The following is a 57,671-nucleotide window of genomic DNA, read 5'->3' as shown; positions in this document are numbered from 1 at the left end:
CCGGTTGTGGTGTCGCTGGCACTTGCCGCGCTCCTGTGGTTCGCGCCGGACCTCGCCCTGCGCGACCAGGCCAAACGGGCCCGCCAGGAGTTCGCCCACGCCATCGCCGCCTATCTGGAACTGGTGGCGCTGGAGCGGGCCGGTGACGCCGGTCCCGCCGAAGCGCTGGAGAAGGCCGCCGCGGTCGCCGAGAGCTGGGCCTTCGTCCGCCTGCAACAGGCATTCGCCCGGGCCCGGGTCGACAAGATCGCCCCCTGGGAGAGCCTGCGCCAGCTCGCTGCCGATCTCGACCTGCCGGTCCTCGCCGACGTCGCCGACATCATGCGCCTGTCCGCGAACGACGGCGCCGCCGTCTACACCACGCTCCGCAGCCGGGCGAAGAGCTTGCGCACGGAGCTGATGGCGGGCCAGACCGAGGAGGCGAACGCGGCCTCCGAGGCAATGACCGCACCGGGCGCCGTTATGGCCGTTCTGGTCATGGCACTCATCGCGTTCCCGTCCATCATCCGCATCATGAACGGCTGACCCGTCATGGGACGAGCAGCACACATCAACGGGAGGAAACCCATGAACAAGTTCGGCATCAAGGTGCGCGAGGCAGTAGCCGCAGACCCCGAGAACCTGCCGCTGCTGGCAGTGATCGACGTCCTGTCCACCCGGATCAAGGCGCTGCGTGAGGACAACGCCGAGCGCGGTGACATCAGCATCACCACGGTCATCGTTTGGGTGGCCGTCATCGCCTGTGCCATCGGGATCGCTGGCGTGATCGGGATCCTTGCCTCCAAGTACAAGGACCAGCTGACGAACTCCGACAAGAAGTGACCGAGCATCAAGGCGTCTGCACGTCAGAGGAACCGGGCCGTCGCCATTGGCGGCGGCCCTTCCTCGCCGACGACCGCGGTGACGTGTCCATCGAGATGGCCATCGTCTTCCCGCTGGTCATCGTCCTCACCATGATGGTTGTCCAGGTTGGCCTGTGGTACTACGCCCGGGAGATCGCCCTGTCCGCGGCCCGTTCGGGCGTAACGGCTGGACGCGGTCACCAGGACTCGCCGGACAAGGGCGTCACGCGGGCGAGGGAGGTCCTTGACCGGACCGCGGGCAGCTCGCTGCTACAGGCGGGCGCGAGCGTCTCCTCGACCGCGGACCGGATCACCGTCCGGGTGACCGGGCGCGCGCCGAGCCTGCTGCCGTTCCTGTCGGGTCCGTCCATTGACCAGAGCGCATCCGCGCCCCGAGAGCACTGGACTGGCCATTGACGCTCCGTAAGCTCACTCGTCGCCGGGACGAGGGCAGCGCCTCCATCGAGGCGGCCATCCTCGTCCCGGTCCTCATGCTGTTCATCGCCATGGCGTTCATGGCCGGACGGATCGCCCTCGCGGGCCAGGGCATCGACTCGGCCGCCGAGGACGCCGCGCGTGATGCCTCCATCGCCCGCAACCCGGACGCGGCCGCCGCCGCCGCCGCGTCGGCGGCCCGGAACACCCTGGCCCAGCAAGGCCTGCACTGCCAGGGCACCCCGAGCGTCAGCGTTGCCGTGAACATGGGCCCCACGGGAACGGGCGGCACCGTCACCGCCACCGTGGTCTGCAATGTCGCGCTGAGCGACCTCGCTTTCCCCGGCGCGCCCGGCAGCCACACCCTTCGCAGCACATTCACCTCTGCCATCGACCGGTTCGTGGAGCGCTGATGACCGACCGCACGACGCGGACCGCCCGCAGGCGCGTCACCGAACGATTCGGGGACCGCCGCGACACCGGGAGCATCGCCCTGTGGTGCGCGATCCTGGTGCCCGCGCTCCTGCTGATCATCGGGCTGACCATCGACGGCGGCGGCAAGATCCGCGCCACCGAGCGCGCCAACCGCATCGCCCAGGAAGCCGCCCGTACGGGCGGCCAGCAGCTCGATGCCGGCCAGGCCATCCCGGGCAAGGCAATCGTCGTCGACCCCGGCAAGGCCGTGGCGGCCGCGACGGCCTACCTCGCCGCGAACGGGGCCACCGGCACCGCCTCCGTCGAGGACGGCGGCCGGAAGCTCTACGTCAAAGTCGACGGTCCCGCTTACCGCACCAAGTTCTTCTCGCTGATGGGTATCGGCGAACTCGACGTCCACGGCGAGGCGACCGCAACCCTCGTCTACGGAGTGAACGGACCGGAGGCCCCCTGATGTCCCGACGTCCCGCCGTCCGGCGCCGCAGCGTACTCGCCGACCTCCTGCGCATGCTGGTCTCGCTGATCGCGCTGCTGGCTCTGCTGGTCGCCCTGCCGATCGGCCTCTACGTGGCGACCCGGGCCCTGCTGCCGCTGGGCCTGGACAGTCTCGGCTCGCCGGGCGACCTGCTCACCAAGCAGGACACCGGCGGGCTGGCCCTGCTGGTCCTCGCCGCCGTCGGATGGATCGGCTGGGTGCAGTTCGCTCTGTCCGTCCTGCTGGAGATCCCGGCGCAGTTGCGCGGGCGCAAGGCGCCGAAGATCCGCGGCTTCGCACTCAGCCAGCGGGCCGCGGCCGGCCTGGTCGGCGGGATCCTGATCCTGCTGCCCACGGCGGGAGGCGCGTTCGCCGCCACCGCCGCGCCCACGATGCCGGTTCCGCAGGCCCGGGTGGCGGCAAGCGCGTCCGCCGTCGCCGGACAGCAGGGCCAGATCCAGGTCCAGAGCACGGCGGTCCAGGCCTCGTCGGACCACCGGGTCTACACCGTCAAGGACACCAGCCCGGCCGACAGCCTGTGGAGCATCGCGGAGCACCAGCTCGGCGACGGTGCGCGCTGGCACGAGATCGCCGCCCTCAACGAGGGCCGGACAATGCCCGGCGGGGCAGTGTTCCACGCTTCGGGCGACATCCAGCCCGGCTGGCAGCTCTACCTGCCCGGGGACGCGACGGGTGCGCCGGCCGGGACTTCGGACACACGTCCCGCGGATGCACCGGCCACCGTGACCGTCCATGCCGGAGACACTCTGTCGTCCATCGCCGAGAGGGAACTGGGCGATGGCGACCGCTACCCCGAACTCGCCGAGGCCAACGTCGGGCACACCATGGCGGACGGGCGGCAGATGACCAACCCCGACGAGATCTTCCCGGGGTGGACCATCACCATCCCGCAGCCGTCCAAGGCGGCTCCCCCCGCCGCGGCGACACCTTCCACCCCGGCCCCCGCCACGCAGCCGCCTGCCGCGCAGCCGCCCCAGAGCCCGGCACCCGAGACCCCGGCGCCAGCGGAGCAAACGCCGGCCGCACAGCAACCGGCTCCGTCCGTGCCGTCGACCGTGCCGACCCCGGCGCCAAGCACCGCACCGGCGGCTACACCGAGTACCGTGCCGACCACGGCGCCCTCGGCCGCACCAAGCACCGCACCGTCAACCAACCCGGTCGCCTCGCCGGCGCAGACGCCCACCAGTACACCGGCCCCGGCGCAGAGCCCCGCGCAGCCGTCGGCATCCGCGACAGCTCCCACGCAGGCAGCCTCCCCGTCCGCGACCACCTCGGCCGCGCCCTCCGCCAGCGCCATCGCTGAGGCCCCTCAGCCGGCCGGGCCAGCCACCGAGTCGCAGAAGGCGGACGCCCCCGAGGCAAGCTCGGCAGAGCTGGTGCAGAGCAGCTCCTCCGTCGACATCGCCGCCATCGCCACCTGGGGCGGCCTGGCCGCAGCAGGCATCGTGTCCGCGCTGGGTCTGAAGCGCATGCTCCAGCAGCGCGGCCGCCGCCGGGGCGAGCAGATCCGCATGCCGCAAGCGGCCCCGGCTGCCCCCATGCAGCCCGCGCAGGTCGACCCGGTCGCGGCGGCCTCCCACCGGCTCGCGGATCTGGAACGGCGCCTGCGGGCCACTGAGGACCCCGTCGGAGCGGATCTCGTCGACCGGGCGCTGCGCACGCTGGCAGCCAGGCTCGCCGAGCAGGGCCGCCCGCTGCCCAAGGTGGCCGCGGTGCTGCTCAGCCCGACCTCGCTCGACCTGGTGCTACTGGAAGGAGCCGAGCAGCCTGTCGCGCCGTTCGCCCCGACTGCGGACCCGACACGCTGGAGGTGCCCCGCCGTGGGTGCGGACCTGCTCGACGCGGAGAGCGCCCGATACATCGTCGCCCCCTATCCGGCGCTGGCGACGCTCGGACGTGACGGCAATGACCTCGTCCTGGTGGACCTGGAGACGCTCGGGGTCCTCCTGCTCGACGTGAACGACGCGCGGCCGATCGTCCGCGCGCTCGCCGTCGAACTCGCCTCGGCGCCCTGGCGGGACGACCTCGGCGTCCTGCTGGCCGGTCTCGACGATGGCCTCGCCCAGCTCGACAGCGGCTACGGCCGCCTACAGCCGGTGGGCACCCTGACCGAGGCGCTCACGGATCTGACGTCCTGGAACCAGGTCATCCGCCAGGCCCTCACTGACGCCGGCATCCCGAGCGTCCGGCACGCCCGGACCACCTCGGCCACCCCGGATTCGTGGACCCCGCGCATCGCTGTCAGCGCAGTGCCGCTCACGACCGGCGACGTTGCCGACGCCGGCCAGCTGTACTCCAACCCCGTGTGCGGCGCCTTGATCGCCCCGGCCAGCCGCGACGTGCTGCCGCAGGTGGTGCGACTGCCCGGACTTGGCGGTGGCCCGCTTACCATCGGCGGTTTCACCCTCGGGCACATGGTGCCCCAGCGCATCACGGACGAGGACTTCGACGCGCTGATGGAACTCTTCGGCCTCACGAGTGAGCCGAGCGAGGCGCCGGCAGCGGACGAGACCGCGGTGGTGCCGCCCGCCACGGTGCTGGACCTGGGACCGGTGCTGCCGACCACCGTCGTGAACCTTGGACCGGTGCCGCCTGCGACGGTGCTGGACCTTGGACCGGTGCCGCCTGCGACGGTGCTGGACCTTGGACCGGTGCCGCCTGCCACCGTGGACGAGGTGGTGAGCGAGACGGCTGACGAAGCGGTCCACGAGGCCGAAGAGTCCGTCGGCCTCCCCGACCCGACCGGACCTGTGGTCAACGTCCTCGGCCCGGTTCACCTGACGGGCGTCGATACCAGCTCCATTCAGCCGGCCGCCAGCATGCGCCTGACCGAGGTCGCCGCGTGGATCGCGCTGCACCCCGGCCAAGCGATGCAGCAGCTCACCGTCGACCTCAACCCCTCCGACCCGAACTCCGTCTCGTCGGCCGGGCTCGTTTCCGCGCTGCGGCGCTGGCTCGGCAGCGCCGACGACGACACCCCGCACCTGCCCCAGGACACTGGCGCGGGCCTGCGGTTTGGCCCACACGTCGCTTCCGACTGGGACCGGTTCCTCCAGCTCACCAGCCAAGGCACCCACCGTGCCCGGCAGCAAGCGCTCGCCCTCGTCGCCGGCCGGCCTTTCGCCGATGTTCCCCTGCGTCGTTACATCTGGGCGGAGGGCTACCGGCAGCAGATCATTGCCGCCGTCGTCGATACGGCCGCTCAGGTGGCCGAGCACTGCCTGGAGGTACGTGACCACCGCGGAGCCCTCGAGGCGGCCGACACCGGGATCCGGGTCGAGGCCGCAGCCGAGTCGCTGTACCGCCTGGCCATGCGAGCCGCCCACCTCGCGGGCGACCGCGAGAGCGTCGAGCGGTACGCGGACCGGCTCGAAGCCGTCCTCGAGCAGCTCGGCGCCCAGATGGAACCCGCCACCTCCGAGCTGCTGCACAGCCTGCTGACCGCGGACCCGCGCCTGGCCGGGTGGCCTTCATGACCGCACCCGCTGACGCCCCTGCCGATGCCCCGGCCCCGACCAGGGGCGTCGGCAGACGGCTCGACAGCGACAGCATGGCGGTCCTGCGTAGGCACGCCGCCGCGGTCGGCGCCGCGGCGGTGGCCGCAGGGGCGGCACTCGCCTGGCGCTTCGGCGCCTCGCCGCTCCTGCCGGCCTACCTGGTGTTCGTCGCTCTCGGCTGCGCCCTGAGCGCGGTCGACCTCGCGCTGCACCGGCTGCCGGACGCTCTCACCCTGCCCGCTTATCCGCTATTCGCACTGCTGCTGGCTTATCCGTCAGTGCAGGAGCCCGGTGCGGCGCTACGAGCGCTCCTCGCCGCCGTGGCAGCGCTCGTCTTCTACTTCGCCGCCGCATTACTGCCGGACGGCCCGGGTCTGGGCGATGTGAAAGCCGCCGGCCCTATTGGCGCACTGCTCGGCTGGACCGGCTGGTACGCGGTCATTGCCGGCACGTTCCTCGCGTTCGTCCTCACTGCACTTGCCGGTAGCGTCCAGATCCTCGCCCGCCGGGCGCGCGGCCGCAGCCGGCTCCCCTTCGGCCCGTCCCTGTACGGCGGGGCTGTCCTGGCGCTGCTGCTGTTCGGCCGCTAGGAGTAAACGCCCGAGCTGAATCCGGCGGAGATCACACGCCGAACACGTACAAAGCGCGTCCAATCGGTTCTGGCGAAGCGCAGAGAGTCGGCTGGCTGGTGCGCCGCCCGTCTCGGCTACCGGCTGCCAGGCACCCGGCGAAGTACGTCACGCAGCAGGTGGACCGTGCCCTCGGTGAGGACGGTGCGGTGTTCCTCCGCCAGGGTGAGCAGTTCGGCGGCCTGTGCGGGGTCGGCGCCGAGGGCCGGAACCGGGCGGGTGATCCAGGGGTGCGGGGTGAGTTCGCGGATCCGTGTGGTGGCGTCGGTCCGGCCCCGGGCGGCGAGCCTGGGGTGGGTGTCGCCGCTCGCGAGGACGGCGGCGCGCAGTGCGGTGAAGCGGTCGCGCCGACTCAGCAGCCGGTAGCCAGCGCGCCGGACAGCCGGCCGCTGAGGGTCGGTGAGCATGTCCCAGAGCAGGTCGGCGGGCAGGTGGGTGGCACTGGGGAGGAGGGCCGCAGCGGCCTCCTTGACCACCGCGGCGGAGTCGTCCCGCAGCAGCGCCGTGACCCGGGGCACGGGCACCACGTCGAGGCTCCGCAGGGCCCGCAGGACGTGGGCGCGGACCTGGGGGGCCGGGTTGTCCAGGAGCGCGGTGAGCAGGGGGACATAGGCCCGGCCACCGGTCTCGGCGAGCCCTCCGATCGCCCCGACCTGCGGCTCGGCAGCCTGCACGGCCGCGCGGTAGTGCGCCAGCGGGTCCGTGCCGGTGCGGCGTGCCGCCTCCCGCGCCAGGGCCCGGATCAGCGCGGACGGGTCATCGAGGTACGGCACCACGGTCTGCGGTGAGCCGGTGCGCATCAGCCCGGTGAGGGCGGTGATGCGCACCTCGGCGTGACGGCTGCGGGCCAGCCGGCGCAGCAACTCGGCCTGGTCGGTCCACACCGCCTGCCGGGCTGCGGCCTCGGCGGCCCGGGCCCTGACCTGGCGGTCGGGGTCGCGCTCGGCGAGGGCCGCGAGGTCGCGGAGCCCGAGGCGGTGGGCGACGGCGTCCAGGGCGAAGCGGCGCACCGGCGCCTCGGGGGCCGTGAGGAGCGTTCCAGCCAGGGCCGTGGTCGACCTGGTCAGCAACGGCACGAGCAGCTGGGCGTGGGCGAAGGCGCCGCGCCGGCGCCGGTTGATCAGCAAGGCCGTGCGCACGGTCGCCGGAGTGGCCAGCAGGGGGTTGGCGTGGAGCAGCACGGCCAGGCCCGCGCACGCCGTGTCCCGTACCTGCCGGACCCAGTCGCTGGTGCGCAGCACGAGGAACGGCATAGTCCCGGGGTGCGGCTGGTCCAGCATCCGCCGCACCGCCCGCTCACGGATACGACCGTCGGCATGCGAGGCCGCGACGGCGAGCACGACCGGGTCTGCTTCGGCGAGCCCGGGGGTGGGGCGCGTCGGATGCCACCACTCCCGTCGTATGAAGGCATCCAGGTGCAGCAGCAGCGCCGGGCGCTCCGTCAGCGCGCGCAGCGCCTCGAACGAGTCTCCGGGACTCCCGGTCCGACCGACCTCCAGCAGCGCGGCGATCAGCTCCTCGAGCGCACCTCCGTCCCGAACCCGCGCCCCCGCAACCGCCAGCCGGACACGCTCCAGAACATCCAAACCGGCAGACGACGGCAAGGGCGGAACAGGCTGCTGACGACGGACGAAGAAGTTCACCGCGCCATCCTGCCGGAGCCGACCGACTGGCCGCTTCCCATATACGACGCCACGAGCTTCCCGGGCCTGACGGTGCTCACCGGTGCCCGGATACTCGCCGATAGGCGACGACCGCACCCGGTTCGACACTGCCCGCGATCTGAAGGCCTACGCCGGAAGCGCCCCCGTGACGCGAGAGTCCGGCAGGAGCCGACGCGCCAGCCATCGACGGATCAAGAGCCAGTGGACACGCCCTACGCGCTGGTGGCAGACGTCAACAAGGGCATCCGTACGGGGACGCCCGAAAGTGGTCAGGTCGAGATCCCGTCTGTGAGCACCAACGGCCCGCCTACGACGGACATGGCTGCCAAACGATGGGGGACAGCACCGGCTGGCCGTCAGAGTGTCGCCTGTTTCGCCCTCGTGAACCCCATGTGTGTGCTTGAATCGCTGGCGGCAGGGAGCCACAAGGCAAACAAGGAGGCACGGCCGTCGGACGGGACGCGAAGCGGGCCAAGCAGGCCCGCCGGGACAAGCGCAGGCGGGCAACTGGCATGCCGCCATTTCCGGAAGCAGCGATGAGACGCATTCTGGCAGCGTGGGATCAGGCAGTCGCCGCGGGGCTTATGGACGACGGGGCGGAGACGAAGTACCACGTCGCCCCGGACGGACAGGTGCTCTCCGTCGCGGTGGGCACCAGCGGGCAGCTGTTGGCCAATGGCGAACCGCTGACGCCATCCGTGGCCGACCGACTCCGCCTGGAGATGCCCTGGCTGGCTGGGATCGTCACCTTCTACGAGAACAACCAGGCCGCCGGCCGAGGCCTGGAGGGCTCTCCGGAGGACGGCGTCAGCCTGTTGGAGCCGCCCGCGGGCGACTAGCACCAGATCGCTATGGTGTCGCGAGTTGCGTAAAGTGTGCGCTTTGTGTCAATCTGAATTGCATGACGCAAAAGACACCAGCTCAACTGAGGGCCGACGCGGAACAGACCCTCCGGGACCCGGGGCGGCGCCGGATGAAGCTCCTGGCCCAGCTGGAAGAGCTCGACGCTGAACTGCGCCCACTGATCCGGGCCGCCCGTGAGATGGAGCTCCCGATCCGGCGGATCACGGAGCTCACGGCCGTGGCCCCGAACACGATCCGAGCCTGGACGAAGGACGGTTAGGGGCGGACGCGACAGGCACCACCGGATTCGGTACCAGCACCCGGATGAGGGAGATCTCATGGTGAGGGTAGAAACGGACATGGCGCCGGAAGGCGGGCGGCTGTGGGGGGCGACAATCACCCCATACGGACATGCCCGCTCTGGCTCGTGGATTGTCCAGTGCTTCAGTGCGAGGTGTGCGCGGCTCGGCCCGTTTGCTGACCTCAGGCAGGCGCGTGCCGCGCTGCTGGCTCACCTCGGTGACCATCACCAGGCCGCTGGGGCCGTTCCCGAGCAGCTGCGCTGCCGGTGTCGTACTGAAGGCCACTCATGGCACCCCGGACCATCGCAGGCGCTCTGTGCCGGCAGCGGGGTGCGGGTTCTGTCCTCCGATCCAAGTGGGGTTGCTTGGCGGTTGAGCGAGGTCTGCCGGACCTGTGCGGAGCAGATTCCCCGGGCGAAGGTCGTCGGCGCGCAGGCGAGGCGGACTCTGAGTGGGCGAGCGGATCACATCGACGCGCCGAATCAAGCGACGCACAGGAATACCGCAGCCAGCTTCCTTCCTCCTCAGCCCCCGACCAGCCCGCAGGCGCCAAGCTGCGCGACCAACACCGAGCCGAACCCGCCCAAGGCCGCAGGCCAAAACCGCCTGCTGACGTTCCACCAAGGGCAGGCGGCACGCCAGCTTCTTGCCTATATCGCCACGTTGCCACTCACAAGTCTCGACGCCCGGCTGCTAGCGACCACTGTCGCGATTAGGGCGGCTCGTGAGGGCCGGGCCAACTTCATCGGGCAGGACCTGCGCGCCCTGCGCCTGGACGATCCGGCCCAGGCCCTCGCCGATCTCGGCACGCTCGGCTGGCTGCCCGACGGAGACCTGCTGAATGGCGATGCGTCGCAGGCCATCTCGATCACCGCCCCCGGCCTCGGACCCGAAGGCCCGTTGCAGTTCGGCAAGCAGACCCGTACTCGAGTGTCCGGCTGGACCTCACGTGTTGTGGCGGCTAAGCCCCTCAAAAAGGCCAGGTCTGACCTGCGCCTTGCAGCCCTCTACCTGGCTGCTCACGCCGACCCTGGCGGTCGCGGTACGGTCGCCGGCCTGCCCCAGGAATGCGAGGCGGCGGTGCCAGGACTCCACGATGCCGGCTACCTCGACGCGCTCGAGCACCCCGACTACGGGATCGCCGAGGGGCTTCTGCACCTCGTTCCCTCCCCCGATCTCACACCCGCGCCCCGCCTGGACCGCCCTGAACGGTTCCGCACGGCTGACGGGTACCCGAAGACTTCCGCCACCCGCATCGGCACTCCGCGTCGTTCCTCGCGAATGCTGGAAAGGGAGTAGCGGCATCGGAGGACGCCGATGAAAAACGGTGCCCATAGAGGACCTGATGGGCCATCGAGTCACCGCTTGACGAGCGCACCGGGGCAACCTTTCACAAACGGGATCACCCGGAACCAGACGACAGTGCTCAGCAAGGGACCCAGCGCTCTGCAGCGATCGACTGCCCGTGGTGCTGTGTGTGGGAATGGCGCCGAGTCGGTCCCCCGCCCGACGGAGGCTGACGGGGCGCCGAAGGCTGTGCGGCCGGCGACACCGGCATCACGTGGGATGACGGGGGCCCGGTCGCGACGGGGGCCTCCGCCTCGCGGCCCTCGACCTGGCCGATAACGCCGATCCCGGCGGTCGCAGGACGCTTTCCGGCCGGCGGAATGCGAAGCCGCGGCCCTCCGCCTCCACACCACCGGCCTCCTCCGCGAGTTCGACCGCCCCCGGTACCGGATCGCGCGAACACTGCTGCACCTCATCCCCTCACCCGACCTCACGGCCCCCGCCCCGCCGGGACCATCCCGGCCTAAGCCCCGCGCCCGGCGGGCAGCCGAGGCCCCCCGGGTCCTGCGGAACGGACGGCTTCGCGGCCCTTCGCGCATGCCGGGAAGGGGCTAGCGTCCTGGGAAACGGTCGACGAGAATTGCCGGGCCCACGAGTTACTTGATGGGCCATCGAGTCACCACATGACGAGCACACGGGGGCAAGGTTGCACGACCGGAACAACCGGGACCAGACAGCGGTGCTCCACCGCGGGCCCAGCGCTCTGCGACGCTGGCCCGCCGTGGTAGTGGGCACCGGCATGGTGCTGGCGATGAGTGCCTGCTCGAGCACCGCCGACAAGGCCGACAAGGCGGCCACCACTGCGCCGGTCCAGCCGTCCGCGAGTTCGGCCCCGGCCACGCCGGGCGCCGATCCCACGGCCAAGGCGACGGCGGATGTCCTCGCCATCTACCAGGCCTACACAGACGCCAAGATCGCTGCGATGACCACGGGCCAGGCAACCCCGGAAAAGCTGCTTCAGGTGGCGACGGGCGATGCCTACGACAGCCTGGCCCGCGACATCACCAGGGCTCAGCAGGCGAAGATCGTCTACAAGGGCACCGAGGTCACGCACCCCCAGGTCACGGCCATCGACACGACCGCCTCGCCGCAGAAAGCCACCCTGACCGACTGCATCGACGTCTCGAACTGGACGGCGGTCTTCTCCTCGACCGGCGCGAACGCCGCCGCCACCGGCGCGCCCGGCCGCCTGCTCGTCAACGTCGGGGCCGTTCAGGTCGCCGGCGGTGCGTGGCGGATCAGCGATTACACACCGGATCGGAGCCGGACATGCTGAGACGGAAAGCGTCACTGGCCGCCGCAGCCGGTGTGGCAGCGGCGGCAGCCGTGCTGCCGGCCTCCCCCGCCACAGCCGACGGCGGAACGTGCGTGTGGACGGCGGACGTCTGCATCACCGTCACCGATCCCGGCGGAGGCGGCTCGGGAGGAAACGGCTCCAGCGGCGGCGGTTCCGGAGGGGGCTCGGGAGGAAGCGGCGGCCCCCAGCAGTGCGTCTTCAGCGGAGTGACCGTCCCCTGCTCGGACGCCTGGGGCTGGTTCAACTCCGAAGATGGCTGCTACTACAAGGCGTTCGACCCGCAGCCGCCCGCCGGAGACCCGCTCTGGCAGGGCCACCAGCCCGGCGACGGCGCCGTGTACGCCCGGTCATGCCTGATCGCAGCCCCCGGCGGAGGACTCGCCCAGGGGCCCAAGGGCGGATTCCTCTGGCTGCAGACACCCCCGCCTGGCTACGGCGGCGGTGTCACACCGGCCGCCCTGGCCCAGACGATCGTCGCCATGATGAACTTCGACGTACCGAACATCGGCACCGCACCCGACAAGGGCGGCAAGGGCGTGGTCGGCATGCCTGTGTGGCTGTGGGCCACGCCGTCGAAGACGAGCTGGGGCCCCTGGCCGGAGACGAAGGCCGCCGGCGGGCTGTCGGTCACCGTCACGGCGAAGGTGACACAGATCGACTGGTCGATGGGCGACGGCGGCTCCCACACCTGCACCGTTCCCGGCACCCCGTACACACCGGACAAGGGAAACAGCGCCTCCCCCGACTGCGGCTACCGCTACACAACGACCAGCGCCGGCAAACCCGACGGAAAGTTCCAGGTCAGCGCCACCACGACCTGGGCCGTCCACTGGGAAGGCGGCGGCCAGCAAGGCGACCTCGCCCCCATCAAGAAGACCTCGAACACCGAACTCACCGTCGGTGAGGTCCAGGTCCTCAACTGACCTTCCTCGCAGCAACCGGCACAACCACGAGGTGCCGCCCGAACGGGCGGCACCTCGGCATGAGGGCCCACGCTCGACGGCTGCGCAGCCGTCCCCGCCCCGGACTACCTGCCCATGCCCGCGTCCCGGCCAGGCCCTGACCAGGCCGCCGCTGCTGCCCCTCCTGCTGCATCCCCTGCGGCCTGCGACCCGGCGCCGGAACCCGGATGCCCGTTCGTGACACACGCGGAGCAAGCAGCGACATATCGATTCCCTGCACGCTCACACCCCTGCGGGTCACCGCTTCTTCCGCCCGCTGACTGCTGCTCAGCCCAGCTCGCCGCTGCATCTCGGCGGTAATGGCAGTCACCTCATCCGCGCGGGACCGACGCGCTGCTGCGCCCCCTCGTACGCCTGCGGGACGGGCCGCCCCGCCACAATGGCCCGCTCATCGTCCGGAGTTGCTGGCGCGCGTGGTGGTTGCTGGGCCGATTTTCCGCGGAAAATGTGAGGGCCTGGCTCACTGCGGTGAGCCAGGCCCTTAGATGGGGGCGTATGTCTCAGGAGGACTACTGCCAGGCGACCAGGCGGAGTTCGGAATTCACACTGGGGCCGTGGGGCGCGATGGAGCTGATCTTTTTGGGGGTTGAGCCGGGGGAGAGGTCCAGGCGGTACAGCTCGGCGACGTCCTTGCCCTGCCGAGACAGGAAGACCACGGACTTCAGGTCGGGCGAGGGGGCGACGGAGCTGTTGTCGCGGTCGTTGTCCGGCAGGAGCTGCTCGACCTTTTGCACGGAGTCGAGGGCGTCCGAGAACACCACGCGTGAGAAGCCTTTGCCTGCGCAGAAGAGGCTGTGGTCGTCGATCCAGAACTTCGGGGTGCACTGGGGGACGTTATCGCCCCCCGGAAGTGCCTTGTTGGCCGAACCGAAGGGGGCCGGACCGAAGCGGAGCGGCTCGGCGTACTCGTCGCCGCTCCCGGGCACCGTGGAGTCCTTGAGCCAGATCGCGCTGTTGTAGTCGTCTGCTGCGGCGGCTGCGGCCGTACCGGACGGATTGACGGTGACGTCCTTGAACTTGTCGCCGAGGGGCATCCGGGACCAAGGCTGGTCACCGGCGAGCACGAAGCCCCAGTCGTGCGACATCCCGTGGTCGGTGGCGGCGGCGCCCGGCTGACCTAGGTCACGGCTCATCACATGCCGGTCATGCGTCTCGTACCACAGCGTCGACGTGCCACTCTGGAAGGCCGGCGTGCGGTCCTTGGCGCCGATCGTGAAGGGATCGGCCGACGGGGCCCCGACCGGCGTGCTCTGGGGCTTGAGCGTGAAGGCGACGGCGGGACCGTCCTGGCTGCTTGCCCCGGACCGCACAGGCGGCATCACACCGGCGACCAGCGTGAAGTCCTTGTTGAAGGCCTGTCGGACGGCGCTCGGGACGCTGGTGTGGCCAGTGGGAGTGGAATCGCAGAGGATCCCGGTGTCCGCGCCCTGTGGGAGCAAGGACACCGTGCGGGCAACCTCCTGCCCGTCGGTCATGGAGTACGAGGCGAGCGTCAGCTGCTGAGCGGTCGGGGCGCCGCTGTTGCCGCCCTTCAGGTCGCACCACGACACAGTGACGGTCCCAGGTGCGCCGATGGGCTTGGCCTGGGCGCTCGCGGAACTCGAGGGAGTGCCGGAGGAGCCGCCGTTGTCCTGGGAGCCCTTGGCGCCATCCGTACTGCTACAACCGGTGACCGCCAGGGCGATCACGGCCGCGACTGCAGCCCCGCCGTGGTTCCGTGTACGCCAACGCATATGTCTCCCACCCCTCGAAGCGACAACGAGCCGGACGGTACCAGACGACGCCCGGTAGTGATCAGGAACGCAGTGCATAACCTCTGTTCGTCCCGCTGGCCGGAGGTGCGGGGCCACTCGGTCGCTTGCCGCACCGGCTGATGGCCGCTCGGATTTGCCGCGGAAATTTCTGCACACGTGAGCCGGCGCCCGTGTGGCGGCTGATCCCTGCCTGTCGGACCGTCCAGGTCCCACGGCAGGCGGACAGACGGTGTGCGGGCTCGGGGCAGACGAGGTGGCCGCCCGACCTTCCGTGGAAAAGCGGCAGTACGCTCGCCATCGCACCCCTGGAAACAACGGGCTAACCTTCGGAATCCTGTGGCACGATCTCAAGATCAACGGACGTCATGGGGGATGGCGCAATGGCGCAAACGCTGAAGGCCAAGAACGCGCCGTACCCTGCCAGCGACCAGGATCCCGACAGCGCATCTACGGGAGAGACCACCGATGCCGCAACTGAACCGACATGGCAGGCTGGCCAAGGAGTACTGGAGCACATACCGGCCCCAGGCGCTGGCGCAGCTCGGAAGTCCGCAGCAGCAGGAGGAATACTTCTACGGCCTGGGGCTGCGGGTGATGGAGCAGATCGGGGAGCTGACGGACGATCTGCTGCTGAAGCTGCCGCTGGAACAGCGCGCCCTGGCCCGGGCGTCGTTGCGGGCGCAGGCTCAGGAGCTGGTGTACGGGCAGGAAATCTGGCTTCCCAAGGAGCCGGGAACGGAACATCGGGAGATGTAGCCGCCCCACGCTTCCGCGCCGCAGGTCAGAACGACCTCGCCCCGCGCAGTGAGGCGGAGCGCGCGGCGGCCAACCTTGCGGTGCTGGAGAAACTGCGGGTCTTAGACGAGGAGGGCAGGCCCGCCACCGAGGACGAGCAGAGCGTGCTCGCGCGGTGGTCGGGCTGGGGCGCCCTGCCGCGCATCTTCGAACCCCGACCCCAGCGCCCCGCTTTCCAGGACGCCGCCTCCTACGATCGGGCGGCCGCGCGCTGGGATGCCCTCGACGGCCTGCGTTTCAAGATCAGGGCGCACCTCAGCGATACCGAGTGGAACGCTGCCCGTCACAACACCCTCAATGCGCACTACACCGATGCTGCCCTGGTCGACACGATCTGGGGTGCCATGCGGACGATGGGCTTCGATGGCGGCTCCGTCCTGGAACCCGGCTCCGGCTCCGGCAACTTCATCAGTGCGGCTCCGCAGGACACTAGCCACCAGATCCGGATGACCGGTGTTGAACTTGATCCGGTCACCGCCGCGATCTCCCGCCACCTGTACCCGGACGCCCAGATCATCACGGCTGGCCTCGAAGACGTCCGGCTGCCCGAGGCGAGCTTCGACGCCGTCGTCGGCAACGTCCCCTTCGGTCGCTACCAGCCCTACGACCCCGTCCATAACAAGGACCGCGCCCTCTCCATCCACGACCTGTTCGTCCTCAAGTCGCTCGCCGCCACGCGGCCCGGCGGCGTAGTCGCCTTGATCACCTCGCGCTATACCCTTGACGCCAAGGACTCCGCAGCGCGCGAGCGGATGTACGACCTTGGCGACCTCATCGGTGCGGTCCGCCTGCCCGCAGGTGCCCACCAGGCAGCCGCCGGCACCGATGTCGTCACGGACGTCCTCTTCCTGCGCCGCCGTGAGCATGGGGAGCGCCGCGGCAGCGACCGGTGGCTTCACGCGGAGGAACAGGTTCTCCCTGGCCATGCGGAGCCCGTGCGCTGCAATTCCTACTTCGAGGACAACCCTGGCCATGTTCTCGGTGAACTCCGCTCCCGGCTCGGTCAGTTCGGCCCAGAGCTGACGGTCGACGCTTCTGGCCTCGATGCCTCCAAGCGTCTTACCGAAGTTGCCCAGGACATCGCTCGCGAAGCCTTCGAGAACGGCCGTGGTGCCACCGCCACGGCAGGTGAGCAGAGCCGCGCTCTGGCCATCGCCCCGGCGGGAGCGGCGGAGGGCTCGCTCGGCCTGGACGAAGCCGGCTGCCCGACGATCGTTGAGGCCGGGCGCATGGTGCCCCTGGTTGTCCACCCCGACCAGTACGACCGCCTCGTCCAGCTGATCGTGCTCAAGCAGCAGGTCCTCGAGTTGTACGCGGCCGAGGCCGCCACCGACGCTGCTGGTGAGACTCCGGAGCTCGCCGCCAGGCGCACCCAGCTGCGCGAGGCCTACGGGGCGTACCGGAAGAGTAACCCTTCTCTGGCCAAGCCCCGTCAGACCCGTACGTTCACCCCGAAGGAGGCTCGGGAACGTGCCGAGGCCGAGGGGCTAACCACCGTCCCGGACGCTTGGAAGTGGCCGACCGCCTACGCGCTGATCGCCGACGACCCGGACGCCAGCCTGCTATTCGGACTGGAGGTGTGGGACGACGACACCAAGACCGCCAACGAGCAGAAGGTCCTCACCCAACGCGTCCTGGAACCTCGGGTCCTGCCCACGCAGGCCCAGGACCCGGAGGACGCCCTCGCACTGGCCCTGGAACACGACGGCGGCGTCCTGCACCTGAGCCGGGTAGCCCAGCTGCTCGGCGTCGACGAAGCCGAGGCCGAACGCCAGCTCGGCCCGCTGGCCTTCCGCGACCCGGCCCAGGACGGAGCGTGGGAACCACGCACGCGCTACCTGTCCGGCAACGTCCGCACCAAGCTCCAGCAGGCCCAGGAGGCCGCCGCCAGCGACCCGTCGTACGAGGTCAACGTCGTTGCGCTTCAGCAGATACAGCCGGACGACCTCAGTCCCGCCGAAATCAAGGCCAAGGTCGGTGCCCCGTGGATCCCGGTCGATGTCTACACCCAGTTCCTGCGCGACCTGGGCATGCCCGACGCCGAGGTCCTCTACGTCGGCGGCACCATCTGGGAGGTCAAGGGCGCTCAGCACGGCGACGCCGCGACTTCGCAGTGGGGTACCGAGAAGCGCTCAGCCGGATCCCTGTTCGAGGCGATGCTCCGGCAGACCGACTCGGCCATCAAAGTCACCTGGCGCGACCGCGACGGCAACGTCCACGTCGACGAGGACGCGACTGCCGAAGCCGCCGAGAAGGTCACTCATCTGCGCGACGCCTTCGACGACTGGATATGGAACGACGAGCAGCGCAGTGCCCGGCTCACGCGGATCTACAACGACCAGTTCAATAATCTGGTGCTGCCCGAGCACAGTGCTGAGCCGCTCACCTTGCCGGGGGCCGTCAGCGACTGGGTGATGAGGCCGCACCAAAATCAGGCGATTCGTCAAATTTTGTCCCAGCCGACCAACTTGCTCGCCCATGTGGTCGGCGCCGGTAAGACCGCGACCATGGCCGCCGGTGCGATGGAGCTGCGCCGAACCGGACTGGCGACCAAGCCGTGCATCGTGGTCCCCAACCACATGCTCAAGCAGTGGACGGGCGAGTTCCGCCAGCTCTACCCGAACGCTAAGCTACTGGCGATCAGCGCCAGTGACCTCGGTGCCAGCAAGCGTGCCAAGTTCATGGCCAGGATCGCCGGCGGTGACTGGGACGCGGTGATCCTCACCCATGAGGCGTTCACGCGGGTGCCGCTGCGGTCCGAGACGATCCAGGGCTACATGGACCGGGAGATTGGCAATCTCCGAGGCCAGCTGGACGCCGCCGTCGGGGCTGGGCTGAGCGACCGCACCGTCAAGCAGATCGAAAACTCCATCGCCAACGCGGAGGCTAGGCTCAAAGCCGAGATCGACAAGACCCAGGGCACGGGCGTGTTCCTGGAGGACACCGGCATCGACTACGTCTTTCTGGACGAGGCTCACGAGTTCAAGAACCTCAGGACGGTTTCCGCGATCCCCGGCGCCGCGATCGAGGGGGCGGCCAAGGCCACCAAGCTGCACATGGTGCTCGACATGCTCCGGGAGAAGAGCACCGCCGGGCGGGTCGCCACCCTGGCCACCGGCACGCCCGTGGCCAACAGCGTCACCGAGGCGTACGTCCTGATGCGCTACCTCGCCCCTGAGCTTCTCGAATCGATGGGTTTGGAGGCCTTCGACAACTGGGCGGCGACATTCGGAGAAGTCGTCTCGGCACTCGAACCCGACCCCAAGGGCGGAGGATACCGCTTCAAGGCCCGCTTCTCCCGGTTCTTCAACGTCCCGGAGATGATGCGGGTCTACCACACGTTCGCGGATGTCCAGATGGCGGAAGACCTTAATCTGCCCGTCCCGGCGATCCGTTCCGGCAAGGATAACCAGCGCGGCGAGAGCATCGTCGTCGACACCACCCGTGCGCAGCGGGAGTTCCTCACCTCCCTCAAGAACCAGCCGTGGATCAGCGAGCCCGGGGGAGTCCTGAAGGCCCTCGGGCTCGGCCTGCGCGCGTCCCTCGATATGCGGTTGGTCGGTGGTGAGGAGGAACAAGGCAGCAAACTGCAGGACGTCGCCGAGCAGGTCCACCAGGTCTGGTTGGAGAACAAGGACAATGTCTACCCGGTCTCCAATAACGACCCGACAGCTCAGCCGCTTCCCGGAGCCCTCCAGTTGGTCTTCCTCGACGAGGGCACCCCGGGCAGCAGCGCCGAGCACGCCGTCGACCTGTACGCGGACCTGCGAGACAAACTCGCCGCCGCCGGAATGCCCCGGGAGAGCATCCGGTTCATTCACGAGGCCAATACGGACGCCAAGAAGGAACGGCTCTTCGCGGACTGCCGTTCCGGCAAGGTCGCTGTACTGATCGGCAGCACCCAGAAGATGGGCACAGGCACCAACGTCCAGAGCCGCGTCATCGCCCTGCACCACGTCTCCTACCCGTGGCGGCCGGCCGACATGGCCCAGCGCGACGGACGGCTGGAACGGCAGGGCAACCTGCACATGCCCGAGATTTCGGGCACACCCGATGACGTCCGGCTCTTCTACTACCTCACCGCTGGCACCTTCGACGAGTTCCGCCTGAACGCGCTCGCCCGCAAAGCGCGGTTCATCGCCCAGGTCCAGCGCCGCAGCTTCAACATCCGCGAGATCGAGGACATCGGGGACGAGGCCATGAACCTCGGCTTGCTTAACGCACTAGCCTCCGGCGACCCGACGATCCTCCAGCACGTCGAGGCGACGGCCGAACGCGCCCGGATGCAGAGCCTCTCCCGCTCCTGGGACCGCGCGCACGACCGGCAGGTCCGTGAGATCCAGGACCTCACCAACTTCGTCGATGAGGCCGATATCGCCCTAGCCGCGATGCGTTCTGCCCTGCCCACGGCCACTCTCACCGCTGGCGATGCTTTCGCCATGACCCTCGGCGACCAGCTGCATCGCGAGCGGGGCAACGCCGCGCAAGCGCTCGGCGCCCGTCTGGAGGCCATCGCCAGGGACACCACTCTCCCCCGGGGCCAGCAGATCCCGCTGGGCACCATGGGTGGCCACGCCTTTCACGCCGAGATCGCCTACGACCGCAACGCCAACCGCCTGCTCAAGCTCCGCTTCCCCTGGGGCCACGTCGTGCCGCTCGGCCACCGCGAAGACCGCGGTGTCTGGCACGCCCAGAAAGTCACCACCGCGACTGGGCGAGGGGCCGTCCGGTCCTTGGAAGCCTTCGTCGCCAGACTCGGCGACGACACGGAGAAGCTTGCCGCCGACGTGGAGCTGCGCCGGGCACGGCGCGATGAACTCGTGGGCAAGCTCCAGGACAAGGCCCATAACCCCTACCGGGAGCACGCCCGCTCCCTGGAACGTGAAGAACGGCTGCTGGGGCGGCTGGTCATCCTCAACGAGAAGATCGCCGAGCGATCCGAGCAACTCCAGCACGCGGGAGGGCACGCGTCCCAGGAATCCGAGGCGGAACTCGTTGCCCTGCAAGCCGAAGCGGCTGATCTGAAGCGCCAGATCGACGATGAGCACGCGGTACAGCGGACCGCCGCCGAGGAAGCCGAGTCCGCGAAGCCCACGACTACCGGCGCCGCAGCAGAAGTCGAGTCCACCGACACGGCACCCGCCCCCGAATCGCAGACGGCGGGGCGTACTGAGCCGCCCGATCACGTTGTCCAAGGCAGCAGCGACGCTGCAGACGTGCCATCAGGCACCACTACCAACGACGAGATCCCAGCACCAGCGCCGCAGGAAGCGGCACCGCTCAGGGAGGGAACCACCATGGCAATCGAGACGAGTACAGCGGGACCTATCGCTCCCGGGACCGGATGGGAGGAACCCGCCCTCTTCGATGACGGACTCTCTGACGATGAGCCATCGCCTGTATCCGCTGACACAGCGGCCCAGCCAGAAGGAGCCGATGTGGCCGCCGCGACGACTGAACCGCCCAGAGAGCAAGCCATAGAAGAGAAGCGCGTCGTTACCGAAGCTTTCGTAAAGCCCGATATTCCGGTCGAGGGACCCCCGACTGAGGCAATGGAGGACATACCTGGCCTTGAGAAGCCAGAGCAACCGGCCCGCGACTTCGGTTCGCTGGTTCACGATGACCTGCTGAATTCCTTCGGCCCGGCCCGCAGGTACATCTCTGAGATCCTGTCACCCGAAGCGGCGGACAGCGTGGCCAGGGAGTTCGATGCTCACAGCGCGTCCCTCGCGAAGATGCGTGCCCAACTCGGACTCGACGATGATGACCTCCCCTCCACGTTCAAGCCCGCACCGGAAGAGGTGAACCACGCACAGGCGGCCAAGGGTGCCTTTGAACGGGTCCGTGCGTACATGGCGCAGCACTACGGAAGGTCCGAGTCCTGGGCCCACGTGGCCACCGTCTGGGCCGGTCCCGGCCGGATCCAGAAGGCCCTCAAGGAAGCCGCCGGGGATCGCTATCCGGAGGTCTCCAAGGACAGGCGTTGGAGGGAGTTCTTCGGGGGAGTCGTCCGGGACACCGCCGAGGTGGTCTCCAAGCAAACGTCGAAGCTGGCTCGCACGTTCGAGACTGACCGAGTTGCCCATAAGCTGCTCACGACGTTCGCGACCTGCGCGGGCAACTACGCGGCCAAGGGCCGGGGCGACACCCCACAGGCAGCTCCGGCCGCGCCCGCTGTGGCGAGCGAGCAGGCCCGCAACTCTGGCCAGATCGGCCTCGCCGCCCGGGGCGTGATGCCGATCACCAACGTGACCGGGCGCAAGACAGCGCCACGCCAGCCGGACCAGCCGGCGCCGAAGACCCCCGCGCCGACCCGGGGGAGCGGTGCAGAAATCTGACGACGGCAGCCTGTTGAGTCACCATGCCGCCCAGCGCGGCCCAAAGGGAGGGGAATGACGTGAACGACCCACACAGCGGCGAAGTCGAAATGGCGGTCACCAACAGCGCCGACGCCTTCGTCAAGCTCGTCTTGACCTTGGCTACCATTGCCGCTGAGAACGCCGCGCGGGCCCGTCGCGAGCGCTGGGAGCGCGAGCGGGAAGCGGCGGCCGAAAAGCAGTGGCGCGAACGCGCCGCTGCAGAGCCATGGCTGCGCGCCCCTTACGACGACCGGTTCTGGGACAACTTGGAATCGACCCCCGAGGGCATGCGTCCGCTCGGCCAAGCTTGGCAGACGGCCTACGAATGGGGCGGATCCGATCCGCAGGCCGCCGCCGCGCTGCACCACATGCGGGACAAGATCCACGAGAAGTACGGGATACGCATCCCCGACGACATGCTGCCGGTCCAGGACCTCTCGCGCGCCATTGCCCTATCCGACCCGAGCCTGCTGGAGAGGGCGGAGGCGGGCCGCGAGGCGGCGGCCGAGAGCGGGCAGGCCAGCTACCTGTACGTCATCGAGGATCCGACGACGGACACCCAGCTGGCCACCGGCGAGGTCCGGGGCCACGATTGGGAAAGGCCGGACCTCGTCGCCGCCCACGCCCACCAGCAGTGGGCTACGGGAGCGGACGGCACGCCGCTTGGCGACAACGTGGTGATCCGTGTCTACGAGAACACGGGCGCCCCTGTCGGCGGCCAGGAACCGCTCGCCGTGGTGGAGGCGCAGCGCGTTCCGGAGATCCTCAAGGCCGAGGAAGAGCGCCAGCGCCGGGTGGCCCGGCGTGAGGAGGAGGCCAGCCCCCAGGAAGTCCTCCACGCGATGAGTGCCGAACACCGGCGGGCCGGTGAGCGCGCGGAGAAGTGGCAGGAGGCGCGGGACCGCCTGGCGGACGCGGACCCGGCCGAGCTGCCCGAGGGCGAGCACGACCGGCAGGTCGACGCCCTTCAGCAGTCGGTCCTTCGCGAGCGCCGGTACCAGGCCGCCCTGAACCTGGACCGGGAGGCCGTCGCGGCTGAGCAGCGTGGTGAGGACTCGGCTCTGGTCTACCGCGGCGCGTCGCTGCGGGCACGGCTGGACCAGGGCTTGATATCCGAGGTGTCCCCGGCCGAGGCCGCAGGGCTCTGGAGTGAGGTCAACCACTGGTCGCACGGCGCGGCCCGGGATCAGGCGCTCGACGCGATGAACGAGAAGCTCGTCGGCTACTACGGCCTGGAGCTGGATGAGGACGTCAACCGGGCTGAGGCGGCAGCGGCGCTGGAGAGCATGGTCGATGTCAGGGAGCCTGGGGAGCCCGAGGAGGTCCGCCAGAAAGCGCTGGAACTCAATCGCCGGGCGGTGGAGAAGTACGACGCCGCTCTGCGGAAGGAGGACCAGATCGCGGGACTCATGGTTGACGGGAAGCCCAAAGACCCAATCGCCGCGGCGCAGATCAAGACGCTGGCGGCGGACGCGGAGATCCTACGGGGGCAGGCTGAGATCGACCGCGGCGCCGCGGGCGTCGTCGAAGCCCAGGCCGACCGGCTCGCGGCGAGCGAGTCGAGCGACCCGGCGGCCCTGCCCCCTGGTATGACCAAGGAGCAGGTCGCCCAGAGCTACCAGAGCCAATGGGGCGACGACCCGCAATGGGCGTCCTGGTCCACCACGCCGCCGGCCGTGCCCGGTGCCCCAGCGGCCGAGGCCACGCTGCCTGCGATGGATGCGCCGACGCCTGCACCCGCACCGGCAGCCTCACGCCCTGCTCCGGCGCGTCAGGCGCCGTCACGCGGGCGTCGGGGACCGTCCAAGAAGGCCCTCAAGGCCAGTGCTGACAGGAAGTTGGCGCAGGTGGGCCGTGGCGGGGCCGCGGCCAAGGTGGCGGCGCACGACGGTGCCCAGCGCGTCAACGAGGGCCTCGGGAAGACGTCCGCGACGCCGGCGGCCAGCCCGAGCGCCCCTGCCAAGGGCCGCGGCCGCGACCTGGGCAGCGACCACGGGCGCTGAACGGACAACGGCGGTGGGTTGCGAGACGACCTTGTCTCGCAACCCACCGCCGTTGGGGCGTCGTCAGTCCTCCAGCGCCTGCTCAGCAACAGCCGTACTGCTGAATGCCGTGCCGAGCCACATCCGCGGGTCCGCCGGATTGGTCGGCAGCGGCTCCGGCGGATGCTCGGAGTGCCCTTCGATCGGCGAGCAGGCGCTGAACGGACCGTTGTCCGGGTCCAGCAGCACGTGCAACTGTGGGTCGGCGTGGTGGATCCACCACGTGGACATCCCCAGCGCCGGATCCAGGCGCAGGTTCTCCCACGCCCGCCACATCGCGTTCAGCCGGGAGATCGCCTCGGCATGCATCCACCAGTCCGGGCACCAGGTGAGCGTCACCCCGTTGAGGCGCCTGGCCACCATCGGGGCGAGGTAGTCGACGACGAATTCCTCGACGGTCCCGAACACCGGCTCCGCCGACGCGTCCTCGTCTGTGTCCTCGTCGTCCCACAGGTCGAAATCGTCATCGCTCACGAACGGGCCCCCGGGTCGTATGTGGACAGCGAGGCCTTGACCGCCTCGGCGTGCCTGGTCTCCCACCACGGCACGGTCTCCACCAGCGCGGGCGGCGCACCCGACGCCAGCACGAGTGCCCGCCCCGGCGGCATCGCCGCAAGGTCGGAGACGTCCAGCACGCGCTCGCGACGCGTGCTGTGGCTGGTCGAGCGGCTCCCGAACAGCCCACCGCCCTGGTTACCGCCGTACGACGCCGAATATGTGTCGACCTCGTACTCGCCGGCCAACGTACTCAGGTCGCCGAGGAACTTGGCGTCGGACACCCCACCGCCGTACACACGGCGGTTGGCGCTCGACCAGAGCTTGCCCATGCCTTTCTCGCCCCAGACCTCCACACCCTGGTCCCAGGACTGCAGGATCGTCATGAGGATGATGCCGCGCGACCCGTAGTGCGAGTACAGGTCCGGCAGGTCCGCCCACCGGCACACGTTGGCGGCCTCGTCCAGCACCCCGACGATGGGCACCGTCAGGCGCCCGCCAGGCATGTTCGTCGCCGCTTCCTCAGCCGCCTCGACCACCGCGACGGTCAACGCGGTCACCAGCGGGCCAGCACTGTCCTTGCCCTCACGGGACAGCGAGTACAGCGTGTCGCTGCTCACGGCGAAGTCCGCTGGGCTGAACTCCGGCCGTGCCGGGCCGCGCCCGGGGGTGATCCACGGGTGTACCGCTGGGTTCACCAGGCATGAGGCCATCTGCATGGCCGTCCCGTAGATACCACCACGCTGCTTCTCCGGCGCTGTGATCACACCGTTCAGTGAGTCAGCCGGCATGTGGTGCCCGGCCTGCCGCAGGATCCGCTCCGCGGTGTCGTCCTTTGGCCGGGTCAGCCAGGTGTAGACCTGGGTGATCGGCTTGTTGTCGACGGCTGCCGCGAGCATCAGGTACGCGAGCAGGTCCTGGCCGGCCGGGGTGAAGTAGGCGTCGGTCTTCGCGCCGGCGTCGGAGGAGCCGCTGGCGAAGTGCGCCGCCATCTTGCGTGCGTTCGCCACTGAGGTGACGTAGCTGAGCGGGTTCCACCACCAGGTGGGCTGCTCGCCCGCGCGGTTCTGTGGGTCGAACACCCACACCCGGCCCTTAGCGTCGCGCACGCCCCGGGTGGCGTCGACGATGTCGCGCTTGTTGGAGGTCGCGAGCACCGCGCCGGGCGCGTCGCAGATCGCGGGGATCGCGCGCCGGGTCGTCTTGCCGGTGCGCGGGCCCCAGATGTCGACGTGCATGTCTTCCCAGCTGCCGAACAGCTCCTGGCCGCCGGGGATCGAGCGGCCGATGAACACCCCGGGCAGGTCCGACTTCGTGCCGAGCCGTGCCGCCGTCGCGGCCGCGCCGCGCCGGTTGACGGGCGCCAGGTCGTTGCCCCGCCCCAGGTGCCGCCCGGCCCGGTCAACCTTCGGCCGGTTGCGCTTGCGGCCCACCCGCCAGGAGGCGAGCGTGGCGATCAGGAGGATGACGACCGCCTCGGCCCCCGCGATCGCGGTCGCGTACCCGCCCGGCCAGTGGTAGGAGCCGCTGAACAGGCCGATGACGAAGGCGAACGGGTTGGCCGGCGGCGCCGGACGCGCTGCCAGGCTTGCCCCGCCCATCGCGGCCAGCCAGGCGCCGACCGCGCTCACCACGACCAGCAGCATCGCTCCGAGCGCGAGGAACGGCCCGGCCTCGGAGGCGGGGCCCCGGCGCCCCTCGGTGGCCGTCATCGGGCCGCCGCCCAGCGCCGGTTGGTGTCGTTGATGCCCAGCTCCGCCTCAGTGAGCTCGACGGAGACCGGGATGCCCGGCCGGCCGCCGACCTTGACGAGGAACTTGCCGCGTCCGGGCGGAGCGCCCTCGCGGTTCGCCGAGGAGTCCCAGGCCGGCGGGCTGGACCAGCCCACGACCATCTCCTGTTCGGCGCGGCTCATCCCGACCACCTGCGTCAGCTGAGGCATCTCCGCCTCGGGCAAGCCACCCGTGATGACCATTCCGGCTCGTTCCACGAAGCCCTTGGCCTTCATTCGGTCTTCCTCCGTGGGCAGGGCGAGCAAGTCGCTCATGGTGTGGGTGATCATCGCGGTTCCCACGCCGCGCTGCCGGTTGAGCCGGGTCAGCGCATCGACCCGGTCGACCAGGCCACGCCCGGCGCGCAGCACCCGCCATAGCTCGTCCATGATCACGAAGTAGTGGCGCTGGGGGGCGAGGCCCGCGTCGGCGAGCGCCTGCACTGCGGAGATGGTGCCGAACCCGTAACTCCAGCATGTCAGCAGCGCGGCAGCCTGCAGCAGGGCCTCGCTGTCGTCGATCGCCGAGACGTCGAACACGACCGGCCGGTCGACCTCCATCGGCACGCTGGTGGGCCGCGCGAACATGTCACCCAGCCGCCCGCCGCCCAGCAGCGCGGTCAGCGACGACTCCAGGCCCTCGGTGATGTCCCGGTAGCGGCCGAGATTGCCGCGGTCCAGCGCCAGGTGACGCACGGGCTCGGGGGCGTCCTTGATCACCTGAAGCAGGTCGGCGAGGACCGGCACCCCCTGGTGCCGCTCGTCAAGGACGGTGAGCGCGCCGGAGACCAGCGTCTCCTCGCGGTCCGTCGGAGGCTCGCCGCGCAGGATCGTCAGCAGCGCGGACACCGTGTTCAGCCGCCGCCCGTGGATGTCCGCCAGCACTGCGCGGCGCCGGTCACCCGTCAGGCGCTGGGCAGCCCCGGCAGCCGCGCCCGGGTCGAGCGCGTTGAGATAGCCGCGCCCGCGCCCGAGGCTGATGACCTGGCCGCCGAGTGCCTCGATCAGATCGACGTAGTCCGGCTTGAGGTCCCCGAACACCATCGGGTGCGTGCCGAACGCCGCCAGTCCCAGCGCCTGGCGGCGCACGATCGTGCTCTTGCCGAGGCCGGGTCGGCCCAGGACGAACTCGCTGGGGTTGAGGATCAGGTTGGCGCGGGTGAACCAGCTGATCGGGTCGCAGCACAGCGAGGCACCAGTGATGGTGTTGCGCCCGATCGGCACGCCCACCATCGGGGTGCCGGAACCCGCGACGAACGGCCACAGCCCGCACACCTGCACAGTCGTGCCGCGCCATTCGGCCGGTGCCTCGACGTAGCCGACCGAGCCGGCGCCCCAGCCGGGCCAGCCGCGCATCCCCGGCTTGCGCGGCCGGGCGGGTGCGGGAGTCTTCGGCTTCTTGCTCACATCGCCTCCCGGATGGCCTGCGGCACCCGCAGGTGGTTGGGCAAGACGATGCCGATCGGCAGCCCCGCGGCGAACGCTGAGGCCTGGGAGCCGAGCGCGGGGCGCAGCTGGATCCGGGAGGGGGTGGAGAGGTTCTCGACCACCGCGTCCGCCTTCGGCAGGTCGTTGCGGTCCATGACTGTCGCGGTGACGATCATGCCGAAACGGACCAGACCGGCGCCGGTGGCCTCTTCCTGAGCGGCCTGTTCGGCAGCGCGGACGGCCACCGAGTCCCGGGCGGCGGCGACGGCGGCCTGCTGGGCCTGGAACATCGCGTCCTTGCGGTCATTCTCGACGATCCGGGCGGCGGCCGCGGGGTCGTGGGGGCGGTACAGGAGAGACACGCGCTTGCGCGTCACGTCAGGGTGCGGAAGGAGCAGGGAGGTGAGCACGTTGGAGAACACCTCGCCCCGGGGGGCCTCGCCCATGAACCAGACCTTCGACCACGCGCCGTCGTGCCGGTAGTGCGACCAGAACTCCTCCGTCGCGACCGGGCCCGCATCATCCCACGTGATGCCGGTGCCGCCGGCCGCACGGCCTTCGGCGACCAGGGTCGCCACGCTCGGGTCGTAGGCGACCCGGACGGTTTCGGCGAGGTCGCCGGCGGTCATCGGACGGGCTGCGCCGGCGCCCGTCATGGCCAAACCCGCAGTCAGGCCGGGAAGCCGCGCGCCGACCTCCTCGGCCACCTGGTCGACATCCCGGCGCGGCGCGCTGCCGCGGGCCGCACCGGAGAACGTCAGCGCGATCTGCGTGGTGAGTAGTGCGGACCCGGCTGGGTAGTTGTCGACGATCTGCTCCAGCACCTGCCGGGCGAGTGGCGGGGCCTCCGGATGGAGGTGCCCGTGGACCTCCGCGCTGAGTCGGCTGCCCGGGTCGGGAGCGGCCTCGACCGTCACCGATGCTGCCACCAGCCCCGGCTCGTGGGCCAGAGAAGCCAGCCAATGTCCCCAGTGCGCCACCCAGGTGTCGACCTGGTCGGTGTCGACCAGCGAGGCGCCGTCGGCGTCACAACTGATCACCACGGTGTGGTGGTTGAGCGAAGGCAAGCTCACCATCGCGAATGGACGGTTGTGGGAATCGTGGAACTGCGCGAGGGAAGAGGCCGCCGCGAGCCCAGGGAGCTGGCAGGTCCCGTACGGAGTGCGGCCGAGGATGCCCGACCGATAGATGTGCTTTCCCGCGCTCTTTCCACGCCACCACGCCACGCGCGCAGTCCCCCTTTGCAGGCCGTTTCGGCCGAACTTGTCCTTGATCAACAGCGGTAGCAGGCAGAGCCCTACGAGTACGCCGGCACCGATAGCCAGGAAGAAGTCAATGGCCATGCAGATGACCACGAAGATCATTCCGGCCATCATGACCATCGTGCCGGCCATGCCCAGACCCCCGATGCCGGGAGACCGGGGCTTGCGCCAGTTCCCATAGGTCCTGGGTCGACCGATATCAACTGCTGCCACTGGGGCCCCCGTTGTGCTGTCCCGCGTTCGCCGTGTTCTCGGTACTCTGCTTGATCGCCGAGTGAGCCTTCTGCGCGGCCTCGGCCCCGGCGGCCACTGGATGCGCCTTTGCCGCTCCTGCCGCTCCTGCCGCGCCTGTCTTGCCTGCTGCCTGGGTCCCTTGGCTGAGGCCCTGAGCACCCTGAGCGCCGGCCTTCGGAGCGCCCTGGGCCGGATTGCCCTGGGACGGAACGGACTTGGAGCCCTGCGGGTCGGAGCCGGATCCGCTATCCGGGCCTCCACCACGGCTGCGGCCGCCGCCGCCCCCGCCGCCCCCACCTGCACCGCTCTTGTGGCTGCTGACAGCCTTCGCGCCGCCGGCGAGCGCCCCCATCGCGGCCACGCCGCCCCCGCCGCCGCCCCCGCCGCCGGCGGCGCCGACCACCGGGGTGACGAAGCGCATCAGCGCCGGAAGGGCGATCACCGACAGCAGCATCAGCACAATGCCGGACACCGAGGTGACCAGCCCGTCGGTGCCCTTGCTCGTCTTGAGTGCGGCGATCATACGGAAGGCGGTGGCATAGATGATCGCGGCCACCGGCTTGTACATGACGAACGCGATCAGCCAGGAAACCGCCTTCTGGAAGGTCTGGCGGCCGGACGGCGTGGTGGCCGCTGCGGCGGTCAGCGGCAGCGTGCCGCACAGCAGGATGAGCATGGCGGTGCGCACGAGCATCAAGGCGACCTGGGCCAGGCACGCCAGGGTGGCGAGCAGGGCGAGGATCAGAGCGAGCATCGGGCCGCCCTGGCTTTGAGCCGAGACTTTCAGCCACTCGAGCACCGCCGCACCGAAGTCCCCGTCGGCGGCCTTGTAGACGATCCACTTGGAGAACTCGTCGCCGGCCGTGGTGAGGACGCCGACCGCCGCGAGGGCTCCGGCCCCGACGAAGGACATGGCGAAGATGCCCTTGGCGACGTCGATGGCGGGTTCGGCTCGGCGCTGGACCGCCAGCCGACCAGCTGAGACAAGGATGGCCAACACCGCGATCCAGGCCGAGAGCCACATGGTGTGCTGCCACACCCACACGATCGGTCCGTTGCCCTCACTGTCCGCCAGGATGTTGGCGGTGGGCACACTGATCCACCAGGTGGTGACTGCTGCAGCCACCTTCCCCGCCATGGCGCAGCACGAGTCGACGATGGTCTGCACGACGCTCATGCCGACGTCGCTCGCCGCGTCGCTCACGCAGTCGCCCCAGTTCATGGGATTCCAGCAGCTACCGGACATGTCAGTTCCCCACGCCGAACGGGACCATGGTGGTGATCGTTTGCTGCTGACCGACCGCGGAGCTCTGCTGACCGAGGGGCGTCATCTTCTGCTTCCAGTCGGTGCCGTCCCACACAGCGGTGAGCACGACGGTGCGGTAGGCGCCGCCTATCGGGAACTCGATCGCGAAGGTCACCACGGCCGTGTCATTCGTGTACGAGTTGACCTGGTAGGCGGCGTACTCGCCGATGGTTGCCGACCCAGGGGTGGGCTGGGACGGGTTCACCCGGGCAGCCGTGACGAACTGTAGGTAGGAATCGCGCTCGGGCCCTGGCGCGACCAGCTGGTCGATGGCGGCACGCCAGTTGTCCGCGTTCGAGCTGCGGATTGAGGTCTGCGCGAGCGCCAGCACTGCGCCCCGGGGGGAGTGGGCGTAGCAGCGGGCGACGTCCCCGGAGTGCACCGCCGGCCCAGAGGACGGCGACTCGGGCAGCCGATAGCCGTGGAAGTCCTTCCAGGTGAGCTCTTTTTTGGCGAACGTGTTGCTGATCGTCAGCGGAGCCTGGTTGTTGTCAGGCAGCTGAGGACAAGGGGCACTGGCGCTCGGGCTGGCTGTGGACGCACCGCCCGGACTTCCGGCGCCCCCACCAGGAGTGCTGGTGGGGGCGCTGGTGACGGGAGCGGCAGTGCCGTCGGCGGTGGTCTGCTCGTCCTTGCCGTCCAGGGCTATCCAGCTACCCAGTAGCGCGACGCATCCCAGGAAGGTACCGGACGCGATGAACCACTTGTTCGTGAACGGGTTGCGCGGGCCGTCCGGCCCGTTCGAAGAAATCTGATCGGGCATGACGGTCTCCCCCGTGAGTGTTCAGGCTTGAGGCCAGCTCAGATGAGCGCCCCGACGAGGCTGGAGGCCGCGCCGCCGAGGATGCAGGCGCCGAGCACCCAGGCCAGCGACGAGGCGTGCTCCCCGCCCTGGCCGCGGCTGTGGGAGATGGCCATCTTCCCGGCGGTCAGCAGGATGCCGCAGACGCAGAGCGAGAAGACGATCCAGGCCACCCACTGGAGGATCAACTTCAGGTTCTCGCCGACACCGGGAGGCGCGTCGCCGGTGCCCGGGTTGACGTCGAACTTCGGCGGCTTGCTGGGGTCCGCCAGGATGTGCCCGGCACCCTGGGCGACGTGGTGGACGGTGTCCACGCCGGCTTGCAGAAGGTACATCATCTCTGAATTCCCCCAAGGTCTGAGTGAGCAGGGACCGGGGACACCCCCGGTGCGCCACGCGCAGCGTGTCTGGCAGATCATATGTGTAATTCAGCCGTTTGGCCGACGGGCTTTCAACGTAGCCTTTGCCACCGACAGCCGACTTGACGAGCGATCACTTGATCCGTCCGGATGGCCGAATGGCCTAGGGTGCCAAGGCCACGACTGCGACCTGGGGGGAGACACAGCGTGAGTGGAAGCGTGGGCAAGGCGGTCATGGGGGTCACTGTCTGCGCCGTCGCTACGGCCTTGGTCTTCGGCCTTCTCGTGGTGTCCGCCGCCGGGGGAGGGGCGCCCGGGATGCCGCCCGGGTCGTCAGGCGGCTCAGGCACCACAGGTACCCTTGACGCCACGAAGGTTCCCCCTGACTACCTCGCCTGGGTTCAGAAAGCCGGTGTCTGCGACGCCGTCCCGGGCGCCTTGAGTCCGCAGGTCATCGCCGCGCAGATCGAGGCTGAGTCCAACTGGGATCCCACAGCGGTCAGCAAGGGGGTTGGTGCGCAGGGGATCAGCCAGTTCATGCCGGCTACGTGGAAGACCTGGGGAAAGGACGAGAACGGCGACGGCGACGGCGGCAACCCGTTCGACCCTGCGGATGCGATCATGGCGCAAGGCCGGTACGACTGCTACCTGGCCGGCGAGGTCCAGAACTACGTCAAGGCCGGCCAGGCCAGCGGCGACATCACCGACCTCATGCTGGCCGCCTATAACGCCGGCCCCTACGCGGTGAAGTACAGCCATGGCGTCCCGCCCTACACCGAGACGCTGGGCTACGTGCAGAAGATCCGCGGCCTGATCTCCAAATACACCGTCCCCCCTGCTGGCGGCGGCGCCTTCGGCGACCAGATCGTTACCGCGGCACGCGCCAAGCTCAACCTTCCCTACGTCTGGGGCGGCGGGGATGAGCACGGTCCGACCGGTGGTGGCTACGACTGCTCGGGACTGGTGCTTTACGCCGTCTATCAGGCCTCCGGTGGCAAGATCGACCTCCCGCACCTCAGCGAGGAACAGGTGACGATGGGCACCGCGGTCGAACGCAACGACATGAAGCCCGGCGACGTCATCGGCTTCGATCTCCACCACAACGGGGACTACGACCACATCGGCATCTACATAGGCAACCACCAGATGATCCATGCCCCGCACACCGGCGACGTGGTCAAGGTCGCCACGCTGGACTGGTACGAGAGCTTCCCCTGGAAGGTCAGGCGATTCGGATGACCACTCCCCTGAAGCGCGCCGCGGCGGCCGTCCTTCTTGCCGCTCTGGTGAGCAGCTGCTCGCTAGGGCACCCGCTCGGCTCCAAGCCGGCACCGCCCATCACCACGACCGACCCGGTGGCCTTGCCGCTCCCCCCCGGCCGAACCGGGACTCCGGCTGCCGGCCTGCCGGACTTCGGCAAGGTCGACGGTTCTGACCCGGCAGCCGTGGCCCGGGCCGCTCTCACCGCGATGTGGACCGTGGACACGGACATCGACACGTCCTGGATGGACGCGGAGAAGCGGGCTACTCCCATGTTCACGGCACAGCGGGCCAGTGGAGCCGCATCGATGGCCCCGCGCGCCCAGCCCGGTAACGTGTGGAATACGTGGGCATCGCACCACGCCTTCACCACAGTTCAGGCTCAGCAGTCCTATGAAGACGGCGGACCAACGGACAGTCCCACGACTGCCTACCAACGGTGGATGATCACCGTCACACCCAAGGGCCGCGACGAATGGACTGGCCAGCCCGAGCTCCACGTCGCCCTCGTCGTCCTGCTCCGCGACGACGCAACCCAGCCCTGGCGGCTGGACATCCTCACACTCGGCTAACCCACCGGAGGAACGAAGAACCGTGGGAAACGATCTCCAGGTGCCCGGCTGGCCACTGGTCACTATCATGCTCAGCGCGGACGGAACTGCCCAGGTGGACGGCAACCCAGTTGCCGTGCCCCCAGGTGAGGAGGCACGCCCGGCTGCGTTCGCGCACGCCGTCGCCACCGCCGCGCGAATCGGGAGGCCGGTCCGGGTCAAACTGACCGACGCCGACGGTGCGGAGTGGGTCCTGGCGGCCCACCCCGACGGTAGCGAGACGACACTGGAGAAACCGTCCTCGCGGCGCCGCGGCGCCAAGCAGAAGCAGCAGCCGCCCAAACCCCCGAAGCAGCCAAGGCCCCTCAAGGAGCCTCGAGCCAAGAGCGCCCCCAAGCGACCAACGACGCCGCCAACGCCTGCTAAATCCTCCACCAGACTTGAAGACCTGCTCACCGTCGTCGAATCACAGACACAGCTACCTGCCGCCCCAGCTGCCACCCTTGCCTCGGAGAACACCCTCGAGGCGGCCATCGACGCCGGGGACTGGACTACGGTCGCCGCCCAACTCGGGCCCCTCAAGGCCGACCCGCGCCAGGCCGACCGCGTCGCCGAGCTGGAGGCCCAACTCGCAGCCGCCCGCGGCGACATCGCGGCATCCGCCGTTCAGTACACCGCTCTGGCCCTCGCCCGCTCCCAAACCGTGGGCCCCGACCACCCGAGCACCCACCACGCCGCCGACCGCGCCCACGACCTCTGGCACCGCATCGCCGACCCCCAGCAAGCCCTCCAGGCCGGCCGCGCTCTCCTCAACCTCCGCCAGATCGTCCCACCATCAGACCCGGCCTCCCTTGTCCAGCTCCGCCTGCGCGTCGCCCGCCTGCACGTGAGCTGACACTGACTATCCCCGTGCAGCGATCGGTAATTACAGGCAAGGAACTGACAGGGACTGCGGGTAGGCTGCCCGAGCCACGTGCTGACGGGAAGCAGCGGAGGTAGTTCGGTGAGCCTTCGCCTGGAAGCCTGTGACAGCAACCAAAGCAAGGGGGAAAGATGGATCAGATGGGTATCGACAAGTCGCGCCACCTGCTGAGCCGCCGGCGCTATACCGAGGACGCCAACGGCGCTCCGGTGACGTTCACCGAGGATGCCGAGGCCAAACGGGCCGACCTCGGCAAGGACCGCACGGCTCCCGGCGACGGAGTCCGCATCTCCCCGCTCAAGGCCCTCGTGATCGCGTCCCTGCTGGAGGAGTACTCCCGTCGCATCGACGAGGGCGTGAAGACTGGGGAACTGGACCACTCCGCCCGAGACCACGGGAGCCTGGCCCAAGAGCTCGCCGAACACCTGCAGGCGCTGGGCGGCCTGCGATGAGTCACCCCGCCCAGTCACCAGGAGCCGGAAACGCACGGCGGCTGCGCATACTGATTCTCGGAACGGCCTGGAGCGGCAACGGCGGGCACACCGTCAACCGCGAACTTGCCAGAGGGGCGGCCGAGCTCGGACACCACGTTGCGCTGCGGGTCGTCGGGACTGTTGGAGCCCCGCCTCACCCGGGCGTCACCGTCCAGCCCTTGGACCCCATCCCTGGAATCTCCGATCGGGGACAGCTGCTACGGACTGACGGACTGCCGCGCAATGTCGACGTCATTGTCGGTGCAGGCCGGTTCTCCAGCGGCGCCGCAGGCTATCTGCGAGACCAGTTCTACCCCGCGGCGAAGGTCGTCCACTTCGTGCATGCCGCCGTTGATGAGCTCGACCGCTGGCGAGGCGACCCCGAGCAGGCCAACCAGCACGCCCGTACCGAACGCGACCTCATCGCCCGTGCCGACCTGGTCGTCGGGGTGGGACCGCTGCTGACCGACGAAGCCATCAGGCTGGCCCGCATGCTGCCCAGCCCGCCACCGGTCCACCAGCTCATCGCCGGCACGGTCCTGAAAGAGCCGCCCACCTACTACACGGGCCAACGGCGCCTCAACGTGCTGCTGTTCGGCCGGGCCGACGATCCACTCAAGGGCGCCGATACGGCGGCCCACGCGGTAGGAGAGCTGCGTAACCGGGGACTGGACGTCCAGCTGGTCGTCCGGGGCGGCAACCCGGCCACGCTGCGCGAGCAGGAGGCAGCCCTCTCCAATATGGCCGGCATGCCGGTCAAGGTGCGGGCTTTCACCGGAGATCAGACCGAGATCGACTCCGACCTGCGCAGCGCCGATCTCGTAGTGATCCCGTCCCGGCAGGACGGATTCCCCTTGACCGCGATGGAAGCCACCGGTTTCGGGATTCCCATCCTGGCCGGAAGCAACATCGGTACCGGCATGTTCCTGAGCGATCCTGCCAGGGTGCCCGCGGAGCTCGGCTCGCAGTTTGTGGTCCCCATGCGCGGAAACGAGCCGGCCGCAGAACTAGGGAAGCTCTGGGCCGACCGTGCAGAGCCGATGCTCCGCAACGTTGCTGCCACTAGGCAGTCCGCCATGGCGCTGCGCGAGTACTTCCGGCAGAACTACACGTGGCGCCATGCCACTCAGGGGCTGCTGGACGCCGTGCAGGAGGTTCCCGCGCGCACTGCGGGCGGCCGCGAACAAGCGGTGGAGCAGACGGCACAGACCGGCCGCACGGGAGCGGCGAACGACGCTGCCCGTATCGCAGGCGCGGGCATCCCGCAGCTTCGTCGCATCGCGGTCGGGAAGGGACAGCCGTCTTCCGAGACTCTGCCCTCCGTCACGCAGCAGCGAGGCTCGTCCCCAGAGCTCTGACAGCCCTGGCCTGAACTGACCCGAGCCTGCGGCCTCGTAAATGTGGTGTGCCCCGCTGACCCGGCGGGGCACCACCCCTACGGTTCGGACGCAAGAGACATCCGATGAGTCAACTAGTCTGATCAACCGCCAGGTCAGTGGATCGGCTGTCAGACACCCCCGATACGCTCAGGCCCACGTGTCCGGATCGTGGGCCGAAAATCGCCGCGGCCGGCGACATCGGGGGAAGGAGAACAGGGATGGCAGGCGGGCGACTGACATCGGTAGGCCATCGCAGCCACACTGTGTCCGTGCGGCTGGCACCGCAGGAACTGGAGCGCTGGCGCGCTGCCCAGCAGAAGACGTCGCGCAAGGAGCTGGGTGCGTGGGTCCGGGCCGTGGTCGAGGAAGCGCTGAACGGCCACCCTGGGGTCCCCGGCGATGTCGCACAGGTGCCGGAGGTCAACCACGCTGCGTATCTCACGCTTGCCCAGGTCGCGAACAACCTGAACCAGCTCACCCGCTACACCCACCAGGAGAGCCAGCTCCACAACGACATCCAGGCAGCCATTGAGGCAGTGGGCAACGCCGCCCTGGCCATGCGTGGGCTGGAGCCGCTGGACGGCGAGGAATCCGGCACGTGATTGCGAAGATCACCAAGGGAGCCCGGGCCGGAGGGGCGCTCCGGTACGACTTCGGTCCCGGAAACCGCGATGAGCACAAGGAACCGCGCTTCATAGCCGGCAACGTCGCCGGAACCCGCCAGCAGGTGGCCCGGCTGATCGACCACCACGCACGCCAGCGGTCCGATATCAAGAAGCCAATCTGGCGGTGCTCGTTGTCCCTTCCGGACGAGGACGGCGTCCTGAAGGACGAGGTCTTCGCCGAGATCGCGGAAAAGTACGTCGCGCGCATGGGCTTCGCAGACTGCTCATGGGTGGCGGTCCGCCACGGTGACGACCACATCCACCTGACGGTCTGCCGGATCGACTGGAACGGCAAGGTGGTGTCCGACTGGCAGGACTTCGACCGCTCCCGTCCAATCGTCCGGGCGCTGGAAGCCGAGTACGGCCTCACCAACGCCGAAGAGCGGTCTAACCGCGTCGCGCCCCAGGTCGGCGGCACAGAGCTTGCCGCCGCCGCCCGCCGGGGAGTAGCGCTACCCGAGCGTGAACAGCTTCGCCTGATCATCTGGGAAGCCCGTGACGCTGCCGCCGGCCGGGGCCAGGAGGCCTTCGAAGCCGAGCTTGCCACGAGAGGCGTAGAGTTCCGGGCCAACGTCGCCAAGACGGGCAAGATGAGCGGATACGCCTTCTCGCTGCCCGGCTGGGTGGACGCCGAAGGCCAGCAGATCTGGGTCAGGGCCTCAAACGTCGCGAAGGACTTGTCCTGGACCAAGCTTGAGCCGGTATTGAGGCCTCCCGCAGGCTACGTCGAAGCCCCCGTCCAGGTGTCTCAGGCCGCCATCAGGGAGCCCGGCCAGCAAGCGAACGAGACTCTCGCGCTCAACCACCCCTACGCGCTGGCGACGGGACCCGAACTCGCCCAACAGCACCGGGCAGCCACACGCGCGGTCGCCACCCAGACCCAGCGGCTCGTTGCGGAGCAGCAGACCGAAGCCCGGCTGACCGACATCGCGGCGGGAACCGCACCGGGAGCCGCAGCCCTCGCCCTCGCGGACCGCCGTGACCGTTTGGAGTCCGCCGTCCAGTACCTCGCCGTCGCAGAACAACACCGAGCCCAGGCGGAGGCGCAGCTGACCCAGGCCCGGGCCGCCAGCCGTGTCGCCGAACAGGCCGAAGCGATGGCTCGCCGGCCCGACCTAGTCCTCCGACTAACGCGCACCAGCCAGGCCCATCAACAGGGCCTGGCCGCTGCCGGGCGTAAGCATGCAGCTCAGGCGGAGGAGCGAGCCCGGGGCGAGCAGGCGGCCCAGGACACCGCGACCGCGGCCGCCCAGGCCGTTGCTCCTGGCGTGCGGGATCCCCTCGACGCTCTGGCTCAACTGAACGAGCAGTGGGGCCTTCTGCTCACCCAGGCCCACCGTCAGGACGCAGCCCAGGCCCGTGCCCGCCTTGCGGAACACCGTCCCGTCGTCCAGGCAGCCCGCTCCGGCCTCGTCCAAGCCCGGCAGGCCGTCAGCGCGATCGAAGCCGAAGCCGCGCGCCGTCGACAGCTCACCCCGGACCAGGCTCGCGCTGAGGAAGCTGTCCGCGCCCGCACGCCCCGTACGGACCACCAGGCAGCCGTCCCGGCCGAGCGCACCGTCGCCTCGGTGCCGCAGCAGCAGGCTCGTCCGCGTCAGGACGTCAGCCGTGGCTCCGGGCCCAGTCTCGGGATTGGTTGAGGTGCGCAGAACGATTTAAGGGCCCCGCCGCCAGGTGGGGCCCTTGTCCCAGTTACAGACGAACACCGACACCGCGCACATCGAAGCCGACGATCCCCCACCTGCTCCCTCGACGTCCCAGCGCTCACAGCCCAGGAACTGCCTACCGGCTGCAGGAGCTTGCCGAAGGGCTCCTCCGCCGGGTCGAGGACCACGATGGACGCCGGGACCACGCCCTCCAGGGCGAGCGCACAGTCGGGCCCAGTCGACACGGATCTGATGCCGACGGAATGGCCGCCCGGTGGCGAGGTCCGTCTGAACGGCGCCGTGTACCGCCCGGTGATTCTGACGCCTCGTACGTTCGCTTCGCCGGACGGCAGATGCGCGAACTGGAGGTCGTGTACGGGGACGAGGATGTCCGCCTGATGGTCTGGTTCGGTTGATTTGGCAGGATCCGGAAGACAGGTCGTCCAAGTTCTCCCAGCGGCTGAGGCACTGATGTCACCCACACGGCTGCGGGAGGTGGTGGCAGTAGCTCGTCGAGTGCGAGTTCCCTGCGCTGCGCCGGGACGCGGATGCCATCGGCAGCCTCACCGGTGCCGTTGATGTGGGCAGGTTTCATAGATAGGCCGTCGTCCGAGGCGGTCGTGCGCCGCGGTACCGTTGCCTGATGATCCATCAGTCGTCTGCGCGCCGTCCGCTCCACGTTCGTCCCGTCGATGGGGAGAAAGCAGGACCCGAGGCGGTGGTGCGAGGGCGCCGGGCACTACCAGCTGAGGCGTTGTGGGCGGCGTCCGTCCCGGAAGCGTTGGGCGCTGCCCCGGCTCCTAGCGGCCGCCGGGTGCTGGCGGACCCGTCGGTGCGTGATTTGTCGATGGGGCCCGGGTAGCCTGCGGTCACTGCCGGCCGGACCCGAGAAGCACACTAGGCTATCGCCGGCGGGCGCTGCACGAGCAGGGGAAGGCCGTCCGATAAGCCCCGCGCAACGCCGTGGTTGAGCGGGAGACCGCCGGGAGGGTGCGCCAGTAGCTGCGTCTGCCGTACGGCCGCAAGCTGTGGACCCTGACCGCGCCGGACTGGCGGGAAGCCGCCGGCCTGCTCCCGGCCGGGGCGAAGCTGTCCGCGCCGCCCCGGCGCTGTCACGGCAATCCACCTTCGCGCTCTCCATGCTGTCGGTGGGCGTGGGCAGAATCTCTGGCATGACTCGGCCGCTCACTCTCCCCCTGACCTTGCCTGCTGTGCTGGCGGACACGTACCGTCTCGACTCCGCCGTTGGCGGGTGGGCCGCGCAGCACGCTGTGGCTACGCCGGACGGCGATACCTACGTGGTCTCCACCGTCTGGCGCCCGTGGCGTGGCGGGGGCGATCCGGGTGACCCCGCCCACGCCGGGCTCAACTTCCGCTTCCTCACCCGCTACGCACCCGACGGTACGCCGGTCGTGACCGCCGTGTTCGGAGGTCCCCGGCCGGACGGCACCCCGTCGGCGATCATCCCGGACGGCAGCGGTGACACCCTGGCTGTCCTCCCGGACGGGACGATCGCCCTCGCCGTGCGCCCGGGCGGCACCCACGTGTTCTCGGCCGACCTGAGCCAGGTGCTGGCCACGTGGCCGATGCCTTGGGGCTTCGAGGAGGAGAAGGCCAGGAAGGGCGACCCCTTCGCCGCCTCGATCGCCGTCACGCCCTCCGGCCGCCTGCTCTGCACGACCTCGGAGTACGGGCTCAAGTGGGCAGGCGCGACCCCCAACATCGTCGCTGTCTCCGATCCGGTCACCGCGCTCGCGCCCGGCTCCAAGCCCATCCTGCGGGCCATCGCGAGTCTCCACGCGGACACAGATCGCCAGACCGACGTCGACCGGCATCCTCATGTCGTCTTCGGCGGAGCGCCGGTGTGGCGGGACAACCGGCCCTCGCCCGCGCTGACCGATCTCCTGACGGCCCTGACCGGCACCTCCGACAGCCTCTACGGCTACAGGGACTGCACGATGACCCGTCCCTCGGCCCTCGGCGACGACCTCTTCGTCGTCCCGGTCTTCGGCCGGACGTTCCGGTCGGGCAGCCGCGGCCAGGAGTTCTCCTTTGCCCTCCTCGACGACCAGGGCACCCTGCGCGGCCGCCTGGAGGGCCTGCACCGCCACGACGACAGCCCGTTCACTGGCCTTGACTTCACCGTGGTTGCTGACTCGCACCGTGGCCGCGCGTACCACCTCAACCGCTACGGGTTGTTCGCCTGGACTGCCGACGGCCAGTTGCGCGCCCGCATGTCCAGCGCGGTCAAGCCCTACACGGCTCTGAAGAACTTCGAGCTGCTGGAATGCACCCCGGTCGGAGAGATCCTCCTGCTCCACCGCAAGCAGCGCCTGCTGCTGCGCGTCCCGGTGCCGCGGGACCTCGACACCTTGCCGGCCGCCGTCGAGACGGCCCTCAAGGCCTACGGCTCCGGGCGCCTCGCGCTGAAGAAGCGGTACGCCCCTGTCAACTGGGGTTGGCTGGACACCTCCGGGCAGGTCGTGCACCTCTGAGGGCGCGAGCCCGCCCGCCCGCGCGTGCTTCCGGGGAACGCAGGCGCGGTACTTGCTGCCTTCCCTGCTGACGAATCGACATGACCGGGGGACCCTTCCGTGACCGTTGTCCGCCACCTTGAGCCCCGGCCGGATGGGCAGGCGTTCGCCGACCGGCTGAGCGAGCGGGTGAACCGACGCGTCGACGGGCTCGAAGAGTCCGCCGACATGATCGACTTCGCGTTCAGCACCGCCGTCCTCGCGCTCCAGGCCCACTGCGCGGCCGACCCGGAGGGGGCCAGGCTGGAGACATGGAAGGCCGCGGTCACGGCGATGCAGCTCGGCTCGGCGCTGTTCGCCGTGACCGGCGCGAGCGAGGGCACGAGTGCTTTGTCAACGGCCGGTCCCGCGCCGTCCCGGCGGTCGGCCCGCAGCCGTACGCCGACGCGGACCACTGGTTGAGCGCCTTCTGGCTGGCCCTCGTCTGCCGTGAACGGGAGCGGATGACGCAGCTGTGCGAGATCCCCCTGGACCGGCTGCGGTCCCCGGAGGGTGTGTACGACGAGTACGTCTACCACTGGATCGACGTCCAGCAGAGCTACTGGCTCCGCCGGCCCGGCGTGGTCGACAAGCTCATCGCCACGATCGAGGCCGCGAGCCCCGCGGCTGCCGCCGTCACCCCGCCCGGCGTGCTGGACGGGCTGATGTACCCGCCGATCCACCTCTTCCACCTGGTCGTGCGGGGGCGGGAGGAGGAGTCCGCCCCGGCCCTCGGCAAGGCGCTCGACCTCCACAAGACGTACTGGTCGGCGGAGGACTGGGCGGCCAAGCTGGACGGTGCGCTCGCGCTGTGGCCGCTCGCGATGGCGTGCGTGGCGTTCGACCGGAAGTTCCCGGTTGACGTGGAGTCGCCGTACATCCCCAGGTACCTGCTCTCCGGCGGCTGGCTGGGCGAGTTCCCAGTGTAGGCCGCCCGGGCACCCGATGCCCGACCGCAGGGACGCGGTCGGGCATCGGGTGTGCGCCCTGGAATTGGTTCTCAGTCGCTGGCGTCGAGCGTGGACTGGTCGAGCTGGGCGACCGGTTCCCTGCTCAGGTGGTCCTGCCACGTTCCGAAGGGAACGCGTGCCACCGCGAAGTCGGCGACCCGGTTTTCGACGACCAGGCCGCACCAGCCGCCTCGCTCCAGCATCAGCAGCAGAGGCTCGTACGGGTCGTCCAGCTCAGGCACCCGTACCGTCGTCGTGTCGAGCAGGGTCGCCCAGCGCACCGCGGCGCGGCACAGGGCCTTCGCCCGCACGTCTGCGAGGTTGGCCTCCAGGAACGCGTCGAGCCGTGCGGCGAGTTCCGCGTCCACCTGGACCGTGGGGTCGACGGACGTGGCCAGGTCGACGACGGGCCACTCGCCGGCGGGCTGGTACGCCTTCGTCCAGAGTGCCGCGCGGCGCAGGTGCTCGCGGAACAGGCGAGAGCGCGACGCGGCATGGGTGGAGGCGATGTCATCGTCCCGCCAGTCGATGGCGGTGAGGCGCTCGACCACTGCCCGGGCCCGCGGTGTCGTCAGGATCCGCGTGACGCGCTTGATGAAGGCGTCAGCCTCGGCCCTGGTGATTTCGGTGTGGTCGTCGTCGTTGTGCCCCAGGTAGTAAAGGCGCAGGTACTCGGTCGGCTCCCAGCGCAGGTTGCGGGTGAAGGCCTCGTCGACGTCGATGCCGTCGACGAGGCTGCGCCGCACGATTCCGTAGGGGTTCTCCCGGGAGCTCGTGCTCGATTCGTCGAACCGGGCGTAGTACGTGAAGCCGCTGAGGACCTCGACGTCGGCGCCGCGTTCGGTGAGCCACCGCTGGAGGGCGAGGCCGTCGAGTTCCCGCTCGGTGTCGCCGGCGACAAGGGTGACAGGGCCGAAGAGCGTGCCGGTCAGGCCGCGGAGCACGGTGTGGTCGTCGACGTGGACGGCGAACGAGGTGTTCGCCGTGGTGGCGCCGGAGAGGTCGGCGCCGCGCAGGTCGACGTGGAGGAGGCTGGCGTTGGTGAGGTCGGCCCGGCGGAACGTCGCGCCGGCGGCGTTGATGTCGGCCAGGGAGGCTGAGGTCAAGTCGGCGTCGTCCAGGCAGGCGGAGCTCAGGGTGGCATGGTCGAGCGTGGCCTTCACCAGGCTCGCCCCGGCGAGGTTCGCGAAGTCCAGGCGGGCCTTTTCCAGGTGGGCGCGCCAAAGCTCGGCACCGACCAGCGAGACGCCGGCGAGCACGGCGTCGGTGAACCACGCTCCGGTGAAGTCCCTGCCCGAAAGGTCGGCCCCGCGCAGGTCGAGGCCGACGGCCTCCAGTGCCTCGCGGCCCGAGGCCATCGCCCAGGCGCCGAGCCGGTCGGCCGCCGCCCGGTCCCCTGGCAGGGTCTTGGGGCACCGCCTGTCGGGGATGCCGGACGTCACGATCTGCCCGATTCCGTCGGTGAGATCCGGCCCGAGCCCGTCGATCAGTTCAGGGGCTTCGAGACCATGCCCCTCGGCCTTGCCGAAGTACGTTGCTCCGCCTGGTTCGGCCTCGACGCCGAGCAGCCCGTCGAGCTCCTGGAGCGCGGCTGCGAGCCGGGGCGCGTTGTTCGCTTGGACGGCCGGATGCGGCCGGCCGCGGAAATCACACTCGCCCCAGATGTCGTGATGGACGGACAGCTCGGCACATGGACCCAGGTTGCCGGGCGACACCATGAGCTCCACCAGTCGGTACTCCCTACGGCGGTGGCCGCCCGCGTCAATCCACTCGCCGTCCCCGAATACGGTGACCGCGCCCATCTCCGCCTGCAGATGACCGCACGGTCGGCACGCCCGCATCTCCTCCGCCAGCGTCGGCTCCTCCAGCGAACGCGACACGAGGCTCAGCCGGCTGTGGATGCCAAGACCGCCCTTGCCGACCTGGAACCAGGACCATTCGAGCGCGCCCGGGACTAGCAGGCCGTGCCTGCGCAGCACGCCGGACATCTGCGCCGCGATTGCCAGCGCCGACTCCAGGCCCGCTTCCTTCACGCCTTCGAGATCCCAGGTCCACGAGGCGCAATCTCTCGGCGCGCGCATCAGAAACGACACAGGAACTCCTTGAAGCTCGACGATCGGATCGGCCACCGCTGCGCTGCGCCCACCGCATGGCGGCGGGCGCGTACCGAGGTGCGCCGGAGGCTGCCTCGCGGCACGAACGCTCGGCCGGAACGGGACCCGCATGTCCCGCAGCTGCTCCTCGGCGGTTTCGCACACTGCGGACACCGCCGATCCCCGGTGGTCATTCACCGATCGTAGGGGGGAGACGAGTTTCGTTCGCTCTTGGGCTGCGTGGTGTGCGATCGGCTGATCCCGGACGTCGCAGAAGCGGCTCCATGACGGCGATCCGCGCCACCGACGCCCAGACTCTGGCCGCGGTGAACGGCATCGGGGATCGCGAAACCTCCACGGCCTTCTACCAGTACACTTCGCCGTCCTCGTTCAGCATGGGACGGGAGACCGTGCCGCCGTAGTGCCGGTTCTCCATGTGCTCCAGGGCCTCGGCCACGCCTTGGAGAAAGCGCCGAGGGTCGGCCAGCCGGAGTAGCGGCCGTGTTCGGTGTGGTGCGCGTAGCCGATGTGGTGGTGCCACATGCCGGCGCCCGCCTCGATGAAGTGGTCGTCTCCGTCGCCGCCTGCGAAGGGGATCCACCGCTCGGCCCACCAGGGGGTCAGGTCGGGATCGTCCGGCTCCCAGATGCTCATGCACGCCTCTGGGACCAACCCCGGGCAGCAGCGCGGCGCCCGCCCGCACACACTAGGAAGGGACCGGTCCGCGCCCGAACCCCCGAGCGGGCAGCGGACCGGTTTCACGGCGCCGACGCGAACGGTCAGGACCGCATCAGTCGTCTTCGTCCCGCTGCTGCTTTCGTTGCCGACGCCGCGCCTCCACGTCCTGAAGCTGCCTCTTGAAACGCGCGGTTGACGCTCGTGCGATCTCGCTCTGCGGGGGAACGGCACCGGAGAACATCCGGCGTTCCAGGTCTCGGCCGAGCTGCTGGCTGAGACCGCCGAGGGGGTCGGTGGCACTCATCCCGTGAAGCTTGAGCAGGTCCACGACGGTTCGCTGCTCACCCACCCGCATAGGCACCTGGACCGTCTCGTCGTCGGCCGACAGCGGGTTCAGGGCCCGGCGCAGGTAGAACCAGTCACGGCTGTGGGCGAGGTGGAACAGCCACGGCCGGCTCCCGCGCCCGATGTGGTCGGGCAGGTAAGGGGGGAGAGGCGGTTGATGAGTTCCGCCACGTTCTCCCCGGCTTCCCGGTAGAAGGGGCGCTCCCCGCTGCCGGCAGTGCTGCTGTCCAGCAGGAGAGCCGAGACGAACGCCACCACCCGGGCTGGGTCGGGCACCAGGCCGAGCTGTTGCTGCACTACGGCTACAGGCCGCGCTGGCTGGACCTGGCGGTGCGGATCGCGCTGGAGGACCTGGCTGGGGATCTGCCGGACGCGGGGTGGGCGGTGCCGAGCCGGGCTCGGTGGCACTGGCTGGAGCTCTTTGCGCACTGGAGGGACCAGCGAGCATTTATCTGAAAATCATGCTCAACAAGAGTTAAATTAATGGGTGTATAAAAGCAGCTAACTGAGATGGCTAATGGTATGTTAGGTTGGTCCTGGAGGTGAGGCTTCATGCCCACGCAGGACGAGTTGTTCGCGGCAGTGGACGCGCTACTGGCCGGCGCCAAGCCGGGGCTGCAGCTGCCGGAGCCGGCCGAGCGGGCACGTCTTCGGGAGGCAGCCGGGGTCACCCAGGCGCAGCTGGCGAAGGCGCTGCAGACCACGACCCAGACGGTGAAGAACTACGAGAACGGCCGCAGCCAGCCGAAGCCGCCGCGCCTGGAGGCGTACGTGCGGCTGCTGGAGGGCTGGGCGGCGAAGTACCCCGCCCCGGACACCGCTCCGGCCGCCTCGACGGTCGACCAAGTGCCGGCCGCGTTCGCACCGGCGCCCGCCCCGGCCACGCCGGTGGAGGCCGCGCCGGATCCCACTGCCGATGCGGTGGAAGAGGCCGCCAAGGTCGCCCCGCAGGCTCCCGCCGTCCCAGCCGCCCGGCCTGCTGCGGCGCGTCCGGGCGGGCAGCCGCTGCGCCGCGCGGCGCGCCCGGCTCCCTACTTCGACGGCCAGTTCCCCAACGGCCCGCTGGCCGTCCTGGACGGCGACGGCGTCGCCTACGGGGTCGGCGGTCTCATCCTGGAGTGCCCGGCGACCACGCTCGCGCAGCTGGTCACCTGGGCGCTGGCCGAGTCCGGCCTGGGCACCGCCAGGTTGCACCGCAACGGCAAGGACGGCGACCCGCTGATTGTGCTCACCGCGGCGGCCGCCGCCAAGTTCGGGCTGCCGGCCACGCTGGACGACGACTCGGCGACCCGCCGCTCCCAGCGGCTGCCCGAGGACCACAAAGTGGTCAAGGCGCTGGCCCGCTCGAAGTGGCAGCTGACCCGCCGCGGGTTCGGCCCGTGGGCGCGGATCTACAAGCCCGTCAAGGACGGCCGCCGCCAATGTGTACAGCTCGCCGTCCTGCCGTGGCGGGCCCTGGACACCCGGGCCTGGGGCGACGCCGCCGACCTGCCGGCCCCGGACCTGGCCCGCGTCCTCGGCGTCTACGCCCAGCGCGTGATCACCCCCCGCGGCTCCACCGCGACCTGCGGCCTGGAACTCATGACCGCGCTGCGCCCGCCGACGCGAGCGGTACGCGATGAGGCCACCGGCGGCTGGGTGTCGGGGCCGAATCCGGGGGCGCTGACCGAGGTGGTCGAGGCGGCGCCGCCGGAGGTCCCGCCGGAGCACCCGGCCGCGCAGGACTGGGACGGTGGCTTCCTGGACGAGGAGTCGTATCAGTGGATCCGCCCGGTGGAGACCCTCTCCGAGGCGGAGATGATCGAGCCGTTCGCGGTTGGCATCGACATCAACACCGCCTACCTCGCCGCCGCCGCCCGCCTGTCGGTCGGCCTGTCCGGCCCGGTCCACATCCAGCGGCCGACCTTCGACAAGAAGGCGCCCGGCTCCTGGTTCGTCGACCTCTCCGGCATCCCGACCGACCCGCGCCTGCCCTCCCCGTTCACGCCGACGGGCAAGCCGCCGACGGGCCCGGCCTGGTACGCCACCCCGACCGTCGCGTACGCGGTCGAGCTCGGCTACGACGTCCAGCCGATCGAGGCGTACCTGCGGGAGAAAGCCGGCGCCTACCTGGACCCGTGGCACGACCGCCTGCGCGAGGCGTACGTGACCACGATGGCCGAGGCCGGCATCCCGGTCGAGAAGGACGCCGACGAGCGGCAGTTCCTGGCCGCGATGACCGCCCACCGCCTCCTCAAGAGCGCGGGCGCCGACCTGGACGCACTGCGCCAGGCGCTCGCCGCCGAAGGCCTCGGGCACCTGGCGGCGATGGGCGACGACCAGCTCGCTGCGGCCGCGTGGCGCCACCACCAGATCGCCATGGTGCTGTCCGCGGTGAAGAGCACGGTGAAGTTCGGGATCGGCAAGCTGCGCGAGCGCCCGCAGGGCGTCAGCTACAAGAAGGGCGAGCCGTGGCCGGCGCTGGAGCGCGAGACCTGGCGCCCGGACATCCGGGCGGCGGTCATCGCCAAGGCGCGGGTGAACATGCACCGCAAGATGGCCAACGTCGCGAAGGCGAACGGCCGCTACCCGCTCGGCGTGAATAATGATTGCGTCGTCTACGCCTCCCCGGGCGCCTGCCCGCTGGACTTCCTGCCGCTCACCGGCTCAGGCAAGGGCGTGCTGCCCGGCACCTTCCGCCTCGGCGCCACCCCCGGCCTGGCGAAGGTCGAGGGCGTGCAGCAGATGCTGACCGTCGTGGACTGGCTCGAGCGCGACCAGCCGGTCAACCCGGCCCGCCACATCAAGGGCTATGACTCCAACGACGTCGACGGGAAGTAGGAGGGGCCGTGGAGGAGCTCACCGACGCTATCGACCGGGCCGCGCCCGAACACTTCACCCAGCCCCTGCCGAAGTCCGCACAGGCCCAGATGCGGGCCCTCGTCAAAGCCGCCAAAGGCGACAAGAAGGCCGTCGCCGCCGCCCTGGGCGTCGACCCGAACACTGTCCGGCGCTACCTCAAGGGCGAGCGCAAGCACCCGCGCGCCGCACTGCGCGAGGCCCTGATCCGCGAGCTCCAGAAGGTGTGGCAGCCCGGCATCCGCCGCCAGGCCCGCAAGAAGGCCGCCACCACCGGCGGCATCACCGTGGAGGTGTGGGCCTACTTCGGGTACACCGCCCCGGTCGGCACGACCGACGAGCCCCGGCTGCGGCACCTCACTGTCCACCTCCCCCCGGAATACGCCGACCGCCTCTTCACCGCCCAGGACCAGGGCGCCAGCGACCAACAGATGCGCGACATCATGGCCGAGGGATTCCAGGAGGTGTATTTCAAGGACGGCGGACGCGCCCAGGGACTGGAAGTCGAATTCACCGGAATTCAAGCGATCGACGTGCAGTACTGACCATCGGACGGAGAAATACACGATGAACCACTGTGACTGAGTGCTTCAGTTGGCCAGTGGGCGGTTGAGTTGCCCGGCTCAGCGTTCGGTACCAGGGCGCCGGGCGGGTCCAGAGGGTGACGTCGCTACTGGTCGCGACGGCGAGAGTGCGTCCGGTCTGCGGGCTCCTTCGGTGCCGCCCACGACACCGAAGGAGCCCGTGGTCACCACCGCCAAAATCGGGCAACGAGGCCGGCTGATCCTCCCCGCGAAAGTCCAGCAGGCCGCCTACATCACCTCGGGCGACACGGTCTCGGTCCGCGTCGCGGACGACGGGACGATCACCATTGAGCCGCTTCACGTCGTGCGGACCCGGCTGCGCACCGTCTTCACCCCACTGTTCGACGGCCACCTCCCGGCCGGCCCGGCCCGGCTGCTCGCCGGCGGCGGAGACCTGACCCAGGAACCCATCCTTCCCTCTCCCGAGGCCGTTCCGGTGGTCAGCGGATCAGTTTGTGCAGCACCGGGACGCTCAACCCGAAGCCGGTCAGGCCGGCCAGGACCGCGCCGGCGGCGGGCCCGCCGCTGAGGAAGGTCAGCCCACCGGCGATCAGGCCGATGAAGGCCGCCGCCAGGAGGATGATGGCGGTGCGGACCGTCAGGAACGGGTCGGGCTCGGGCGGGGAGGCCGGGGTCGGGGTGGGCGAACTCACGTTCTTCTCCATCGGGCTGTCGGTGATTCAGACGCCCACTTCTACGTCGTGCCGGGCCCGGTACCCCACGGACGACTTCGCCCGGGGGCCGTTCTAAAGAATCTTGAAAAAGTCCGTGGGGTACCCGTGGGACGGCCACTTACAAGGGGTCGAACTCGGTTCCGGCGCAGTCCGGGAGCTTGCGAGTGGGGTGGGCCGGGGCCGAAATCGGCCCCTTCACTCTGAACGGGCCGAGGAGACGATCGAAAGGGGAGGCGATGCAGGGCGACGACGCGGGCATGCAGGTCGCGGCCGCGCTCGCCCGGGACCTACAACCCGCAGACCGGCCCGGCCAACGCGACCTCGGCGCGCCCGTCGCCCCCGAGATCCTGGAAGCGTTCTACGCCGAGAACTCCCGCGAGAGCCGGAAGGCCCGGAAGCAGCAGGAGAACATCGACCAGCGGATGGCCGACCAGCGGATCGTCGAGTTGTTGGCGCAGGACGGCTTCGAGGGGCCGCGGTATGACCGGTTCGTCGACGAGCTCGTCCGGTACGGGATCGCGGTGCTGCGGGCTTGGATGCACTCCGGGTACGTCTTCAAGCTCGTCGCCCAGCGCGGGTTCGGCCTCAACCCGCACGAACTCGAGCTGGAGGAGCTGCACCGCAACACCGACCTGAGGGAGGAGCTGGCCACCATGACCGTCGCCCTCGCCCTGCCCCGCTTCCGTCAGCGAGCGTTCGTCGAGGGCGGCTGGCGGCTAGACGGCGGCGCCAGCATCACCACCTACTTCATGGGCGCCTGCGCCTACGACTTCCCGAACCAGTTCCGCCAATGGCGGACCAGCGAGGAACGACAATCCCGGGTCCTCGGACGGCAGAAAGCCGTCTACGAGGACCCCCTCCGCACCCTGAGCGTCGCCGACGAGGTCCTCGGCAACCTGCGAGTGATCACCGACATCGAAGGGCTCGACGACCCGAGAGTGAGGGCGGCGGTGGCGATGACCATCGACGGCTACTCGCAGGAGGAGATCCGCGAGGTCCTGGACGCCAAGACCGTACGGGCCGTGGAAGGCCTGCTTTACCGGTGGCGGACCAAGGCCAAGCAGCATGAGGAGCGTGGCGAGCGTGGATGACGACCAGGACTTCGACGCGCTTCTGGAGCGGTCCTCCCTCGGCTCTCCCGGGGCTCGTCGGCTGCGTGCAAGCACCTCGGCGTCGCGTGCCGCCGCCGTCCGACGGATTGTCGAACTACGCAGCATCCTCACCCATGCAGACGACACCGCGGCCAAGCAAGCGATGGCCGAGCTATCGGAGGCACTGCACGGCATCGGCCACAGCACCCCTGAGGCTGCCCTACGCCGTGCCCATGAGCTTCTCCATGACTGGGGTATCAGCTTCCCCAAGCCGGATGATCCCGCAACCACGTCCCCCGAGCCACCACAGTTCGATCGTGTCTCCCTTGAAACGGACAACGAGGAGACCATGCGACACCTTCAGCGGCACCTGGGGGACTACGGCATCCCGAGCAGGCTCACGCCCCCTCCCGGGAACGATGAGTGGCCCACCCTTGTGCTGACCGTGCGCGTAGCCCCTCATCAGGTCGCCCGACTGACCGCGGTGGTGAGCTTCTATCTCAGTGAAAGGCCCGATGTACGGATCACCATCCGCACCCCGGACGGACGTGCCATCGAGATGGCATCGAACCGGCTTTTGAACATGGACAGGCCGATTCTTGCCGCCCTCGAAGGACTGCCGAGGGCAGAACGAGATTGATCATTATCCTTCCCTCTTCCGACGCTCCGCCGGACCGGTGAATCAGCGCGCCCGGCCGCCCCGGGCCGTCGCCCCGGAATGACGACCGACCCACGACGGACGGCCATGACCCACCGGACAGTCCTCCGGCTATGAGCACACCGCACCTTCTCCCCGGCCGCCCGCCTGGCCGCATTGCGGGCACGGTGCCGACCCTGCGAGCGACCCGGTCGGCTTCAACGCCGACACCCGCACCCTGCGCATCGCCTGCGACTCCCCGGCCTGGGCCACCAAGCTGCGCCTGGAGCAGCGCCAGCTCCTCGCCAAGCTCAACGCCGCCAGGCCCGACACCGTCCGCGCTATCGACATCCGTGTCGGCGCGGCCGCCGTTCCCGCTCCGGCTCCCGATGTCGAACCGGCCCCGGCCCGGCAGCGCACTGCCCCGGCGACCGCGCCGAGCGCGCCCCCGCTCGCCGACAACGCCGTCTACCAGCAGCTCCGCCAGCAGATGCGCGACCAGGCCCAGGCCCGTCAGGCCGCGCTCGACCAACAGGCTGTCGCGAAGGAGGAGATCCTGCGCCAGCACTACAACCGCCTGCGCGAACCCGAGGAAGCCCACCGCCCCTGCGTCGAAGACGAGGAGGCCCTGGCCCGAACCGCCCGAGCCCGAGAAGCCCTCGCCCGCCGCCCTGGCGGTCGCCCGCGGTCACGCCGTCCCGCTGCGCACCAACCGGCCACCCTCTCCGGTGCCGCGTGACCAGGACGCCTCCACTGCCCGCCCGCCGACCGCTACCGTCGAGCCCGAGCGCGGCGAGCCGCTCGAGCTGCTCACCGGTCAGCTTCGCCCGGCGGGTCTTGGTGTTGGAGATCCACACCCCCGAGCTTCACCTCGACCGTCCCGCCGTCGCTGTCGGGGATCTCCTCGACGTGGCTGCGCGGTACGGTCACCGAGCCGGTCCGCACCCGGTACTGCGCGAGCGCGATCAGGCCCCGGCAGCGGCCTGATCGGAGTTTTGACACCCTTCAGGCGGCCAGGTGGTGCGTTCAGCTGTGTGCGGGCTTCCCGTCGGCGGCGATCGCCGCCAGCCCGTTGTCGGTCGGGCCGTAGATCCGCCCGCCGCTGGCCCAGAACGGGACGGGTGTTGACGTGCCGCCGCTGGCATGGAAGTCGAACGTCCAGCGGGGGGAGCCGGTGACCGGGTCGAGGGCCCACACCTTGCCGTGGATCCAGATGTAGAGGGTGTCGTCCGAGAAATGTGCCGCCATGTCCTGGAGCATCCCCATGGGAAGGGAACCCGACCAGCGGACGGCACCGGTCTTCGCGTCGAGGGCCTGGACGACCGTGCGGACCTTCGCGTAGTGGGTTCCGGCCGCGTAGACGGTGGCGCCGTCGGTGCTCGCCACCGCCGTCTGGAAGGCCCACTCGCCCGGGGACTGCCAGACCACCTTTCCGTCCGCCGGGTCCACCGCGTAGAGCCGGTCGGCGAGGTAGAGGAACCGGCCTGCGGCGGAGCTGTGCGGACCGTCGCAGAAGAAGGACAGGTTGGTGATGACGGCTCCGGTGCCGGGGGCCAGTTGCTGCCACAGGCTCTTTCCGCCGTCGCCGGCGTCGAGCGCCTCCAGCCGGCCGGCCTTCTTGAGGGTCTCCAGGTTGTAGGAGGCGCTCTCGAACAGCAGGCGGGACCCGGAGGAGGGGAGGTAGAGGCGGCCTTGGCTGCCCACCTCGTCACGCTGGTGGAGGTTCTGCCAGCGGATCCGGCGGGCCGCCGGATCCACCGCCCACACGAAGTCGGCCCCGTACCTGTACTTGAGCGGGTCTTTCGGGTCGAAGAGGGACGCGTCCCCGCGGACGTAGACGAGGCCGTCGAGCAGGCCGACCACCGAGGCGGAGGCGCCGATGCGCAGGTCCGGCTTGGGGAGCGTCCAGGTGACGGTTCCCGTCGCGAGGTCGACGGCCTTGAAGACGTAACTCAGGTCGCCGGGACTGGTGTACCCGATGACGTAGGCCGTGCCCCCGCCGACGGCCACCGGGCTGTCGCCGCCGCCGATCCCGTGCGGGGAGCTGTAGTTGGTCAGCGGTTGCCACCGCTGCTGCCCCGCGCGGTCGATGGCCCACACGCTCTTCATCCCGGCGGCGACGATGGTGTCGCCGTCTCCCGTCACCTGGATCAGCGGTTCGGGCACCGGCGACGTCCACAGCGGGGTCGCGGCGACGGTGGTCTCCAGCGAACGGGTGTAGTCGCTCGGATCCGCCACGGGAGTCGGAGGCGGGTTCTGCGAACCGGGGAAGTCCTGGGACTGCTCCCTTTGGCCGGTCGTCCGGGTGAGATAGAGCGCCGTGCCAGCGCCGGCCAGGGCGACCGCCCCGCCGGCCAGCCCGAGCAGCACCTTGCGCCGACCGGGCCTGGGCGGAGGCGTCGTGTGGCCGAGCCGGACGGTCGGAGACCCGGCTGCCGACCCGGCCGTCGTCACCAGCGGCTGCGGCCCCGTGGGCGCGACCGGTGGAGGCGGCAGCGGGGCCGGGGCCGCGACCGGGGTCATCACCGCCGCCGCCTCCTCGATCGCCGAGACCAGCACCGGATGCAGCCACGTGCCCGGGGACAGCGGCCCGGCGCCCTGGGAGGCGGCCAGTTGCCGGGGCGTCGGCCGGTCGCCCGGGGCCTTGGCCAGGCAGGCCGCGATCAGCAGCCGTACGCCGCCGGGCACCGCCGCCAGGTCCGGCTCCTCGCTCACCACCTTCCGCAGGACCTCCAGCGGGTGCCCGCCGTCGAACGGCCAGGTCCCGCCGGAGGCGGCGTAGGCGAGCGTCGAGCCGAGCGAGAACACGTCGCTCGCCGGGCCCGCCCTCCTCCCCATCGCCTGTTCCGGAGACATGAAGGCGGGCGTGCCGAAGATCGCGCCCTCGGCGGTCAGAGCGGTGCCGTCGGCGGCGCGCGAGATGCCGAAGTCGATGATGTGCGGGCCGTCCAGCGCCAGCAGGATGTTGCTGGGTTTGAGGTCGCGGTGGGTCAGGCCGGCCGCGTGGATACTCTTCAGCTCCTCGGCGATCCCGGCCACCAGGATGCGCACGACGTGCTCGGGGAACGCGCCGACCAGCCGCACCGCCTCGTCCAGCGCGACGCCCGGCACGAAGACGGTCGCCATCCACGGGACGGGCGCGTCGGTGTCGGCGTCGACCACTGGGGCGGTGAACGCCGAGGAGGCCGCCCGGGCGGCCGCCACCTCGGCCCGGAAGCGGGCCCGGAACCGTGCGTCGCCGGCCAGCTCGGGTCGGATCAGCTTGACCGCGACCGTCCGCCCGCCGGCCGACCGGCCGAGGTAGACCGACCCCATCGCGCCCGCGCCCAGCCGGCCGAGCAGGGCGTACGGACCGATCCACGTCGGGTCGGCGGGTTCCAGCCGGCGCATGCTCAGGCCCCCTTCGCGGGCAGGGCGGTGACCGTCTCGGTGGCCGTGTCGGACACGCAGAGCCGTCCGGCGCCGGCCGCCCAGGCGAGCCGCGTGGGGTCCTGGCCCTTCAGCCCGGAGTACTTCCAGCGTGGCTTGCCGTTCGCCGGATCGAGGGCCCAGAGCACCGCGTCCGGGCCCATCCGGTAGACGGTGCCGTCGGCGTACAGCAGCCGGGCGCCGAGGAACTTGGCCTCCGGATCGTCGAGCGGCAGCGGCGCCCGCCAGCCGGTGCGGCCGTTGGCCGGGTCCACGGTGGCGAGCGAGACTCCTCCGTCCGTGTCCTTCCCGAGGAAGTACACGACCTTGCCGTCCTCGCCGGTGGCCAGGCCGCCGCCGCGCAGGGAGGGTATGACGACGCCGCCGAGGGTCCACGCCGGGCCGCCGTCCTTCGGATCCACCGCGGTCACCGTGCCCTGAACGTCGGGGGCGAGGAAGTACCCCCCGGCGGCGGCGATGCCGAACGCCATGAGCTTGCGGGACCACGCCACCGCGCCCGTCGCGTCCAGGGCTCTCAGCTCGTCGAAGTTGGTGACCATCAGCCGGTCGCCGCCCGGCAGCAGCGCGGACTGGACCATCAAGGTGTCCTCGCCGTGGAACCAGAGGGTCCGGCGGGCGGCGAGGTCCACCGCCCAGACGTGGCTGCCGGTCGGGAGGATGCCGTGGTCCTTGCCGTCGCCCGCGCCCAGCAGGTAGGCCTTGCCGTCGCGGATTCCGGCGAAGAAGGCCTCGCCCGTGGTGTTCGTCTGCTCCAGCGGGGCCTTCCAGTCGATCTTCCCGTCGGCCAGGGTGATGCTCAGCAGTTGGGTGCCCGCTACCTTCACCGCGCCGAGCACCCCGGCCCCCGGGCCGAGCGACCCCGTTCCCACCGGGATGTAGAGCCGGCCGCCGTCCGCTCTGGCGACGAGGCACGGGGTGTTCGGATCGATGGCGAAGACGCCGCCGGCGGTGATGTCGTCCAGGGTCCACTTGGTCCGGCCGCTGTCGTCCACACCCCAGATGTGCTGGAGGGAGACGCACACCGTCACGCCGTCGGCGCACAGCACCTGCGCGCTGGGACTCGCCTGAGTGACCTGCCACAGCGGTTTGGCCTCGGCCACGTCGGCACCGGACGGGCGGACCAGGGGGACGGGCGTGCCGCTCGCGCCGGCGGCCGGTGTGCCGCCTGCCCCGGCAGCGCCGCCCCGGTCGCCCAGCAGGGCGACCGCGCCGGCCGCGCCCGCCGCCGCGAGGACGCCGCCGACACCGAGCAGCACCGCGCGGCGCCCCGGGCGGCGCCCGGACCCCGCGCCCTGCGGCGCCGCCCCTGGAGGCAGCTCCGGCGGCACCGGCGGCAGCGGTGGCGCCTTCGGCAGCGCGATCAGCAGCTGCCGCACGCCGAGCACGTCCGCCGCGACGGCCTGCGGGAGCCAGCCGCCCTCCCCGGCCGGCCGCCCGATCCGTTCGACCAGCTCGACGAGCTGACGCGGCGTCGGTCGGTGCGCCGGGTTCTTGGCGAGGCACGCCGTGACGAGGTGCCGGATCCCGTGCGGCAACCCGCTCAGGTCGGGCTCGGTGTTCACCACCCGGAACAGCACCGCCGCCCCCGCACCGTCCCCGAACAGGTGGGCGCCCAGGGCCGCGTAGGCGAGCGTCGAGCCGAGCGAGAACACGTCGCTCGCCGGGCCCAGCTGCGCCCCCATCGCCTGTTCGGGGGACATGTACGGCGCAGAGCCGATGACGGAGCCGGTGGTGGTGAGCCCGGTGCCGTCGGCGGCGCGCGAGATGCCGAAGTCGATGACGTGCGGGCCGTCGAGGGCCAGCATCACGTTGGCGGGTTTCAGGTCGCGGTGGATCAGCCCGGCCCGGTGCACCTCGTCGAGCGCCTCGGCGAGCCCGGCGGCGAGCGTACGGACCGTCTCCTCGGGCAGCGGGCCGTGCGTGGTCACCGCCCGTTGCAGCGGGACGCCGACCACGAAGGCGGTCGCCATCCAGGGCGTGGCGGCCTCGGTGTCGGCATCGACGACGGACGCGGTGAACGCCCCCGAGACCCGGCCGGCCGCGGCGACCTCGTGCCGGAAACGGGCGCGGAAGGCCCCGTCCTCGGCCAGCTCCGGCCGGATCACCTTGACCGCGACGCTCCGCCCGCCCGCCGAGCGCCCCAAGTACACCGCGCCCATGCCGCCGGCCCCGAGCCGCCCCATCAGGATGTACGGCCCGACCTGTCGTGGATCCGTGGGTCCCAGTTGTTCCACCGCTTCCCCTCCCCGTCCCGCAAGCCCTCACAGGCTAGGGCGAAGCGTGCAGGCATGACAGGCGATCATCCAGGATTGTTCGAAGACGCTGGGCCCGGACGGGGGCAGTGCCAGTCGAGCCCAAGCAGGGCGAGCTGGTTGAGTTGCTCGGCGGTGAGTTTGGCGCGGCGGCTCTTGGATTTGGGGATCCACGCGCCGAGCTTCACCGCTACAGTGCCGCCCTGCTCGTCCCCCAGGTCCTCCATGTGCTCCTGGGGACCGTCACGGACCCGGTGCGCGCCTTGTACTGGGTCAGGGCCGTCATGCGAAGGCGTCAGAGCCCCTCTTGGCGGCTTCTTCGGCGCCTCCGGCTGGATGCCGAGGGCGGCCAGGCGCCCCTGCTGTGCGTCCATCAGGCCCTGCCACACGATGTGCTGACGCTGCCGCTCCAGCCACCGGCCCACGTCCGGCCCGTTGATCGTCACCCCCGGCAGCAGATCCGCCAGCACACCGGGACGCACTGGTTGGACAGCCACTGCCCGACCGGCTTGTCCAACGCGGTGGATCCTCGATTCGAAGGGGCTTGCTCAGCTTCGGGTCGACGGGGCCGACGTTCGATTGAGGTGGAGTCACATGTTCATAGGCGCGAGATAAGCACTGCGTGTGATTGTGTGGCAAAAATCGACTATTTCGATTCGAATCCTTGGAAATCTCTCGGAATTTCCATAGAAGTATGCGCCATGAAGCATGCAACACCGAAGAATCCAAAAAATATCCCTGATGGGACTTGGCAGCAGGCGGCCTGCAGCCCAGGATATGAGCAGCAAAAAAGAAGCCCCCAGCCCACTACTTGGCGGTGAGCGGCCGGAGGCTTCTTGTCGGCACCTAGCTCCCTGTAGGAGGCAGTACCTGTGCGTTCCCAGCGTAAGACACCATCCCTGCGGAGGGATACTGTCAGTTTCGACACAAGCGCCCTGACCGTGATCACCCTGGCTCTGGTCGCCGGAGCCGTTCTCATCCTCAGCGGCTCAGCAACGCCGCCTGAAGCCGCCGGCTACATCGCACCTGCCTTCGCGATCGTCGGCAGTGGTAGGGGGCACCGGAACAGGTAGGCGAAGCGGGTCCAGCACCTGGCGCTGGACCGCACGCCTCTTCAGCCGATGTTCCAGCTTTTGGCAGCCACCCAATCCTGAGTCCCCGGAAAATGGAACCCTGCTGACCGCTGCCGGTCAGCGCCAGTGGAGTCCGAGTGCGGCGAGTTGGTCGAGTTGCTCCTCAGTGAGCTTGGCCCGGCGGGTCTTCGTGTTGGAGATCCAGACCCCGAGTTTCACTTCCACCGTCCCGCCGTCACCGTCGGGCACCGGCTCAACGTGC

Annotated in this window: 46 protein-coding genes and 2 pseudogenes (1 of these 48 running past the window's edge); 33 read left to right on the top strand and 15 right to left on the bottom strand. The window is 70.1% G+C overall.

Features of this window, described 5'->3' with window-relative positions:
* The 7 genes from PUR71_RS07175 to PUR71_RS07145 form a co-directional block, all read left to right on the top strand.
* A protein-coding gene (locus PUR71_RS07175) for a hypothetical protein (RefSeq protein ID WP_329925497.1) crosses the window boundary here: on the top strand, nucleotides 1-525 show its 3' portion. 360 nt of this gene lie to the left of the window's left edge; only the last 525 of its 885 coding nucleotides appear in the window; its start codon lies beyond the left edge, outside the window; it ends in the stop codon at nucleotides 523-525.
* Nucleotides 526-567: 42 nt separating this feature from the next.
* On the top strand, nucleotides 568-822 hold the full coding sequence (locus tag PUR71_RS07170) for a hypothetical protein (protein ID WP_329925496.1): 255 nt from the start codon (nucleotides 568-570) through the stop codon (nucleotides 820-822).
* Between the two features lie 83 nt (nucleotides 823-905).
* On the top strand, nucleotides 906-1,259 hold the full coding sequence (locus PUR71_RS07165; protein ID WP_329925495.1) for a TadE family protein: 354 nt from the start codon (nucleotides 906-908) through the stop codon (nucleotides 1,257-1,259).
* On the top strand, nucleotides 1,256-1,690 hold the full coding sequence (locus tag PUR71_RS07160; RefSeq protein WP_329925494.1) for a TadE family protein: 435 nt from the start codon (nucleotides 1,256-1,258) through the stop codon (nucleotides 1,688-1,690). Before PUR71_RS07165 ends, PUR71_RS07160 begins: the two co-directional genes overlap by 4 nt.
* Complete coding sequence (locus PUR71_RS07155) at nucleotides 1,690-2,166, top strand: TadE/TadG family type IV pilus assembly protein (protein WP_329925493.1); 477 nt, start codon at nucleotides 1,690-1,692, stop codon at nucleotides 2,164-2,166. Before PUR71_RS07160 ends, PUR71_RS07155 begins: the two co-directional genes overlap by 1 nt.
* On the top strand, nucleotides 2,166-5,684 hold the full coding sequence (locus tag PUR71_RS07150; protein ID WP_329925492.1) for a LysM peptidoglycan-binding domain-containing protein: 3,519 nt from the start codon (nucleotides 2,166-2,168) through the stop codon (nucleotides 5,682-5,684). The genes PUR71_RS07155 and PUR71_RS07150 overlap by 1 nt, the downstream gene beginning before the upstream one ends.
* Nucleotides 5,681-6,295, top strand: a complete 615-nt coding sequence (locus tag PUR71_RS07145) for an A24 family peptidase (protein WP_329925491.1) — start codon at nucleotides 5,681-5,683, stop codon at nucleotides 6,293-6,295. Before PUR71_RS07150 ends, PUR71_RS07145 begins: the two co-directional genes overlap by 4 nt.
* A 116-nt stretch (nucleotides 6,296-6,411) precedes the next feature.
* On the opposite strand, the gene PUR71_RS07140 is transcribed toward PUR71_RS07145, so the two are convergent.
* Complete coding sequence (locus tag PUR71_RS07140; protein ID WP_329925490.1) at nucleotides 6,412-7,920, bottom strand: HEAT repeat domain-containing protein; 1,509 nt, start codon at nucleotides 7,918-7,920, stop codon at nucleotides 6,412-6,414.
* A gap of 108 nt (nucleotides 7,921-8,028) precedes the next feature.
* Here PUR71_RS07140 and PUR71_RS07135 point away from each other — a divergent pair.
* The 6 genes and pseudogenes from PUR71_RS07135 to PUR71_RS07110 all read left to right on the top strand — a co-directional run.
* Nucleotides 8,029-8,200, top strand: a pseudogene (locus tag PUR71_RS07135) (transposase); the annotation flags it as partial.
* 382 nt (nucleotides 8,201-8,582) lie between these two features.
* On the top strand, nucleotides 8,583-8,837 hold the full coding sequence (locus tag PUR71_RS07130) for a hypothetical protein (RefSeq protein ID WP_329925489.1): 255 nt from the start codon (nucleotides 8,583-8,585) through the stop codon (nucleotides 8,835-8,837).
* A gap of 134 nt (nucleotides 8,838-8,971) precedes the next feature.
* Entirely contained in the window at nucleotides 8,972-9,121 is a 150-nt protein-coding gene (locus tag PUR71_RS07125) for a hypothetical protein (RefSeq protein ID WP_329925488.1), read from the top strand.
* 394 nt (nucleotides 9,122-9,515) lie between these two features.
* Nucleotides 9,516-10,442, top strand: coding sequence for a hypothetical protein (locus tag PUR71_RS07120; protein WP_329925487.1), 927 nt, complete (start codon nucleotides 9,516-9,518; stop codon nucleotides 10,440-10,442).
* A 769-nt stretch (nucleotides 10,443-11,211) separates the two neighbouring features.
* The gene (locus PUR71_RS07115; protein ID WP_329925486.1) at nucleotides 11,212-11,766 is read left to right on the top strand and encodes a hypothetical protein; all 555 of its coding nucleotides are present in this window, start codon (nucleotides 11,212-11,214) and stop codon (nucleotides 11,764-11,766) included.
* On the top strand, nucleotides 11,760-12,710 hold the full coding sequence (locus PUR71_RS07110; protein WP_329925485.1) for an ATP/GTP-binding protein: 951 nt from the start codon (nucleotides 11,760-11,762) through the stop codon (nucleotides 12,708-12,710). Before PUR71_RS07115 ends, PUR71_RS07110 begins: the two co-directional genes overlap by 7 nt.
* Nucleotides 12,711-13,258: 548 nt before the next feature.
* On the opposite strand, the gene PUR71_RS07105 is transcribed toward PUR71_RS07110, so the two are convergent.
* Nucleotides 13,259-14,437: a hypothetical protein gene (locus PUR71_RS07105; protein WP_329925484.1), complete on the bottom strand. Its 1,179-nt coding sequence runs from the start codon at nucleotides 14,435-14,437 to the stop codon at nucleotides 13,259-13,261.
* Nucleotides 14,438-14,968: 531 nt separating this feature from the next.
* On the opposite strand from PUR71_RS07105, the gene PUR71_RS07100 reads away from it, so the two are divergent.
* The 3 genes from PUR71_RS07100 (at nucleotide 14,969) to PUR71_RS07090 (ending at nucleotide 23,660) form a co-directional block, all read left to right on the top strand.
* Nucleotides 14,969-15,259, top strand: a complete 291-nt coding sequence (locus PUR71_RS07100) for a hypothetical protein (protein WP_329925483.1) — start codon at nucleotides 14,969-14,971, stop codon at nucleotides 15,257-15,259.
* Nucleotides 15,260-15,339: 80 nt separating this feature from the next.
* On the top strand, nucleotides 15,340-21,636 hold the full coding sequence (locus PUR71_RS07095; RefSeq protein ID WP_329925482.1) for an SNF2-related protein: 6,297 nt from the start codon (nucleotides 15,340-15,342) through the stop codon (nucleotides 21,634-21,636).
* A 59-nt stretch (nucleotides 21,637-21,695) separates the two neighbouring features.
* The gene (locus PUR71_RS07090; protein ID WP_329925481.1) at nucleotides 21,696-23,660 is read left to right on the top strand and encodes a hypothetical protein; all 1,965 of its coding nucleotides are present in this window, start codon (nucleotides 21,696-21,698) and stop codon (nucleotides 23,658-23,660) included.
* 63 nt (nucleotides 23,661-23,723) lie between these two features.
* On the opposite strand, the gene PUR71_RS07085 is transcribed toward PUR71_RS07090, so the two are convergent.
* Genes PUR71_RS07085 through PUR71_RS07055 form a run of 7 tightly spaced genes read right to left on the bottom strand, consistent with a single transcriptional unit; the run spans nucleotide 23,724 to nucleotide 31,335 of the window.
* Nucleotides 23,724-24,173, bottom strand: a complete 450-nt coding sequence (locus PUR71_RS07085) for a DUF4913 domain-containing protein (protein ID WP_329925480.1) — start codon at nucleotides 24,171-24,173, stop codon at nucleotides 23,724-23,726.
* Entirely contained in the window at nucleotides 24,170-25,906 is a 1,737-nt protein-coding gene (locus PUR71_RS07080; RefSeq protein ID WP_329925479.1) for a type IV secretory system conjugative DNA transfer family protein, read from the bottom strand. Before PUR71_RS07080 ends, PUR71_RS07085 begins: the two co-directional genes overlap by 4 nt.
* Complete coding sequence (locus tag PUR71_RS07075) at nucleotides 25,903-27,372, bottom strand: ATP/GTP-binding protein (protein WP_329925478.1); 1,470 nt, start codon at nucleotides 27,370-27,372, stop codon at nucleotides 25,903-25,905. The genes PUR71_RS07080 and PUR71_RS07075 overlap by 4 nt, the downstream gene beginning before the upstream one ends.
* Nucleotides 27,369-28,868, bottom strand: coding sequence for an SCO6880 family protein (locus PUR71_RS07070; protein WP_329925477.1), 1,500 nt, complete (start codon nucleotides 28,866-28,868; stop codon nucleotides 27,369-27,371). Before PUR71_RS07070 ends, PUR71_RS07075 begins: the two co-directional genes overlap by 4 nt.
* Nucleotides 28,855-30,111, bottom strand: a complete 1,257-nt coding sequence (locus tag PUR71_RS07065; protein WP_329925476.1) for a hypothetical protein — start codon at nucleotides 30,109-30,111, stop codon at nucleotides 28,855-28,857. The genes PUR71_RS07070 and PUR71_RS07065 overlap by 14 nt, the downstream gene beginning before the upstream one ends.
* 25 nt (nucleotides 30,112-30,136) lie before the next feature.
* Nucleotides 30,137-30,958 (bottom strand): hypothetical protein, encoded by an 822-nt coding sequence (locus PUR71_RS07060; RefSeq protein ID WP_329925475.1) that lies wholly within the window; start codon nucleotides 30,956-30,958, stop codon nucleotides 30,137-30,139.
* 38 nt (nucleotides 30,959-30,996) lie between these two features.
* A complete protein-coding gene (locus PUR71_RS07055; RefSeq protein WP_329925474.1) occupies nucleotides 30,997-31,335 on the bottom strand; it encodes a hypothetical protein in 339 nt (112 codons plus the stop codon).
* Nucleotides 31,336-31,563: 228 nt separating this feature from the next.
* Between PUR71_RS07055 and PUR71_RS07050 the strand changes: the two genes are divergently transcribed.
* The 9 genes from PUR71_RS07050 to PUR71_RS07010 all read left to right on the top strand — a co-directional run bounded on the left by PUR71_RS07050 (nucleotide 31,564) and on the right by PUR71_RS07010 (nucleotide 41,694).
* Nucleotides 31,564-32,595 carry a C40 family peptidase gene (locus PUR71_RS07050; RefSeq protein ID WP_329925473.1) on the top strand — a complete coding sequence of 344 codons (1,032 nt, stop codon included), beginning with the start codon at nucleotides 31,564-31,566 and terminating at the stop codon, nucleotides 32,593-32,595.
* Nucleotides 32,592-33,188 carry a hypothetical protein gene (locus PUR71_RS07045; RefSeq protein WP_329925472.1) on the top strand — a complete coding sequence of 199 codons (597 nt, stop codon included), beginning with the start codon at nucleotides 32,592-32,594 and terminating at the stop codon, nucleotides 33,186-33,188. Before PUR71_RS07050 ends, PUR71_RS07045 begins: the two co-directional genes overlap by 4 nt.
* Nucleotides 33,189-33,210: 22 nt before the next feature.
* A complete protein-coding gene (locus PUR71_RS07040) occupies nucleotides 33,211-34,062 on the top strand; it encodes a hypothetical protein (RefSeq protein WP_329925471.1) in 852 nt (283 codons plus the stop codon).
* A gap of 158 nt (nucleotides 34,063-34,220) precedes the next feature.
* Entirely contained in the window at nucleotides 34,221-34,541 is a 321-nt protein-coding gene (locus tag PUR71_RS07035) for a hypothetical protein (RefSeq protein WP_329925470.1), read from the top strand.
* On the top strand, nucleotides 34,538-35,920 hold the full coding sequence (locus PUR71_RS07030; protein WP_329925469.1) for a glycosyltransferase family 4 protein: 1,383 nt from the start codon (nucleotides 34,538-34,540) through the stop codon (nucleotides 35,918-35,920). Before PUR71_RS07035 ends, PUR71_RS07030 begins: the two co-directional genes overlap by 4 nt.
* 290 nt (nucleotides 35,921-36,210) lie before the next feature.
* On the top strand, nucleotides 36,211-36,543 hold the full coding sequence (locus PUR71_RS07025; protein WP_329925468.1) for a hypothetical protein: 333 nt from the start codon (nucleotides 36,211-36,213) through the stop codon (nucleotides 36,541-36,543).
* Nucleotides 36,540-38,246, top strand: a complete 1,707-nt coding sequence (locus PUR71_RS07020) for a relaxase/mobilization nuclease domain-containing protein (RefSeq protein ID WP_329925467.1) — start codon at nucleotides 36,540-36,542, stop codon at nucleotides 38,244-38,246. The genes PUR71_RS07025 and PUR71_RS07020 overlap by 4 nt, the downstream gene beginning before the upstream one ends.
* A gap of 1,277 nt (nucleotides 38,247-39,523) precedes the next feature.
* Nucleotides 39,524-40,747: a hypothetical protein gene (locus tag PUR71_RS07015; protein ID WP_329925466.1), complete on the top strand. Its 1,224-nt coding sequence runs from the start codon at nucleotides 39,524-39,526 to the stop codon at nucleotides 40,745-40,747.
* Between the two features lie 290 nt (nucleotides 40,748-41,037).
* On the top strand, nucleotides 41,038-41,694 hold the full coding sequence (locus PUR71_RS07010; protein ID WP_329925465.1) for an immunity 49 family protein: 657 nt from the start codon (nucleotides 41,038-41,040) through the stop codon (nucleotides 41,692-41,694).
* A gap of 71 nt (nucleotides 41,695-41,765) precedes the next feature.
* Here PUR71_RS07010 and PUR71_RS07005 read toward each other — a convergent pair whose 3' ends face one another.
* A complete protein-coding gene (locus tag PUR71_RS07005) occupies nucleotides 41,766-43,844 on the bottom strand; it encodes a pentapeptide repeat-containing protein (protein ID WP_329925464.1) in 2,079 nt (692 codons plus the stop codon).
* 248 nt (nucleotides 43,845-44,092) lie between these two features.
* Between PUR71_RS07005 and PUR71_RS07000 the strand changes: the two genes are divergently transcribed.
* A complete protein-coding gene (locus tag PUR71_RS07000; RefSeq protein ID WP_329925463.1) occupies nucleotides 44,093-44,230 on the top strand; it encodes a hypothetical protein in 138 nt (45 codons plus the stop codon).
* Between the two features lie 368 nt (nucleotides 44,231-44,598).
* Here the strand turns inward: PUR71_RS07000 and PUR71_RS06995 are convergent, their stop codons facing one another.
* On the bottom strand, nucleotides 44,599-44,814 hold the full coding sequence (locus PUR71_RS06995; RefSeq protein ID WP_329925462.1) for a hypothetical protein: 216 nt from the start codon (nucleotides 44,812-44,814) through the stop codon (nucleotides 44,599-44,601).
* A gap of 569 nt (nucleotides 44,815-45,383) precedes the next feature.
* Between PUR71_RS06995 and tap the strand changes: the two genes are divergently transcribed.
* Genes tap through PUR71_RS41150 form a run of 3 tightly spaced genes read left to right on the top strand, consistent with a single transcriptional unit; the run spans nucleotide 45,384 to nucleotide 48,782 of the window.
* The gene (gene tap / locus PUR71_RS06990; RefSeq protein ID WP_329925461.1) at nucleotides 45,384-47,651 is read left to right on the top strand and encodes a telomere-associated protein Tap; all 2,268 of its coding nucleotides are present in this window, start codon (nucleotides 45,384-45,386) and stop codon (nucleotides 47,649-47,651) included.
* Nucleotides 47,652-47,659: 8 nt separating this feature from the next.
* The gene (gene tpg / locus PUR71_RS06985) at nucleotides 47,660-48,214 is read left to right on the top strand and encodes a telomere-protecting terminal protein Tpg (protein WP_329925460.1); all 555 of its coding nucleotides are present in this window, start codon (nucleotides 47,660-47,662) and stop codon (nucleotides 48,212-48,214) included.
* Nucleotides 48,215-48,254: 40 nt separating this feature from the next.
* Nucleotides 48,255-48,782: an AbrB/MazE/SpoVT family DNA-binding domain-containing protein gene (locus PUR71_RS41150; protein WP_443077402.1), complete on the top strand. Its 528-nt coding sequence runs from the start codon at nucleotides 48,255-48,257 to the stop codon at nucleotides 48,780-48,782.
* On the opposite strand, the gene PUR71_RS06980 is transcribed toward PUR71_RS41150, so the two are convergent.
* On the bottom strand, nucleotides 48,694-48,906 hold the full coding sequence (locus tag PUR71_RS06980) for a hypothetical protein (RefSeq protein WP_329925459.1): 213 nt from the start codon (nucleotides 48,904-48,906) through the stop codon (nucleotides 48,694-48,696). The genes PUR71_RS41150 and PUR71_RS06980 overlap by 89 nt on opposite strands.
* A 257-nt stretch (nucleotides 48,907-49,163) precedes the next feature.
* On the opposite strand from PUR71_RS06980, the gene PUR71_RS06975 reads away from it, so the two are divergent.
* The 4 genes and pseudogenes from PUR71_RS06975 to PUR71_RS06965 all read left to right on the top strand — a co-directional run bounded on the left by PUR71_RS06975 (nucleotide 49,164) and on the right by PUR71_RS06965 (nucleotide 51,394).
* Nucleotides 49,164-50,018 carry a hypothetical protein gene (locus PUR71_RS06975; protein WP_329925458.1) on the top strand — a complete coding sequence of 285 codons (855 nt, stop codon included), beginning with the start codon at nucleotides 49,164-49,166 and terminating at the stop codon, nucleotides 50,016-50,018.
* Nucleotides 50,011-50,658, top strand: coding sequence for a hypothetical protein (locus tag PUR71_RS06970; RefSeq protein WP_329925457.1), 648 nt, complete (start codon nucleotides 50,011-50,013; stop codon nucleotides 50,656-50,658). Before PUR71_RS06975 ends, PUR71_RS06970 begins: the two co-directional genes overlap by 8 nt.
* 211 nt (nucleotides 50,659-50,869) lie before the next feature.
* Nucleotides 50,870-50,995, top strand: a pseudogene (locus tag PUR71_RS41145) (DciA family protein); the annotation flags it as partial.
* A 150-nt stretch (nucleotides 50,996-51,145) separates the two neighbouring features.
* Entirely contained in the window at nucleotides 51,146-51,394 is a 249-nt protein-coding gene (locus PUR71_RS06965; RefSeq protein ID WP_329925456.1) for a hypothetical protein, read from the top strand.
* 287 nt (nucleotides 51,395-51,681) lie between these two features.
* On the opposite strand, the gene PUR71_RS06960 is transcribed toward PUR71_RS06965, so the two are convergent.
* The 3 genes from PUR71_RS06960 to PUR71_RS06950 all read right to left on the bottom strand — a co-directional run bounded on the left by PUR71_RS06960 (nucleotide 51,682) and on the right by PUR71_RS06950 (nucleotide 56,806).
* The gene (locus PUR71_RS06960; RefSeq protein WP_329925455.1) at nucleotides 51,682-54,045 is read right to left on the bottom strand and encodes a protein kinase domain-containing protein; all 2,364 of its coding nucleotides are present in this window, start codon (nucleotides 54,043-54,045) and stop codon (nucleotides 51,682-51,684) included.
* A 2-nt stretch (nucleotides 54,046-54,047) separates the two neighbouring features.
* Nucleotides 54,048-56,318 carry a serine/threonine-protein kinase gene (locus tag PUR71_RS06955; RefSeq protein WP_329925454.1) on the bottom strand — a complete coding sequence of 757 codons (2,271 nt, stop codon included), beginning with the start codon at nucleotides 56,316-56,318 and terminating at the stop codon, nucleotides 54,048-54,050.
* A gap of 65 nt (nucleotides 56,319-56,383) precedes the next feature.
* Nucleotides 56,384-56,806 carry a helicase associated domain-containing protein gene (locus PUR71_RS06950; protein WP_329925453.1) on the bottom strand — a complete coding sequence of 141 codons (423 nt, stop codon included), beginning with the start codon at nucleotides 56,804-56,806 and terminating at the stop codon, nucleotides 56,384-56,386.
* Nucleotides 56,807-57,671: the final 865 nt, after the last annotated feature.

The organism is Streptomyces sp. SP17BM10, from assembly GCF_036322405.1.
GTDB lineage: Bacteria > Actinomycetota > Actinomycetes > Streptomycetales > Streptomycetaceae > Kitasatospora.
Note: the sequence above shows the minus strand (reverse complement) of the source record. Positions and strands in the feature narration are given on the sequence as shown.

Bases quoted from the DNA above. Each gene is read 5' to 3' on its own strand.
- tap (WP_329925461.1), top strand. From the start codon at position 45,384: ATGCCCACGCAGGACGAGTTGTTCGCGGCAGTGGACGCGCTACTGGCC.
- PUR71_RS07035 (WP_329925470.1), top strand. From the start codon at position 34,221: ATGGATCAGATGGGTATCGACAAGTCGCGCCACCTGCTGAGCCGCCGG.
- PUR71_RS07030 (WP_329925469.1), top strand. From the start codon at position 34,538: ATGAGTCACCCCGCCCAGTCACCAGGAGCCGGAAACGCACGGCGGCTG.
- PUR71_RS07055 (WP_329925474.1), bottom strand. From the start codon at position 31,335: ATGATGTACCTTCTGCAAGCCGGCGTGGACACCGTCCACCACGTCGCC.
- PUR71_RS07170 (WP_329925496.1), top strand. From the start codon at position 568: ATGAACAAGTTCGGCATCAAGGTGCGCGAGGCAGTAGCCGCAGACCCC.
- PUR71_RS07110 (WP_329925485.1), top strand. From the start codon at position 11,760: ATGCTGAGACGGAAAGCGTCACTGGCCGCCGCAGCCGGTGTGGCAGCG.
- PUR71_RS07000 (WP_329925463.1), top strand. From the start codon at position 44,093: ATGACGGCGATCCGCGCCACCGACGCCCAGACTCTGGCCGCGGTGAAC.
- PUR71_RS07100 (WP_329925483.1), top strand. From the start codon at position 14,969: ATGCCGCAACTGAACCGACATGGCAGGCTGGCCAAGGAGTACTGGAGC.
- PUR71_RS07060 (WP_329925475.1), bottom strand. From the start codon at position 30,958: ATGCCCGATCAGATTTCTTCGAACGGGCCGGACGGCCCGCGCAACCCG.
- PUR71_RS07130 (WP_329925489.1), top strand. From the start codon at position 8,583: ATGGACGACGGGGCGGAGACGAAGTACCACGTCGCCCCGGACGGACAG.
- PUR71_RS07145 (WP_329925491.1), top strand. From the start codon at position 5,681: ATGACCGCACCCGCTGACGCCCCTGCCGATGCCCCGGCCCCGACCAGG.
- PUR71_RS07155 (WP_329925493.1), top strand. From the start codon at position 1,690: ATGACCGACCGCACGACGCGGACCGCCCGCAGGCGCGTCACCGAACGA.
- PUR71_RS07080 (WP_329925479.1), bottom strand. From the start codon at position 25,906: ATGACGGCCACCGAGGGGCGCCGGGGCCCCGCCTCCGAGGCCGGGCCG.
- PUR71_RS06960 (WP_329925455.1), bottom strand. From the start codon at position 54,045: ATGCGCCGGCTGGAACCCGCCGACCCGACGTGGATCGGTCCGTACGCC.
- PUR71_RS07125 (WP_329925488.1), top strand. From the start codon at position 8,972: ATGAAGCTCCTGGCCCAGCTGGAAGAGCTCGACGCTGAACTGCGCCCA.
- PUR71_RS06975 (WP_329925458.1), top strand. From the start codon at position 49,164: ATGCAGGGCGACGACGCGGGCATGCAGGTCGCGGCCGCGCTCGCCCGG.
- PUR71_RS07065 (WP_329925476.1), bottom strand. From the start codon at position 30,111: ATGAACTGGGGCGACTGCGTGAGCGACGCGGCGAGCGACGTCGGCATG.
- PUR71_RS07045 (WP_329925472.1), top strand. From the start codon at position 32,592: ATGACCACTCCCCTGAAGCGCGCCGCGGCGGCCGTCCTTCTTGCCGCT.
- PUR71_RS07010 (WP_329925465.1), top strand. From the start codon at position 41,038: ATGGAAGGCCGCGGTCACGGCGATGCAGCTCGGCTCGGCGCTGTTCGC.
- PUR71_RS07150 (WP_329925492.1), top strand. From the start codon at position 2,166: ATGTCCCGACGTCCCGCCGTCCGGCGCCGCAGCGTACTCGCCGACCTC.
- PUR71_RS06965 (WP_329925456.1), top strand. From the start codon at position 51,146: ATGCGCGACCAGGCCCAGGCCCGTCAGGCCGCGCTCGACCAACAGGCT.